We start from the raw sequence: 57,671 nt of genomic DNA on the forward strand, positions 1-57,671 counted from the left end.
AATTTAACGTATTTTGTCTTCAGTCTGAACAGAAGGCATCTTCTGTTTTTTAAATGCAATCATTTTTGGCTTGTTTTGGCGCCTGTTAACAACTAGATAAGATACTTAATTCTCTCCTATCAATTACGGCCTTACTTCACCCTTAAAAATACCCATGAATAAGCTATCATGATAGGCACCATTTGCATAGAACTGTTGTCGCATCATCCCTTCTTTGACAAACCCAACGCCTTCGTAAATATGAATCCCCACTTGATTATCAACATCTACATAGAGATACACCTTGTGCATATTTAACATATTAAAGGCATAGTCAAGTCCTTTACGGATGGCTTTTTTGGCAAGTCCTTGCCCTTGATAAGCTTTTCTAACGATAATCTGAATTTCAGTTGTCCGATGAATATAGTCAATCTCAACTAGTTCAATCACTCCAGCAAATTCACCATCTAAATCAATCACAAATCGGCGTTCTGTATTATCGTGGATGTGTTTGTCATAGAGGCTTGTTAATTCATCTATCGATTCATACGGTTCTTCAAACCAGAGTGCCATCGTCATTTTATGGTTGTCTAACTGATGGATAAAGGGTAAATCATTTCGTTCTAAGGGTCTTATTTTCATTTTATTGTTGTACCTTTTTTATTACATTTTCGTATTTTACATATATTAATTTATGTAAAATATGCAGATTACCATTTAGATCAAGTGGTTTATGACCACCAAAGCTTAATTAGCGATTGTGTACCGGCATCTTCATAGCCTTTGTCGGCTAATTGTTCATATAAACTTAAAGCGCCTTGTGTTGCAGGTAAAGTCAAGCCCATTTTCTCAGACTCTTCTAAAGCAATTTTCAAGTCTTTGATGAAATGCTTGACGAAAAAGCCAGGTGAATAATCTGCTTTCAGGATACGCGGGCCATAGTTTGTCAATGACCAAGTATTAGCACCACCAGCAGATAATGTCTCAATTACATCATCTAGCGGCAATCCTGCTGCCTTGGCATAAACTAGCAATTCTGATAGCGCCGTCATCGTCCCTGCAATGCCGATTTGATTGGCCATTTTGACATGCTGACCACTACCTGCTGCACCAAAGTACTGTGATTTCTTGCCAATCTTGCTAAAGATATCAACAAGACGATCATAGGCAAGTCTATCCCCGCCAGTCATAATCGTCAAAGTCCGATTTTTAGCACCAATATCGCCACCACTAACTGGTGCATCTAGGGCTAGTGCACCTAGCTCACTTGCTTTTTCAGCTATTTCTTTAGCCAAGGTCGGTGTTGATGTTGTCATATCAACGACAAGCTTACCTGCTGATAGACCTGAGAAAATACCTGTCGATTTATCAAAATAGACTGCTTTTACATCTGTCGGGTAACCCACCATGGTGATGATCAGCTCACTTGCCTCAGCAACTGCTTTCGGGGTTGCTGCAAGATTTGCACCATTCGCGACTAAATCATCTGCTTTTGATGCTGTTCTGTTATAAACATAAAGGTCATAGCCATCAGCAAGCAGATTTTCTGCAATCGCATGCCCCATGACACCTAGCCCAATAAACCCTATTATTTTTATTTCAGTCATGTTAAATCCTCCACTAAAAGTTAGTTACATATAAATTAATTTTAACATAAAATGTGGTAAAATAAGGACATGACATTGAAATCTAATTTAGCGATTTTGGCTGGGAAATCAAGCCAATTTATCCTACAAACTTTTTTTAAACGTGGCTCTACCTTTCCAGGTAAGCTAGCACTAAAAATTGATCCTAATATTCTTGATACGATTGCACGTGACTATGAAATCGTTGTAATCACGGGAACAAATGGTAAAACCCTAACAACTGCTTTGACCGTTGGCATTCTTGAAAATGCCTTCGGTCATATCGTGACCAATACAACAGGTGCTAATATGATAACTGGCATCGTGTCTACCTTTCTTTCTGCCAAGCGACAAAAGTCAGGAAGACAGGTAGCTGTTCTTGAAATAGACGAGGCTAGTCTGCCAGCGGTTACAAATTATATTACGCCAGACCTATTTGTTTTTACCAATATTTTCCGTGATCAGATGGATCGTTACGGAGAAATTTATACAACTTATGACTTTATCATCAAGGGTGCTGCTAAAGCACCAAAGGCAACTGTTTTGTTAAATGGTGATAGCCCTCTCTTTAATGCAAAAACATTAGTTAATCCGGTCAAATATTATGGCTTTGATCATGAGACGCATGAACCACTTCGGGCTCACTATAATACAGAAGGCATCGTTTGTCCAAAGTGCCATCAGATTTTAAAATACAAGATGAATACTTATGCGAATTTGGGAGACTATATCTGCGAAAACTGTGGTTTCAAACGACCACAATTAGATTATCGCTTATCTGAGTTAACAAGTATTACCAATACGTCGGCTAGCTTTGTCATAGATGATGCCAATTATAAAGTGAATGTCGGTGGCTTATATAATATCTATAATGCCTTAGCTGCTGTTTCTGTAGCTGAATTTTTTGATGTCGCACCAGCTGTCATCGAAAAAGGATTTGAGAACTCCCACGCTGTTTTTGGTCGCCAAGAAACGTTTAAAGTTGGAGATAAAACCTGTACCCTTGTCCTGATTAAAAATCCAGTTGGTGCTAATCAAGTCTTAGATATGATGAAATTAGCACCGTATCCCTTTACCCTTGTGACCTTACTAAATGCAAATTATGCTGATGGGATCGATACAAGCTGGATCTGGGATGCCAATTTTGAATTAATAAATGAGCTTAAGGTCAGTCATATCATCACAGGTGGCATTAGACATAGTGAGATGGCACGTCGGATTCGTGTTTCTGGTTTCGATGAAAACAAAATCATTGAAAGTGAAAAACTTTCTGATGTTCTGGATTTGATTGAACAAGACACTACTGATCACGTTTATATCCTGGCAACCTATACTGCCATGCTTGAGATGCGTGAGTTATTGGCTAATCGCCATTATGTGAATGGAGAAATGAAATGACCTATACATCTATCCAATCTACCGGAGAATTTCCTTATAATTTACGTGTCGCCCACCTTTATGGTGACCTCATGAACACCTATGGTGATAATGGGAATATCTTGATGCTCAAGTATGTCGGAGAAAAACTTGGTGTCAAGATGACATTTGACATCGTATCTCTCGGAGATGACTTCCATGCTTCCGACTATGACATGGCATTTTTTGGTGGTGGACAAGACTTTGAACAACTTATTGTCAGTGAAGATTTACCAACTAAGGCAGAAGAATTAAGGAAATTCATTGAAGCTGATGGTGTTATGTTGGCAATTTGTGGTGGATTCCAGTTTCTTGGACAGTACCACACCAATGCAAGTGGCCAAAAACTAAAAGGTATTTCTGCTATGGGCCATTACACCTTAAGTCAAGAGAACAATCGCTTCATTGGAGATATTGAAATTCATAATGATGAATTTAATGAAACTTACTATGGGTTTGAAAATCATCAAGGCCGCACTTTCTTGGCTGAAGGTCAAAAACCGCTTGGTCGTGTCATTACAGGGCAGGGAAATAACAGTGAAGATGGCACTGAAGGTATGCATTATAAGAATGTCTATGGCTCTTACTTCCACGGACCACTGCTTTCACGAAATGTCAGGCTTGCCTATCGGATTGTTTGTGATGCCCTAAGCCAAAAATATCCAGAAGTAAGTATTCCTGGTTTTGAAACGATTTTAGCAGATGAGCAAAAAGGTCAAAAAGTCTTGGATAGTAAAAGAAAAGTTGACTCCTAAGCTGGTTTATACCAAAAAAAGCAATCCCTCTGATAATAAATTGGAGAGATTGCTTTTTTATTTTTGAACTTATGGCCATCAGTTATGCTAGTGTCGCCCTACTTCCCATTAGCAATCAATTCTTGTAAAAGCTGATTAAAGACAGCTTGATCATCATCAAGAACTGCAAAGAAAGCTGTATCTACACCTTCAACAATGCTCAAGGCCTGACTGAGTATCTGATTACCTTCATCAGTAATCGATAGCACTTTGGCCCGTGTATCTTGTTTTGATGTACAACGATAAACTAAGGCAAGCTTTTCCAGATTTCTAACAATCGTAGAACAGGTCATGACATCTATGTCAGCGTTGTTGGCGATATCTATTTGCTTAACCTCCTCTTGCTGCTGCGCCAAATAACCGAGCGATGCTAGCACAACAAACTGGGGATGTGTCAGACCTAGATCACCTAATTTATTTTTTATCTTTCGATGCCAAATATTATAGGCTTTTATAAAAGAAAGTCCAATCGATTTTCCAGCATTGTCAGCATACTTTGAATCAAATGCCATCAGTTGCTTGTTGCTACTTTAGCTAAGGCAAAAATCGATTCTGGCACATCTGAAAATACTTGTGTTAAAAAGCCAAGTTGCTCTTGACTATCACTAGCTTCTAAACTAATGAATTCAACACTATGTTTGATGATCGTCCCCTGTTCTGTAGCCGTCAGTTCATGATTAAAAAATAATGAGCCTAAACCAGGAATTTTTGTCTCATCACAAAAACTACGATTGTTTGTCACCTCAACTAAGTCAAAAGACATGGGTGGCATGCCAGTTAAGGTCATTTCACCAGAAATCCCTTTTTCAAATGGCCCATCTAAGTGAATCGCGATTAGGTCATCTTCCCAACCAAACCAGTTATTCACGTCTGCGTAGTGCTGCCACACTGCTTCTGGTGTGGCTGTTGTCAATGCCTCAAAACTAAATTTCATAATATCTCCTTTTTTACATTCACTTAAGTACACTTATTATAATAGCACTTACTAAATAATCTGTCAAGAAAAAACAATCTTTTTACAAGACTGTTTTTTTCTTGCTATTCAACTGTTACTGATTTTGCTAAATTACGTGGTTTGTCCACATCTAGTCCGCGATGTAAACTTGCATAATAAGCAATTAACTGTGTTGGGATAACCATCGAAATACTTGATAGGTAAGGATGCACATTATTTGTGATGATGTCATCATCGGCATTAGCGATATCCTGTTCAACAATCGTCACCACATTTGCCCCACGTGCAACAACTTCTGATACGTTACCACGTGTATGCGCAGCTACTTTTGCATTATTAGCGATCAAGGCGATAACGGGTGTTCCCTCTTCAATCAAGGCAATCGTCCCATGTTTTAATTCTCCTGCTGCAAATCCTTCACACTGGATATATGACACTTCTTTTAGCTTAAGACTTGCTTCCATCGATACATAGTAATCTTGTCCACGTCCGATATAAAAGGCGTTACGCGTCGTCTCAAGCAATCCTGCTACTTTGCTTTCAATCAACTCTTTTTCAGACAAGGTTGCTTCGATAGACTGTGCCACAAGAGATAATTCATGTACAACATCAAAGTCAATCGCTTTTTTGTTATCAATTTTAAGACCAACTGCTTTACCTAGGAAAGCTAAGGCAGCAATCTGTGCAGTATATGCTTTAGTCGATGCAACCGCAATTTCAGGACCAGCATGTAAAAGCATGGTGAAGCTTGCCTCACGTGACAAGGTTGAACCTGGTACGTTTGTAACGGTTAGACAAGGAATGCCTAATTCGTTAGCCTTGACCAAAACTTGACGGCTATCAGCTGTTTCACCAGACTGAGATAAGAAGATAAAGAATGGGTTTTTAGAAAGACGTGGCATGTTATAGCCCCATTCAGATGAAATACCAAGTTCTACTGGTTTTTCAGTCAACTCTTCTAATAAATATTTGCTGGCATAGCCTGCATTATAAGAGGTACCAGCTGCGATGATATAGATACGATCCGATGCAACTAATGCATTAATAATCGCGTCATCAACTGTGACATGACCTTTAGCATCAGTATAGGCTTGACTCAGTTTACGCATAACAGCTGGTTGCTCATCGATTTCTTTGAGCATGTAAAATGGATATGTCCCTTTACCGATATCAGAAATATCTAACTCTGCTGTGTAAGACTCACGTGTCAAAATATTACCGTCAATGTCTTGAATTTCAACATGATCTTTTGTCAAGACAACAAGTTCATTATCGTGAATCTCCATGAATTCACTTGTTTCACGGATCATCGCCATGGCATCTGAACACACCATATTGTAGCCATCACCAAGCCCAATCAGAAGCGGTGATTTATTTTTTGCAACATAGATCACATCTGGTTCTGATACATGCATCAAGGCAAAAGCATAAGATCCTTCTATGATAGAGAGTGCTTGTTTGAAGGCATCAGCTGTGCTCAAGTTGTTTTCTTTAGCCAGTTTTGCAATGAGATGAACGGCAATTTCTGTGTCAGTCTCTCCGATGAACTGGTCATCTCCTAAATAATCGCGTTTGATCTCTAGGTAATTTTCAATCACGCCGTTGTGCACTAAAGCAAACTGGTGATCTGCAGATTGGTGAGGGTGGGCGTTACTCTCTGATGGTTTACCATGTGTTGCCCAACGTGTATGGCCAATCCCAGAAGTACCCGCTACATCCATGCCAATTTTTTCGCGTAAATCAGCAATTCTACCAACTGATTTGATCAATGTTGCATGCTGATTATTATCTGTTACAAAAATACCAGCACTATCATAGCCACGATATTCTAATTTCTCTAACCCTTGCATCAAAATATCACGGGTATTCTTACTGCCGACAACGCCTACTATTCCACACATACTATATCCTCTTTTTAAAATTGGTATAGGTCAATAAAACAATCCATCAACCCGATATATGTATGATATACAAAAGAAATGATAATGTCAAGTGTTAATTGTTAATTATTGGTATACATTTTTTTGAGGAGATTTACACATCAACTGGATAGAAGTTACCGATAATTTTACCGACAATTCTAGGAGATTCATCAAAGGGAGCGAACTTATCTTGGTATTTATCATTAATAGAAACGAGTCTTAAGCCGCCCGCTTCCTTATAAACTTTTTTGATATAGGTTTGCCCGTCCCAGTCTATCGCATAAATCGCACCATCATAATCAAAAGTCGTATCTTTGATAAGAGCAACTGACCCATCTTCATACACAGGTTCCATCGAATCGCCATATACCCAACTGGCAAAATCATAGCACATCTCTGCATCAAAGTACACTGTGTCATAGCTACCATCATCCATGTAGGAAAAACCAGTTCCGGCTGATAATTTTTCACGTACTTTATAAGGAAAGAGTTGCCTTACTTTTTCTTTACTCGCTTCTTTTTGTCCTGTTAATTGGTCTTGTGTATAAGCCATCACATGCTCCTTTCTATCGTCAGTGAGCTGGTTAAATGTCTGCAATAATTCTGAAGCTTTATCTTTTAAAAGCTCATCTAGCGTGACGTGAAGCACTTGGGATAATTTGTCTAAATTTGCTTGCTTTGGTTTAGACGTCCCTTGTTCCCAAGCAAAATAAGACGTATTGGCTACGCCAAGTCGTTTGGCGAGCTCACGCTGCGATAAGTTTTGCATTTCTCTTATGCGTTTGATATTTTCAGAAAGTGTCATATGTCATCCTTTTACGTTCGTTAGTCTTTTTACCTAACACCAGTATATATTTTTTGATAGATGATGTCAAATCGACCTATTTTTTGTTATAATATAGAGATGACAACGATATTATTATTAATAGTCGCCTATTTATTAGGCTCCATTCCGTCTGGTCTCTGGATAGGGAAATTCTTTTTCCATAAGAACCTCCAGAACTATGGATCTGGTAACATCGGCACAACAAATACTTTTCGTATTTTGGGTAAAAAGGCAGGGTCTGTCGTTTTTATACTTGATCTGCTAAAAGGGACACTTGCGACACTACTTCCCCTGATGTTCGGCATAGAGACAGTCTCACCCGCTTTATTTGGTCTGTTTGCTGTTTTGGGGCATACCTTTTCTATCTTTAATCATTTTAAAGGTGGAAAAGCTGTTGCTACTGCTGCTGGATTTTTACTGGGTTACAGCCCCTGGTTTGTCGTCCTGTTAGGTGTTATTTTTATCATCGCCTTTTACTTGACGAGTATGGTCTCATTTGCCAGTGTCTTAGGTGCTGCTTGTGCAGGTATTTTGGTTTTAATTCTCCCGTCACTTCATCTGATTCTCACCTCTTATGACTGGATGTTTACGGCTATCATGTTCTTTCTTGCCTGTTTTATCATCTTTAGGCACCGTGAAAACATCACAAGAATACGCAATAAATCTGAAAATGTCTTCAACTTCGGTTTGAACCTTACCCATCAAAAACACAATATATAGTGGTCTGTAAAATTAAAAGTCACAATATCTAGTTAAAAGTGTTGACTAGATATTTTTTTATTGATAGAATAATAAGGTATATCAAACAAAGAGGAGTGCCGAATATGGTAACAGTATTTTCAAAGCATAATTGCATGCAATGTAACATGGTTAAAAAATGGCTGGTAGACAAAGCTGTGCAATTTAATGAGATTAATATTGATGATCAACCACAATATATCGAACAAGTCAAAGAGATGGGTTTCATGGCTGCACCGATTATTGTCAAGGATAGCCTGTCATTTTCTGGCTTCCGTCCTGCTGAATTAGCCAAACTAATATGAACATTGCTTTTTATAGTGTCACCAGACAAGTCTCACGATTTGTCAAAAAACTGAACCTATCAGAAAATAGGGTAAATCTTATTTCCGATACACTCACATTATCAGAACCATTTATTTTAATTATCCCAACCTATGAAAAAGATATCTTACAAGAGGTTTGGGATTTTATGTCTGATAATGCAAGTTTTTGTCAAGGTATTATTGCGAGTGGTAACAGAAATTTTGCTGAGTTTTATATTTATTCTGCTAAGGATATGTCAGCTGAATTTCATGTGCCTATTTTATATGATTTCGAGTTTAACGGAACGACGGAAGATGTCGCTGCTGTTAACGCTATCTTAGAAAGTTATTGAATTTATGTCTCTTAAAACTTTGAAGGACGTGACTTATTTCCGTCTCAACAATGAAATTAATATTCCGGTTGATGGACAAATTCCATTGCACAAGGATCATGAAGCACTTCTTGCTTTCTTTGAGGAAAATGTTAAACCTAACCTCAAAGCATTTGCATCAGTCGCTGAAAAAATCGACTACCTAATCGCAAACGATTATATTGAAACCGCTTTTATTAAAAAATACAGTATTGACTTTATTACGTCTCTATCTGATTGGCTTTATGCTCAAGAATTCCAATTCAAATCATTTATGGCAGCCTATAAGTTTTACCAGCAGTATGCTTTAAAAACAAATGATGGTGAGTTTTATCTCGAGAACATCGAAGATCGTATTTTGATGAATGCCCTCTACTTCGCTGATGGCGATACGGAGCTGGCTGAATCACTAGCTGATGAATTGGTCAACCAACGCTACCAGCCTGCAACACCAAGCTTTTTAAATGCTGGTCGTTCGCGTCGTGGTGAATTAGTATCTTGTTTCTTGATCCAAGCAACAGATGATATGAACAGTATCGGACGCTCTGTCAACTCAGCCCTCCAACTATCACGTATCGGTGGTGGTGTTGGGATTAACCTGTCTAACTTACGTGAAGCTGGTGCCCCTATCAAGGGCATCGAGAATGCCGCAAGTGGGGTTGTTCCTGTTATGAAACTTTATGAGGACAGCTTCTCCTACTCTAACCAACTTGGCCAACGTCAAGGTGCTGGTGTGACCTATCTTAGCGTCTTTCATCCTGATATCATGGCTTTCTTATCTACTAAAAAAGAGAATGCAGATGAAAAAGTTCGTGTTAAAACGCTATCACTCGGTATTACAGTGCCTGATAAATACTATGAACTTGTTCGCACGAATTCAGACATGTTCTTATTTAGCCCCTATGATGTCGAACGCCTTTACGGTAAACCGTTTAGCTATGTCGATATGACAGCTGAATACGACAACTTACTTGCCAATGATCAAGTTAAGAAATACCGTATTCGTGCCCGTGACTTAGAGCAAGAAATCGCTAAACTGCAACAAGAATCTGGTTATCCTTATATCATCAACATCGATGTCGCAAACCGTGCTAACCCGATTAATGGGAAGATTGTCATGAGTAACCTGTGTTCTGAAATCCTACAAGTCCAAAGTCCTTCTGTGATTAATGATGATCAAAGTTACCAAACAATGGGTACAGATATTTCATGTAATCTTGGCTCGACAAACGTGGTTAACCTCATGCAGACAGCTGATTTTGAAAAATCGATCGATAGCATGGTGAAGGCACTCACATTCGTTACAGATAACTCTGATATCGATGCTGTACCAACCATCAGAAATGGTAACAAAAAAGCCCATACGATTGGCCTTGGCGCGATGGGACTACATTCTTATTTAGCCAAACATCATATCGCTTATGGCTCACCAGAATCTATCGAGTTTACAGATATTTATTTCATGCTATTGAATTTCTATACGCTTAAATCATCGATGAACATTGCCCGTAAAATGAAGCAAACATTTGAAGGCTTTGCGCAATCAAAATATGCAGATGGTAGCTACTTCGAGCAATATATCGAAGATAAAAACTTGTCTGATAAAGTCGCTAGCTTATTTGACGGCATTCATGTCCCAACTGCTGCTGACTGGCAAGCACTCCGTAAAGACATCATGACAACAGGTCTTTATCATCAAAACCGTCTTGCTGTTGCACCAAATGGGTCTATCTCATACATTAACGACGTATCAGCAAGTATCCACCCGATTACACAACGTATTGAAGAACGTCAAGAAAAGAAAACAGGTAAAATCTACTATCCTGCACGTGATTTAGCAACTGACACGATCCCTTACTATGTGAGTGCTTATGATCTTGATATGCGTCGTGTCATCGATGTCTATGCTGCTGCAACTAAGCACGTCGACCAAGGCTTATCGATGACCTTGTTCTTACGTAGTGAAATACCACTAGGTCTCTATGAGTGGAAAACAGATACTAAGCAAACAACACGTGATCTGAATATCTTACGTAACTATGCCCACCATAAAGGTGTGAAATCGATCTATTATGTACGTACCTTTACCGATAATGGGGATGAAGTTGGCGCTAACCAATGTGAGTCTTGTGTGATTTAATTCATCTGGACGACTTATGCTAACACCTAACCAACCTGAGTTATTTGCTCAGACATTTAGAAAGTTTAAACTATGACAAATCCAAACTACACCAAAGCCATCAACTGGAATAATATCGAGGATGTAATCGATAAATCAACTTGGGAAAAGTTGACTGAACAGTTTTGGTTGGATACACGGATCCCGCTATCAAATGACTTAGATGACTGGCGCAGTTTATCTGATGTAGAACGTAACTTAGTCAGTCATGTATTTGGTGGCCTGACGCTACTTGATACCGTCCAATCAGATACAGGTATGGACTCACTTCGTGCTGATGCACGCACGCAACATGAGGAAGCTGTCCTAAACAATATCCAGTTTATGGAATCTGTCCATGCCAAATCATATTCGTCTATCTTCTCGACATTGAATACAAAGACTGAAATTGATGAGATATTTGCCTGGATTGATGACAATGAAAACCTCCAGTATAAAGCGCAAACCGTTAATAAGATTTATCAAAATGGGACACCATTAGAGAAAAAAATCGCCTCAGTATTTTTAGAAACTTTTCTCTTTTATAGTGGCTTCTTCACGCCCCTCTACTATCTTGGCAATAACAAGCTTGCCAACGTCGCTGAAATCATTAAGTTGATCATCCGTGACGAGTCTGTCCATGGCACTTATATCGGCTATAAGTTCCAACTTGGCTTTGATGAGCTAGGAGATGGGGAACAAGAAGTACTTAAGTCTTGGGCTTATGACCTCTTGTACGATCTCTATGCTAACGAGGAAATCTATACAGATGATCTTTACGGTCAACTTGGCTGGGCAGAGGATGTGAAGACATTCTTGCGCTATAACGCCAACAAGGCTTTGATGAACTTAGGATTTGACCCATTGTTCCCTGATACTGCATCAGACGTCAATCCAATCGTGATGAACGGTCTATCAACAGGTACGACCAATCATGACTTCTTCTCTCAAGTAGGTAATGGTTACCTCCTTGGACAAGTTGAGGCCATGAGTGATGATGATTATAACTTTGATTAATATAAAAAATACTTATCACGTCGATGTGATAGGTTTTTTTATATGACTATAGCATAGGCCGCTTCTTCTTTCCTCAAATGGCCTTGTTTCATCTCCTAAAAAAACGTGACAATTTTAGCACTAGACAATTCACAATAAATACGTTATAATAATTATTGATAACACTTTTCGGTGTCTATCACAATCAAATAAAACAGTTTAGGTAACTTTATAAACCTATGGAGAGTGGGAGGCACATGGTAACATGATATTCACACTTTTTTTGTACCCAAAAATCCCTATTTTCAAGAAAGGACTTTTTTTATGGCGTTAACTCTTAAATATCTATGGAGGTACAAGCACTTTCTCTTGCTAAACCTCATCGGTGCCTTCGGCTTCATTGTGATTGAACTTGGCATTCCAACTTTACTTGCCCAAGGTATCAGTAATAACTTTGATGGTCGGAATCCAGCATATATGACCACGCTTGCAGTAAAAATGCTGATTTGTGCGGTTGTAGGCCTTATCTTACTCTTAATCATGGCTTATGCAATTGATCGTGTCACATCACTGATTGTCAGAGATATTCGAAATGATCTCTTTACTCATATTCAAAGGTTTTCAGCAGATGATTATGAAAGGTTTGGCGTGTCAAGACTGATTACTAACACAGGTAATGATGCCTATATGATTATGCAATTTTTGACGCTGATCCTTAGAACCGGTTTTATCGCGCCCTTGATGTTAACCAGTGCCTTTGTTTTGATTTTTAGACAAAATGTTCCGCTTGCGCTGATTAGTATCGGCATGACGCCTATCATCTTTATCGCTGTTTACTTTATCAATAAACGTGTCCATCGTTTATCAGCTAAGCAACAAAAAGGACTAGATAATATTAATCAAAATATGCGAGAAAATTTGACAGGATTACGTGTCATCCGTGCCTTTAATAAGGAATCATTTCAAACGAATCGTTTCGCTGAACTCAACACGACTTACAGACATATTTCTGATGAGATGTATCAAAAACTCGCATTCATTAGCCCGATTTTTTCTATTGTTTTTTGTACTATCCTTGTCTTAGTGATCAATCTGGGTTCCTTATATATCAGTAGAGGTCAACTTTCAGTTGGGTCACTATCTGGTTTCATCGAGTATATTTTCCATGCTTTATTTTCTTTTTTGATGCTTGGCAATGTACTGATCTTATACCCACGTTTTGAAGTGTCGACAAGTCGTATTCAAGAGATATTTAATACCAAACCGACGATTTTAGAAAATCCTGATGGTGTTCAGTCAAATGAACATATCGGTCGCTTAGTCTTTGATCATGTGTCTTTTTCTTATGGTGATGGGTCTGAAGAACGTGTCCTCGATGATATCAGCTTTACTGCTGAACCTGGTCAAGTTATTGCCTTTATCGGTAGTACAGGTAGCGGAAAATCAACACTTGCACGCTTGATTCCGCGACTTTTTGATGTCAGCCAAGGTAAAATTCTGATTGATGGCGTCGATGTCCGAGACTATCAATTACAGGCCTTACGTCAAAAAATAAGTTATGTGCCACAAAAAGCAACTTTATTCGCTGGCACGATTAGAGAAAATCTCTTATTTGGCGACCAATCTGCAACTGATGAGGACTTGGCATCTGCTGTCGAAATTGCACAGGCTAAAGCCTTTATCGATAGTCTGCCTGAACAGTACGATACAGTATTAGCTGAAGGTGGCAGCAATCTGTCTGGTGGTCAAAAACAACGCCTTTGTATTGCACGTGCGCTCGTTAAAAAAGCGCCGATTTACCTCTTTGATGATAGTTTTTCAGCACTTGACTATAAGACTGATGCGAACTTACGTCGTCGTTTAAATCAAGAATTAGCAACGACGACTATGATCATCGTCGCACAACGTATTAGTACCATTCGAAATGCCGACAAAATTATTGTCCTAAATGAGGGACAAATCGTTGGTACAGGTACGCATAGAGAGTTGTTAAGCACAAATACGATCTATCAAGAAATCGCAAAATCACAATTAACAGAGGAGGAGTTAGCAATATGAAAGACATCAAACGCCTTTTACCATATATGACTAAGTATAAATTAAAGCTTAATTTATCGATTTTCCTAACGATACTCTATACCTTCGCTCGCTCTGCACAGCCATTTCTTATCGGGCTTATCATCTCTGAATTAGTAGCTAATGTCCTGGGCAATACACCTATCAATCTCCACTATATTATGATCATTACCATTATTATAGCGGTTTGTGGGATTACAGATGCCATTAGTGATTATTGTGCCAATTATTTTCTGATCGATGTCATCCAGAAGGGGATGTATGATATCCGTTCAGATATCCAGAAAAAACTGAATAAATTACCCGTTTCTTTCTTCGATACGCATAAACAAGGTGATATTCTAGGCCGGATTACGACTGATGTCGACGTCGTAAGCGTTGCGCTACAACAAGGTATCATCAAAATTTTTGCTGCTTTTCTGACCCTATTTTTTAGTATAGTCTTCATGTTTATCCGCTCAACATTCTTTGGTTTGTTAGCCTTGATTATTTTCCCATTGGTCTATATCATTTATCGAAAATTATTCCAACGAGCACAGCCAAAATTCATGAAACTTCAAAATGAATTAGGCCGTTTGAATAGCTTTACAACAGAAACCTTCTCTTCGCATGATGTGGTCCAATTGTTCAATCAAGAAGAACATATGCAAGAAAAATTTAATGAGATCACTGAATCTATTCAGCAAACTGGCTTTAAATCAAACTTTAACTCAAGCGTGATTAATCCGCTACTAAGCAGTATCCTAAATCTTGCCTATATCTTAATCTTTTTAGTGATGGGCATTACTGTCTTACGTAACCCCCTAGTTATCGGCGGTTTCGTCCTCTCAGCTGCTCTTGATATCGGGGCTTTACAATCGTTCATCCAATATATCTGGCAATTTTCATCCCCTATACGTGATATCACACAACTATCAAATGTCATTCAAGCTGCAATCGCGTCACTTTCACGTGTCCTTGAATTATTAGATGCAAAAGAAGAAAAACAGCAAGTTGACAATCCTGATATTAACCTATCAGATATGACAGGACAAGTTACTTTTAATCACGTTAAATTTGGCTACTCTCCAGATAAAATTTTAATGCAAGATGTGAATATCGATATCGCACCTGGTAGCATGGTTGCTGTCGTAGGGCCTACTGGTGCTGGTAAAACAACCTTGATCAATCTACTAATGCGATTTTATGATATCAATGCTGGCTCGATCTGTATTGATACTATTGATATTAAAACGATGAGTAAACCACAAGAACGCTCACTATTTGGTATGGTTTTACAAGACCCTTGGCTATACGCAGCATCAGTTGCTGATAATATCGCCTTTGGTACCGATAATGCTGAACGTGCACAGATTATAGCAGCTGCCAAAATTGCCAACGTCGATCACTATATTCGCACACTTCCTGAAGGATATGAAACGTTCATCAATAAAGAGTCAAGTAATGTGTCACAGGGTCAAAAACAATTGATTACCATTGCTCGGGCACTTGTCGGTGATCCCAAAATCTTAATCCTTGATGAAGCGACAAGTTCCGTCGATACACGTTTAGAGTTGATGATCCAAAGTGCCATGGAAAAAGCGATGGAAAATCGCACAAGTTTCATCATTGCGCATAGACTATCAACGATTCGAAATGCTGATTTGATCCTCGTTATGAATCAAGGCTCAATCGTTGAACACGGCACACATGATGACTTACTTTTACAAGATGGCATGTATAGCAGCATCTATCAAAGTCAATTTGATAGTTAATCAGATACGCTTCTGCTGACTATGCGATGGAAAACCGTAAAATATATTAAGTAACGATAAAAAAGTTATCTTCGGATAACTTTTTTATCTTGTGTTTATTAGGATTTTTGTAGCAAAAAAACGATGACGTAATTGCTTCCCCACCGTAGATTATTAGTTTATAGACTATCTAGCAGTTGTTTTTGCTTGTCTAAGGTAGTGGTTAATTTTTCACCGAATGCCCCTTTAACTGAATGAGAGAGGGCATCAGATGACCCGCTCAAAGATGATTTAACTTCCCCTACTTCAGCTTTTTTGTCTTTTTTAACCTTGTCAGCATTCTTTAAGCTAGTATTGTTTCTATAAAACCCATGTGCCAGAATTCGTACTTTTTTGAATCTGTTTTTGTAAGTCTATTAGTGCTTGTTCTAAAATATCCATTAAATAAGTCCCCTCCTAATTCATTTGACTTAATTTTTTACGGTAATCTAGTTCGTTATCTTCTAATTTTTGAAGACATTTATGCTTTTCTTTTCGGATGATTTCGTTATAAGATTCTTGTGCTTTATAGAGTTCTTGACGAAGAAGGGATACCGTTTGACCATCTAATTCCTGATTTCTAAGGCTAATATCTAGTTCATAAATTAATTGTTCAATCTCTCGATCGCCTTTTCTTTGGAAGTTTTTGATTTGGTCTTCTTCATTTTCTAGGTTGGCACGCTTTGTTTTATAAGCTAATATTAGGTGTTCTTCTGGATGCATCGCTAGATTCCTTTCAGTTGATGAGCAAGATCTCTGTCTCTTTGCACAATCTCAGATATCTTAGCAGTGATTTCATTTGTCAACCTATCAAAATCTGAAGCTACTGTCATGATTTTGTTAAGTTTATCTTGATAGGTATCACAAGGATTGGTAATGATTGTTTGTTCTGTAAAACCTGTCATTTGCAAGGTGTCCCGAACTTCCCACTCAGTTAACAAAGGGCCCATACTTCTTGATTCATACAAGGTATTCTGCCAGAGTTCCTGTGCTTCAATGATCGCTTTTTGATAGATACTGATCAATTTGTCAGTGGCAATTTTATAATCTGATGATATTTTCTGTACAACAATACGTGCTGCTTCACTATCTAAATAAATTTTTTCGTTAGTAGATAGGCCACCACCACTTCTTTTCAGATTCACAGATATACTATCCAATTCCTCTAACATGTTTGCTAGCATCAGCTTATTTTTAGCTTTCTCAAAAGCAGCAAGAGTTTCTGGTCTTACCTGCAACACACCTTTTTTTAAAACGTATCCACCCCACATATGTTGCGCAACCAGATCTTTAGCCTTTTTAGATGCGACATTGATTAACGTTCCGATGTGTTTAGGGTTAGGCATATAAGTCACCTTTTTCCAGAGTTGCTCTGTATTACCATAACCTATTGTGACAAAATCTTTATCGTCAACAAAATTGAAAATCTTATCCTTTAATTTTTTTGCCGTCTTTCTTTGCCTATCATTTAACATGAGATAGGCATTAGGGCCTTCATAAAGAAAAGCCCCTTTTATTCGGCTAATTTTATCTTCTGAATCCAATGCACTTAACGCATATTGGCCATTAGTTGAGCCTTGAGAATGCCCATAAACTTCAAATTTTGCATTTGAATATTTGTCCATGTATTTATTTAAGGTTTTAGCAGACGAGATCATTTGTATTGTTGGTGTTTTTGGAAGCGGGTTAACGCTTGAGAGTTGATTATCAATGTCTAGATTGTTATCTAACCAGTCTGTCAAACTATCCATAGGTTCTTTTATAGTGGCAGATGACCCCCTATAAAGAACGGTAACATTTTTAATGTCTTTAATTTTTTGTGTTTTGGGATTGCCATCAGTGATGATATAGGCCTGTTCTCCAGTTGCTTTATTGTTAACGACGTCTGAAACATAGCCTATGGTTTGGTTGTCAATTCTTATCTTTTGATTCAGTTTAAGATTTTCATATTCTTTTTCTGCAATTTTCATTTTATTCTCATCATCCATATAATTACCCGCCCTTTCTTTCTGTGAGTCCGACTAAATTTTCAGATAATACAACTCCTCCACTACTTAAAATTCCTGAACGCTTATTTAAAGAACAACTAACTACTAAATTACTATCCCTATTTATAATAACATCAAACATAATAGACCCCATAGGATTATATTTAATGCTTTTATAATTAATCTCATAAGATTTTATCACACCTTCAGGTGTGAAAGCTTCTTCATCTAAGCTTTTTACCTCATGTTCAACTATTTTATGTGCCTCATCACTCTTGACAACTGCTACCATCTCATCATTAAGCGCTTGTCTATTCATATACAACTTTCCTCCAATTCCTATAATCAACAAAATGATTATTACAAAAATTACGATTACCTTTTTATTTTCCAATTTTTCCATAGCTGCAACCACTTCCCTCTAACTTACCCAGTATTAGTATCCTGATTTAAATATGTTCTATACTATCGTAATTAATTTTATATGATTTAATTATACCTTCTAAAGTTAAGCCTTTCGGATCTACATTTCTCAGTCCGGTTTTAAATACTTTTTTAGCCTCTTCACTTATAACAACTTCTGTCATTTCATTATCGAATGCCTATTCCTAATTTGTTGTTGAATCTATTCATTATTATACTCAATGTACGCTATTTATTTCATACATGCATTTAGTATAACATAATTTATGTTATTTATAATACAGAAATACATACGTATTATATGTTGAAAATATCCTGCCCTAGTGAGTGAATCTGTTGATATCGTCGACTATGACATCACGTCTACAAGCATCTCTGATTAGACAATGACTGAGGAGATACTAACTTATTTTTAAACTATGACTATACTTGTATATAAAGGGTATCTTAGTAGATTTTTACAGTAAAGATTAGGACACAAGAGAGTAAAGCTAATTACGCCACTCAGAAAACATATGAAACAAAGTAAAAACACCTGCCTCACTTTGCTAAGAAAAGTGAGGCAGGTGTTTTCTCATTTCTTGCTAATCAAGTAGTTGAGCTTTGATGACTTTAAGATGTGCTATGGATTACAAAATCAAGGAAAATTAATCAACTAGTAATTCGGATCAATTTGCGCCATTATGATGAACACATATCTCTAACAAGGTCATCTTTAATCGTGATATTCTCTGATTTAAGTTTGTCGATGGTTGTTTTAAACTGAGGCAAATGTGCTTCATGCGCAATAAATAATTCATTCATGACTTGCTTAGCAGTCTCTCCTGACTGAATTAGCGGGTTAATGGTAAATGCTTGTAAGGCCGTCGCATAATCTCCAGTAACTGCAGCTTCAATGGTTAATAGCTCCATCGCTTTCATGACTTGTAACCAGCCTTTTTCAGCAGTAGGTAGTTCGCCAAATGCCACATTTCTTGCACCCTGAGCGCCTACGTAAGCTGTCACTTCTACAACGCATTCTGCGGGTAAATCAGGAATCGCACCGTCATTTCTGGTTGAGACGACGATTTCAGTATTTTTATTGGCATAAATAGAGGCAATAGTTTCACATGCAGCATCTGAATAGTAAGCACCTCCACGTTCTTCTAGTTGTTTAGGCTTGTAATTTAAATTTGGATCCTTATAGAGTTCAAACAAGTCATGTTCGATTTTTTTAACTTGTTGGGCTCTGGTGCCTTCATTTTCATATTCTGTTATCCCGTGTCTTAACATCTCCTCAGCACGGTAATAATAACGATGATAGCCACAAGGAATCATCTTCATTTGGATTAACTGTTCTTTGTAAAATGCAACATCAAAAATATTTTTTGGTAAGCCGCTATTTTCCTCATAGAGTTTGTCGATCAAGTCTAAGGTGATATCTTTGCCGTTTTTATCAGCGACTTTATGCCAATGAAAGTGGTTAACGCCAGCAAATTTATAGATTAAGTCTTCCTTAGGGATACCTAAGGTCTTAGATTCTCCCATTTTTGCCATGACAGGGACATTACAAAGGCCAATTACTTTATCCCATTTACCATATCTGATGATTGCTTCTGTCACCATACCACTTGGATTTGCAAAGTTAATTAGCCAGGCATCTGGACAAAGCACTTTCATATCTTCAACGACATCTAAAATGATAGGAATCGTTCTAAAGGCTTTAAACATGCCGCCAGCACCGTTTGTTTCCTGACCTAACAGGCCATAGGAGAAAGGGATGCGCTCGTCTTTAACACGGGCATCCAGTTGACCTACCCGAAACTGAGTAGTGACAAAATCAGCATCCTTCAAAGCAAGTTGTCTATCCAGTGTCGTGTGGATTTTAACATCGTAAGGACTTGCATCCCACATTCTCTGTGCCATTTTGCCAACAATGTCTTGTTTTGCTTTACCTTCTGACACATCTACAAGCCAAATTTCTTTTATCGGCAATTCATGATATCGTTTGATAAAGCCTTCCATCAACTCAGGCGTGTAACTACTACCGCCACCTATTGTTGCAATTTTTACTTTTTTAGTCATCTGTTGCCTCCTATTTTCTATTTTTTACAAATTCAGTATAGCATAAAGAAAATTAAAATAACTATTTTATACATAATTTAAAATAAAGTTTACAATAAAAGGCTTAAAATAGGGGATTAACTCGAATTTTTTAGAAAAAAATCAACTTGATGTTACTTTTTTTTTTTCAAAATGTAGTATAATAACGTAAAAAGGACGTAGCATATGTTAATCAAAGAACAACTCCAAACAGGGAACTTCTCTTCAGCTGAACAGGTCACTGTCGATTTTTTGCTGAATTATCCAGAAAAAATAGCTGATCTCACCATTCAAGCATTAGCAAAGCAAACCTTTACCCAACCGTCGACGATTGTTAGACTGGCCAAGAAACTGAATTTTCGTGGTTGGAAGGACTTAAAAAAAGCTTACTTAGAAGAATGGGCATATTTGAGAAGACATTTCACAAAAACAGATGCCAATCTGCCTTTTAATAAGACGGATTCGATCATGACCATTACCAAAAAAATGGCAAGCCTTGAACAATCCGCTATATCTGATATCTACTCACTACTTGAGCATCAAAATTTGGCTGCTATCAAAAAAATGCTAGTCGAGTCGACTACCATTCGCATTTTTTCTCAAAATGCAAACCTACTTATCTCGAAAGATTTTGCATTAAAAATGAATAGGATCGGCAAACAAGTGCTACATTCTGATATCAAAGGTGAAGAGAGATATGAAGCCTATACGCTAACCCCTAAAGATTGTGCCATTTTTATTTCTTATACCGGTGAAAATAAAAGTTTACTTGCAGTAAACAATATCCTAAAAAAAAATAATGTGCCGACACTTGCCATCACGAGTATCGGTGACAACACATTATCTAGAGCATGTACTTGCTTTCTACCCATTACGACTAGGGAAAAACTGTATTCTAAAATTGGCAACTTCACTAGTAATATCTCCATCATCTACCTTTTGGATGTGCTTTATGCCATCGTATTTTCCGCTAACTACGATAGTAATTTAAGCCGACTTAGGGAAAAAGGGCGTGCAGTTGACAAACGGATGATTAATACAGACATCATGAAAGAATACTGAGACGCTTAATACTGCACAAAAAAATTTTAACGCAATCTCTAACGCAATGATGTGACTTGTTATAGAGTGCCTTATAAAGGGCAAAAGAAAGTCTGTCTATAGTCTAGTGGACTGCAGAAGAAATGAACTTCTTATTTGCGATATTGACACAAGTTCGTGATGCGGGATGTAAAACATTAACTTTTGATACCTAAGATTTACGTGAGTACGTTAAATTTGATAAAACTCCAGCCACAGCGTTGGCATCATACAATGAAAAACGTTGTCTCAAAGATTGCTCAACTTGTTTATTTGCATGAGGACGAAAATATATTTCGAGCATTACCGCTATCTAAAGAGTTTGCAACCTTAAAATCAGTCTACTCTAAATCTGTTTTCCGGTTTTTAAAGCAATATCGTAAGACCGGCTTTTGGAAAATTGATTTATATGATTTTAGAAAGGTATTAAATATACCTGAAAGCTATCAATCAAGCGAGTTAGACAAGCGAGTTTTAAAACCAGTTAGGACATGCTTTTAACAAACACGCTTGACGAAAAAATATCAAATTGAGTTAGTGATTTGATATTTTTTAAGCACTTACACACCAAATTTTCGCAAAAAAAAACGGTGCGTATAAGTGCGCCATTAGCTTTTTTTGATTGAGAAAGCATTTTGTAATAAAAAACCTAAATGTGCCAAAAAATCGCTAAAGAGTGGCATAAAATGGCCCTAAAAACGATTTTTAGGCCCTTTTTTGCAATTTTAAATGTATTTTAGTATATTTACCTAGAAACAAAATTCAAAAGCCGTAAATGAAAATCTGAGGGCTTTTGGTTAATTTTATTTTTAATAAGGGCGCACCTTAACCACCAAATAATTTTAGTGGTTAAGGTGCTGTAAAACTAAACTTTATATTTAGATTTAGATTTGACCTTGTATATCGGTGTTTAAAAGTGTAAAATAAAATATAGAATCAATTTAATAAAGGAGAGAAAATGATAATTTGGAAACGATGGGGAATTTTTGTTATAATTGCATTTGCAGTAGGTATTGTACCTAGCACTCTATACATGGATGCAGTAGGTGTTGCTAAAGCGAGTGAGCTGACTTTCGTACAAAACATTGTATGGGGCTTAATATTTACCACTTCTACTGCTGGAATAAATTGGTTACTATGGTTTTTATTCCTTAGAGATGAAGGAGTGAAAATTTTTCATGATGAAAAGGGAAACCAATTCACTTTTAATAATATTAGCTCATTTTTCTTTATACCTAATTTTTACTGGACATATATTTTAGTTGCTCTAGGAGTTATTTTCACGGTCATGAATATTTTAAATAAATAGCCTAATCTTTTTAAAAAATGTGCTTTAAACAAATATCGTGTGCTTTATTTAGCGTTTGATGTAAAGATTGGAAAACTAAAACAGGAATACCTATTTCAGTCTACCTTTCAGCAACTTTTTGGGGAATTTTCTCAAAGAGAAAAGGGGGGTCATTTCAGCCCCCCTAAAATACACTTAGGTAATTTCGTCAGAAATTTACCTTTTTTATTTGTCTTTTTCTCAAAAATTAGGTCAATTATCTTGTTCAAAATATCCAAAAGATACTCTTTTATTAATCTTTTTAGTTCTTATAGGGGTCTGGTGTTCACATCACAACCGTTTGAGTTTTTTGGCTATTATTTCTTTTTTTTGCGATACTTATCCATTTAAAAATCACTAATCTATGCTTGCCAAATACTGGTATCAGGTCCTAATGGGACGATCTGACGTGGATTTTCAGCCTGGTTGTTTAGCCAAAAACCTTTTTTGATTGCTTCAAAGTTCGTCGTCTCACGAAAGGCTGGTATCTTGTAAAGCGATTTGGCATAGGGCCAAAGATTTGGGAATTCGCTTAGTTGGTTGCGATCAGCATGATACATACTGTAATAGGCCACATCAAATCGGACTAGCGAAACGTAAAGTCTGATATCAGCTTCTGTCAGTTGCTCACCAACTAAGAAGTCGTGATCAGCAAAATGCGCATCTAACTGGTCTAACCGATTAAATAAGATGTCATACTGTTTGGCATAGTCATCTTGTGACTTAGTAGCACCCATCTGATAAATGGCACCGATGACTTCCTCTAAAATGATGGCATTGATTTCATCTATCTCAACCCGCAGATGTGCTGGATAAAGCTCAGGTGCATCAGGCTTAGTGAGCCCAGTAAAGTTCATCTCCAACTGTCTCATCAGGTCATGAGATTCATTATTGACGATTTTTTCTGTTGTTAAGTCGATGATGACTGGAATAGTTGCCCGCCCTGCATAATCAGGATCAGTTTTCAAGTAACTGTCCATCATATAGGTTGTGCCGAGAATCGGATCCTGATCCCCTTCATCTAGTGAAAACTGCCAGCCTTTTTCTGTGATGACAGGATTAAGTTTACCTTCACTGATCACAGTCTCTAAGCCAAGTAACTGCCTAACGATGGCAACACGATGGCTCCATGGGCATAGTTCACTCCAGATAAAGCGATAACGATCAGCCTGTGCTGGAAATGCGTCACTACCTAAAACACCTTTAAATGGGCCTGTATGTGTCATATTTTCTCCAATCTACTGATAAAATCAGTCTAGTCTAAGTCTATAAAAGAGAAACCCCTAAAACTTAATTTTAGACGTGTTTTAATTTTATTTATTAAAAATCTTTGGTCCTTTTCTCATATGTTTACGATCATTTTTCGTAGGTGTTTGCTGTGGTGAACGACCACCACCTTGTTTTGCCTTAATAATCTCTAACATTTTTTCTTTAGCTGTTTGATTCACTTGATTCACTTATTTTGCCTCTTTTCTCGATTTTGATACTTTTGTTAAGCGCTACCTGTCATGGCTAGAACAAATAGCCTTATTTAAAGGCCTTCTACCATCACACCTTATCTATTATAACAGAATTAAATGACTAGGGACAAGGAATCTGGCTATTTAGGTGAATTACTTTGCCTTTTGCTGATAATTTAGCTGATAACTGATGCTTGATTTCCTCAATTTTGCATCATGAAACCTAATAAACCTTTCCTTCCACATGAATCTTGATACCAGGAATGGGTGGATTCACCATATTACCCCCATATTGTCCGTAAACGACCATCGCTGTTTTTAAGTCCTGAAAGATTTTTACTTCATCTTTTATCAATTTTTTAGGCAGATGAATACCTGCTTGGTAAGATGCACCTGGATAAGGGATTAATAGGCTAAACTCCCAACCCTCCAAGTCTTCCTCTCCCCAGACCTGTTTCATCTTTAAGAGGAATAAGTAGCCATGCCAAAAATAAAATAATTCTATGTCATATGGCGTATCGTGATTGATAAATTTTGTTTTGATAAATATCGTTTTTTCTTGATTAACTGTTAGGCAAGGCCAAATCATCCTTAACCCGATCACATCTTGAGAATATGGATATGTCTTCTTAAAAAATGAAATCCATTTACTTGCTTCTTCTCTGGCTAAATTGACATTTTTAAAGATCATGCATGTCTCCTCTGGTTATTTTTATTTGGTTAAATTGAGTTGTTCACAGTACAATACACTCTAATTATACTATCTTTTTATTTAAATAACAATTTCTATCTTTATAACTATAAAACTAGTCCTGATAAAAAAGAGTCGTAAAAAACACATGATCTGTAAGGAATCCTTAACAAATCATGTGCTTTTTTATCTTAGCCTACGAGCATTGACCTATACGGTGTCGATGAATTACCTATTTGTCTGCTTATCCCTTATAGGTTTTAATGAAATCCTCAAAAGCAAGCTGTGACGTCTTTTTTAACCGCTTTAATTTATCAGTTGCTTGTTGCTTTCTTTCTGCTTCTGCCTGAGGATAAGGCGCTTGTGTTAGACCTTTAAACAGGGCGTGTAAGACTGAACGGTAGACTTCCTCAGATGCCCAGCCCCAGTTTAAGGCAAAGGGATAGGAAAAGGCATTGCCCTGATTAATTCTGGCAAATAAAGTCGCCTCGATTTCACTTGTCCCATACCCACAGATAATGCCTGGCACATAATTGCAAGCAAGTTGCATGCCTAGACCTGAACTACAGCCCGTTAAAATAAAGTCTACCTCTTCACGATAAAGTGCCGTACCACAAGAGATTGCGACATCTATATAGTCTAAGTTATCACCTTGCCGATCTAATAAGATCACCGTATGCCCATATTGACTTGATACGTCTTGAATTAGCGCATAGAGCATGTCCTCTTTAGCTGCTAAAGAACTTGCGAGAGCGAACCCTATCCTCATTTGCTGCCACCTTTCCCTTGCTCATCAGCCAATTCGTGTTTATCTAAAAATGATTCCAGAAATCGTTTTGCTAGACTATTGGCTTTGATTACTTGTCTGGCTTCTGCTAGTGGGAACCATTTTGCGGCATCAACTTCATCAGTCAAGGTAACAGATTCTTGTGACGCGACACAAATATAATTTAGCATGAGTGTATTGGAGGGCGCATAGTATTCAGAGTGATTGGCTTGAATCTGTGAGACTGAGAGACCGACTTCTTCAGCAATTTCTCGACTGACCGCTGCTTCTGCATTTTCACCCTTATTAATATAACCCGCAACTAAAATATAGGCTTGTTGCTGATACTGTTGGATCAGGAGCACCTTATCTAACTGTTTATTGAGCACAATCATGCTAACTGCCGTATTAAAAATCGGAAACCGAAAGCTTGCACAATCAGGACAATAGGGTATGTCCCCTTCATTTTCCAAATATCGGGTGTCAAGTTTACTACCACACACCATACAATAAATCATCACTAAGCCTCATCTAATCCATCAATTTTAAGGTTTAACGCGATACCTGCTAAATCCTATATGATGTATTATACCACTTTTACTGACATGAATAAGTCAATCATTCAGTCTTGATTACACGGATTATTCAACACCCTTAAGTGCCTGAACCCTATCTAAATGCTTGATCCTACTACTGATAAAGACAGTTGTACTCATAGAGCACAGTACAACAATGACTGTTGAGAGCAAGATATTATGCCAGGTCACATAGGATGTATACTCTAGCTTGATAGTACTAAACGTGTTTACATAGGCAGTTAAGAACCAAAAGCCAAGTGGGAGGCCTAACAACCAGCCAATCGCTGTCGTCCCAATATTTTCAAGCATTGTAATCCGACGTAATTCATTTTTCTTAAAGCCAAGCACACTAAGCGTTGCATAATCTCTCGTTCGTTCAACAAAATTTAGCGAGCCTAAATTGTAAAGCACAACAACAACTAAAAGAATGGCAAAGCCTACAATCATTAGAAAGATCGACATCAAACTAGCAACAAAATCATTTGCATTTTTTTCTTGATCTCGCATCTTAATCCGCGAAATGACCTGTTTATCATTTTTAAGGTTGTCAGCATAATCCCTATCTCTGATTAATAACGTACTAGGCGAAAACTTACCTTTTTCTTTTTCAAACAAGGCTTGTTTGATATAAGCGCCTTGATTGGTCTCACTTGTGATAATACCTTTAATTTTAAAGCGATAGGATTTACCATCCAAGTAAGGTGTCACCTCCAACTCTTGACCAACAGTTAACTTAGCACGTTTGGCAAATCCTTTTGTCACATAAATACCATCAGACTTGACTGGATCACCAGACTCGGTTTTCATATTGACGTAATCTCCATCACTGATCACAATTAAGAGACGATTATAGCCATCATCTGGCGTGAATTTTGCTTGCTTAATCTCAACCCATTGGCCTTTGGGATAGTTAGCTTTGACAGCGTCATAATTTGCAATATGAAGTCTGGTATCATAGCTAAAATCTTCATGGTAGGCCTTGTCTACTAAATGATTGATTGATTGTGGCATACCAATACCTGCGATAAGTAGCATCATCCCAAATGCGACACCGATGATCCCCATAAACATCCTGACTTTATTAGACAGCGCATCTCTAATCGCCCAGCGGTGTTCAAAACGTAGTGCTTGCCAAAGTAACCTAAAGCGTTCTAAGATAACTTGACGGCCAACTTTTTGCTTATTCCCTCTCAGGAACTCGGCAGGTAAACCTTGTATAGCATCACGACTTGCTAGGTATGATGCTAAAATACAAATTGATAAGACGAGTAAGATGACAACTACTGAACTCATCGAGTAAGCAATCGTCCACGATGGTACGGCAAACATGTCTTTTTGTGTCCCTAAGACGAACCAAGACATGACTGGCGATATGGCAAGGCCTAGAATTGCACCCGCACTACCAACTAGTAAACCAAAACTCGTATAATGCCAGCCAATTTTCCAGCTAGAAATACCTAGTGCTTTCAAAATCGCGATCTCTTTTTCTTGTGTCTCGATCAACCTGCGAATCGTAGTATACATGGCTAAAATTGCGAGCAGGATAAAGATGAAAGAAAATAGATAAGATAGGTTTCTAATCTGTCCTACTCGGTCAAGGGCATCAGAGACGTCCACTAAGGTATGACGATCGTTATAAGCCACCAACCGTTTACCTAGTATTGTGACTAGTTTGTCACGTATTTTTAATGGTTGTCCTTTAATCTCTAACACATTTGTGTCACCCTGATAGCCCAGTTCATGTCTTAAAGTAGCAGATGAGATATATCCATAGCCATAATCAGCATCGTTAGGTGAAATAAATTCTTCAGTACCTGTAAAGTAAATCCGATCAGCAGATTGAACAAGGCCAAGCACTTTTAGTGAGACTGATCTCCCTTGACTGGTGATAGTCATCCGATCACCAACCTTAAGCTTATTTGCCTTGGCATAGTTAAGATTTAACCATAGTCCGGATTTATCATCTTGTAGTTTCTCACCTTTTACAAGATGTGGCTGTGTTAATTTTGACTGAAAAGTTTCTAAAAATAACTGTTTTTCACGACCGTTTTTCGTATCAGCTTTAACTTGAATTCGCGTCGTTTCACCAGTTTGTTTAACGCCATTTATGGTCTTAATCTCGTCTATATCTTGTTTAGAAAAACCAGTACTCATCACCCATGAGTCAGCAAGACTTGAGTCTTTAATGTAGGTATCTAAACTAACTTCAAGACCATGCCAAGCACCTTGTAGGCCGACAAAAATGAGAATGCTTAAAAAAGCCATCAAAAATACTGAGAAAAATTGGGTCCAATTCTTTCGAAAATCTCTTCTCAGTTTTAGGTTTAAGAATGCCACTATATGCTTACCTCCGATAAAGCAGCTGGACTACTATTTTTTTCAATAGTCGCTACCTCTCCATCATGAAGGCGAATGACTTTATGTGCCAATTTAGCAAATGCTGCATTGTGTGTAACCATGACTACCGCAGTATCACTACTTTCAGATGCCGTACGTAACATCTCTATAATCTTTAGCCCCGTTACAGAATCCAATGCACCCGTTGGCTCATCACATAAAAGTAATTTTGGCTTCTTAGCTAATGCTCTAGCAATCGACACACGTTGCATTTCCCCGCCAGATAATTGTGCTGGAAAGTTATTTTTCCGATGGGACAAGCCAACACTTTCTAAAAAGGGGGCCGCGAGCGCTTGATTACCTGTCAACTGAGCCGCAATCCCAACATTTTCTAGTGCTGTCAAACTGGGGATAAGATTATAAAATTGAAAAACAAACCCAACGATATCTCGTCTATAATCTGACAGTTTTGCATCACTTAAGGCATTAATTTCTGCACCATCAAATAGAAATGTACCACTCGTTGCTTTGTCTATACCGCCTAAAATATTTAAGGCCGTACTTTTACCAGAGCCAGATGGCCCTAAAATAACTGTGAATTCCCCCTGTTCAATCTCAAAACTCACATTTTTTAGCGCTGTTACCTCTTGGTCACCAATCTGATATAACTTACTAATATTTTTAAAACTGATCATCATAACCTCCTAATAGTTTGATATAATTTTTATTTTTTCTTTTAGTGTTGGTTCTTGATATTGTTCAATTATTTTTTGGGAGACAGCCTCTCTACTTTTATTAATTTTTAATTCTGCCAACCTAAGCGCTTCCGGAAGGGGCATAACTAGCGGTAAGTCATATGCCTTAATAATCGTCTCTAATCTATCCAACTGGCTACCACTAGCACGGACAGGTGGCAATCCAATAGTTGTAAAGGCATCATGCAATGCACTGTCAGATAGCCTTCTATACTTTTCAGAAACTGGTCTATGCCCATCAGCAGACATCTCAAATTCAATCGGTAGATGAACTGCATCAGTGTACCATTGTCTTGCATGTAAATTAGCAACTTGCCCATAGGCATTTAAGTAGGTTCTAAAGAATGGTTTAGCAGGAATGCCTAAAATAGCCTTTGATACTCTATGAAAAAATTTAGAACCTGGGTTGATTCCTACCTTCATGCGAACCGTACCGTAAATCCATTCATTAAGTACAGACCCATCTGAGATAAAGCTACCATAATCCTTGTAAAGAACGGTTTCTTCTCGGATACGTTCTTCCAATCTTTTCAGACCAAGTGCCAATAATTCAGTGGCATTCATATCCTCAAATCGACGACCAGGATATAAGCCAGTCAATATTTCTCTAGCAGATTGTGCATTTATCAATGGTATGCCAGTCGCAATCGATAATGCAGTTGTCGTTGTTGTTTTTCCGGTTGAATAGGTACCTGATATAACCAAACGGATTTCTTTTGCAGCCATTATGATATGCCTCCTAGATGTGTCGGGATTTTATGCGCGATATTACCACTAAAAATAACATCCTCATCTATCGTCCCACCTTGCATTTCTAAAATACGCCATTCATCCTCTCCTCTTTTTAAACTGGTACTTTTTACAATCTCACCAATCACCAAGGTAGGTTCAATGTAAGGCAGAGGCCTTTTATTTCTGCTTTTATAGTTCTCATCCACAATGTATCACTGTCACAACGTGTTATCTTATCAAAATTATAAGCCATCACTTGAGCAAATTGAGACACAATAATCAACCATTCGAAAATAGAAATACTTGCACTATAGCGACTTGAAATACCACTATAGATAGGTTTTGAAATACACTGTCTTACGACATCACAATTAGCATACTTTTCCGATAGTAAATCAATATTGGTTAAATCATGTGTCATACTCTTCAGATGGGTTGCGACATAGCTGATGTCAGACTCCGTTTCAGGGGCAACTAAGTCTAAGTCATATCGCCTTAGAGATAGATTAATTTTCATATTCAAGATATGAATCGTAGCCGCATAAGTTTCTTTATCCTGATACATTTTTTTTAACTTGACTGGGATACGATTTAAATCTTCAATTGGTGTCGCCCCAGCCTTTATTTCAAAACTCTCAACAAGCAAGGAATCTAGAGATAGCCATGGTGCCATTTTCTCCAGATACTTCTCAACCATCAGCACTGCTAACACAATACCATCTAAGCTACTCAAATGAGGTGTCACAACAACATCTTTCTTCTTTGACCAGCATGAATCCTGGTGCAAGGCAACGTAGCCAATAAAGTCACCTGCTTCTTCATGTAAATCAAAAATTTCTGAATAAGTTGTTTGTTTATGCCCTAATCCAAAATAGCGTTCATTATAGTTTCCTAAAATCTTATCAACTAGCATGCTTGAAACCTCCATCGTAAAATACATCATTAAAATTAAATAGACTCATATTCCAATCTTATATTTTTATATAAAAAAAGACATCCGTATTTACCGAATGTCATTTTGCGGAAAGGCGCATTTATTTAAACAAGCTTTAATTTCAATCCCTCTCGAACTGCTCCGATACGAGAATTAACGCCTAATTTTCGACAGATATTTGAGACATGCGTCTCAACTGTTCTGCGACTGATGAACAGCGCGTTGGCAATCTTTTCATTTGTGTATTCTGCGATTAGTAATGACAACACTTTACGTTCAACATCAGATAATAAGGCATGTTCTGTATGTGCTACAAGAAACTCTGGCAGAATATGATTGCCGGCTGCAACACTAATAATACAGCTAATCAGTTCATCATAACTCACTTCTTTTCTTAAAAAAGCTTTAACCCCTAATTCCAGTGCCCGTTTATGTAATAGCTCTTCATAAAATCCAGAAATCAGGATAATTTTTAAGTCTGTATGCCCCATTTCTCGTATTTGCTTGATTAGCTCAAAGCCATGCATTTCTTTAAGCATTAAATCCATGATAAGGACATCTATTTGCTTATTTTTTAAGCACATGATTAAACCTGCAACATTATCATAGCTACCGACAACTGTGAATTGATCTACTGATTGTAATTTTTCTTCTAGACCATGCAGCACCAACTGATGATCGTCTATCAAAGCTAATTTTATCGTCATTTACTCGTCTCCTTCATCTCTGGGATCGTAAACCGTATACATGTCCCATTAGCAGTCTCAATAGCTAGCGTACCGTTTAACAATTTCAACTTTTCTTTTATCTTATCTAGTCCAAAATGGTTATCTGTCCTGATCGTCTTTTCTTTGACAATAAAGCAACCATCATCTGTTATAGAGAAACAATAAGCATGGTTAGCTTCTGAAATTGACAAGGTGATTTCCCTTGCTTGACCATGTAGTATACTATTGGTCATTAATTCTTTAACAGATCTAAGGATAAAATTACTCACTTTTTCTGACAACTGTAAGTCTATCACTTCTATTTTTAGGGTAATTAAGACCGGATATTTTTTTTGTAGCTGGCTAGCCATATTAGCTAGGGCATTTTTCAAGCCTAATTCTTGAATCATTAAAGGATAGACATCCGTACAAAGTTCACGCAAGAGATAAATCGTCTCTTCTAGTATGGCAATAGCTTCAGGGTCTGTTTCCGAGACAGCTTCTTTTTCCTTTAATTTTCTAATGAAATAGACGATATCTTGAATTAAGGTGTCATGAATATGGAGAGAAATTTTTTCTCGCTCCTCTTCTGCAACTAGAAATGCTGATAAGTCATCACTTGTGCGCTTATCACGTCGAATAAGAGAGATCATCTCGATGATGATGGACAGTAAGGCATAAGTAAGTAAAAACCCATATATGCCCACAATATAAAGGGGTACATAGTGACTTAATAAAATCAATAGGATGATAACTAAGGTAGTACTTGCTGTTATGATCAGATAAAAAACTTGATAAGGCAATCTATATCTAAAGATAAAACTCTTTGCAAGCGTCAATCGATGAAAAAGTGCCATGACAGGTATAATCAAAAAAGGGATTACGACAGAAAAAGGTGCTGCCCAACCTAACTGTAACAGATAACAAAAGAGAAATGGCAGTGTACTCAATAGGCTGAGTAAGACTAAATTAGCGTCACTACTCTTGTTATCTTTTTTTAGGACATGGCCTAGACTGATGACCAATAAGGATACAAACAACATATAAAATATGCCACTATTTAAATACTGAATAACTTGTATTGGCATATCAAACATCAGATTACCCAATAAAAGGATGCTATTGATAAGTAAGACAGCAAGGCAAAACAAAGCAGTTTTATTGCGGTTTAATTGTTCTTTTATGATATATGTCCGATAAGAAAAGACACAGATGAACAACGGAAAAAACGACATCATCAGGATGAGAATACAACGTGCGACTGTATTACCAGTACTTGACGGAACGATGGTGAGTAAGGTTACTATCACACTAACGACAAAATAATAGAAATAACTGCTTCTACGACTGATAATCTGTCTTTGACTGTACCATCCTAAAAAGATCAACATGACGATGACAAGCATTAAGAATTCAAAGTATCGCTGTAAGTTAAGCTGATTCTCAATGAAGGTATAAGAGATTGTTTGACCACCTCTCTCAACCGTCACCTCCCTGGCTTGCTCAATAATCAGCCATTTTTTAACGCTTGTTTGATTTTCTGGTAGCTTACCATCTATCCTTACGATGCTATCACCTGCTAGTAGACCTGATTGAGTTGCAGCACCATCATGTTGTAGGTTATTGATCTGCCATTGATCAGAATTTTTGGTAACACTTATGCCAATATAGGCAGGAGATGACATGGTAAAAAAATAATAAAAAGCAAGACAGGTGACAAGTACAAAAACTAGCCAAGTCTGATATGCATAGTTTATTTTTTCTTGCTTACGGTTCATTTACTGACGCTACCTCCCTATCTTTATTTTGATACTGTAGGGATAGATCCAAACTAACACCTACGCCTACGACCAATTTATGCCCAAATAAGCGATTAGGCTGTTCATATCTAATCCTAGCTATCTTAAGCCTTTAGTTACTACTATAGCATACATTGCGTTATTTCCAAATCAAAAAAACAGCTTGAGTAAGTTATGATAACTACTCAAACTGCTTTAAAAAAGCGTAGACTAACTGCTTTCCTTATTTTGTCATAGTGCCAATGGCAATAAACGATAGCACTTAACTATCACGGTAGACCCATCACGCGCCTCCGATTCCCTATTTATAAGGCTTCTTCAGTTTGCAAATCAAGTATTGCCTTAAGCGTCGGTGCCTTGGCATCTTTTTCAGATACCTGATCTAAATTGCTTGGATCGAGGGTGATAGGCCAATCAATACCAAGTGCAGTATCGAGGGGTGTTAAAGCAACACCCGACATACCAGGCTGCCACTCATTATCAAAAAAGTAAAGATATTCAGTATCGTCATCAAGGGCTTGGAAACCATTACAGACACCTTGTGGCACAAAGACTTGAACACCAGGTGTCAAGTTGACTGTGACCACTGCACCAATCGTTGGACTATCGGGTCTAGTATCCACGTAAACACCAAAGGCTGACCCATGGGCCACAGTGACTAATTTGGCCATGGCCTCACCATGAAGACCACGTACCGCACCACGCTTAGTCCGTGTTAGATTTACTTGACGCCATGCTGTTACAGTATCAGGTAAGAAAGCAGTATAACTCGTCTCCCGGTAAAGTTCTCGCACGGTGCCACGATCATCCGTCACCATCTTGGATTGAATCACTTGTAAGCCAGCTATTTTTCCAGCTTCTGCTAATAAAGGGTCAATATGTAAGGTCATGTTTGCTCCATCTCTTCTTATTTAATACTTATTATGACAGGTTTCTTGGTAAATTTCAATGATTAGGTGAATAGTAGAAAAAATAAAATGAATTGTCTAAAAGTTGAAAACAACAAAAAAAGAGACCCCAAATCCAAATCTGAAATCTCTCATTTATAAAAACTCTAAGCCTTTTCTTACTTCTTACTTATCAGCACAAACTTGCAGGAAAGTGGCTCCCGAGGCAAAAACAGAAAGTGGCATAGTGCACCACGTTCTATCTTCGCCTATCGTTCGCACATTTCCTAAACGCTAGTTCTTAGCTTTTCGTCAATAACCCAACCAACTCTACATGATGCGTCTGCGGGAACAAGTCAACAGGTTGTACTTTGTCTAATGTATAACCGAGGGCTTCAAAGCGGACGACATCTCGTGCAAATGTTGCGGCATTACATGAGATATAGACGATGCTACGTGCGCCTACAGCTGCTGCTGCATCGATAAAGGTCTCGTCTAGGCCTTTACGCGGTGGATCGACTAAGATGACGTTAGGTGTGATCCCTTGTGCTAGCCAGTCGCTCATGGCCTTCTCAGCCTTGGCAGTCACATAGGTCACGTTTGTGATGTCATTTAGCGCTGCGTTCTTCTTAGCATTTGTAACAGCTGCCTCGACAACCTCAACGCCATAGACGTGTTTGACCTTATCCGCAAAGGAAAGACCGATCGTACCGATTCCTGAATAGGCATCGATCACGACGTCATCCGCTTTTAAGTCAGCAAAAGAGATCGCTGTTTGATATAAGACTTCTGCTGCTGCTGTATTGACCTGATAAAATGACGGTGCTGAAATTTGATAGTCACGGCCTAACATCTGATCTGTAATGTAGTCTTGTCCGTAAAGGATTTTCCAGTCAGTGCCAAAAATCGCATTACCAGTCGATGTATTGACATTTTGCATGACTGATTTGATGGCTGGGAAAGCCGTTGTCAACTCAGTTAAGAGATTCTCTACCTTGAAAAAGGCTGCTTTTCTCGTCACAAAGATGACCATGAGTTCACCAGTAGCATGTGCCCGACGGACAACGATATTGCGGATAAACCCAGTATTTTCTCTTTCGTTATAGGCTTTTAAGCTATACTTTCTGATTAAATCACGCACCGCAAGGACGATCGTATCAATCTCAGGATTTTGGATATAAAAGCTTTCCACCGGCACTAAACTATGTGTATGTTTACGGAAGAATCCTGTTTCAACAACACCATTAATGGCACGGACAGGAATACTGGCTTTGTTTCGATAGGCAAGTGTCTCCGGACTAGGTACTGTTTCAAGTACTGGAAAATCAACTTTACCAGCTGTTTTACGTAATAATTCACTGATTTGTTTACGCTTAAATTTCAACTGCTCAGAGTAGGCCAGATGACCAAAATCAGCGATACCAGTTCTGAGATAATCCAGGTCAATATCGCTGACACGATGCTCAGATTGGCTTAAATAAGTCTCAACCTTACCAAAACCAAATTTCTTACTTGTCTTAAGGACGCGCATCTCGATTTTCTCACCTGGCAGTGCGTTCTCTACAAAAAAGGGATAGCCGTCAACTTTTACAACACCTGCACCCTCATGCGTTAAATCTATTACTTCTGCTTCAAAAATATCATTTTTATTAAAATTCGTCATAGCCTTATTATAGCATATCTTATTAGCGCACTGTTTGCTTATTCTGCGGTTAAAGTTAAACTAAATAAGTTTTCAATCCTATTTAATTATTATTTTTTCATAAATAGTCAAATGGTTGTCTTTATTTTTAGGTGGTCCAAACTTCCATGACAATTTGATTAAATCAAAATCAGTATAAACCTCAGACATGATAGAGGCTGTCGCTTCATCTGATAACTGGTACTTGTAGCCATCAGCCAAGAAATCTCCCGGATCATGTTTATGAACTGGTAATTTTTCCATTTCATGGCTTACCTCTGGCAGGAATTCGAGAGTTAAATCAATTAATTTATCTAGTTGCAAATAATGAATTACCTTAGTATAACGTTGCCAGTAGGCATCATTCAGTAATTTCAAAGCTTCATAAAAATAGATATTGGTACCACCTAAAAAATATAACTGCCAATCACCTTGTAATAAACCATGATCACTAGCAATAGGTAGACTTTTAGTTGCCCGATATGATAGAAATGGATAGTCAAATATCTCATGGGTAAGCGGCTGATTTATCCATAAAGTAGCATCGACCCATATACCACCATACGTCGCTAAAAGATTAATTCTTATTTGATCAGAAAAGTGAGCATGACTCATCTTACCGGATTCAAACAAAGCGATAATTTCCGGTCTAAGTAACACATAGTCTTTAAAATTAGATTGATCAACATTAATAAACTTTGTCTCTTTAGGAAACTGTTGCTTCATTTGTTTGATACATTTTTTAACTACACCTGGTGCTTCATCCATTCCTTGCCACCATGAATACCAAACTGTTTGATTCTTAACATAGCGCTTTTGATAGTTGGCTGAAATATCAAAAAGTTCGGTGGATAATACTTTCCTTAACTGTAACTTCACGTTGTGATAACATTTTTTTTCAAAGAAAAGGCTACATTTAAATAACCATTTCTTGATTCCTTTAAATGGCATTAAGATGGCTAACCATCTCAAGTGACAAGATATAATTCTTGGTAGGGTAAGTCTAGGTGACCAATAAAATATATCGGGTATGTTTAACTTATAAATTCTAACGATTGTCTTTAGCATATCACGCATTAGTTGTCCTTATATTTCTTTTACTGTAGATTAGTTGCTACTAAAAAAACAAAACTTGAACTTGACACATACCTTGTGACTTAATCTTTAGTTAATGCTAAAAAGTGCCTACTCATAGTTTTTGTTTAATTAGAACTGATTTAATTTTAGGGATCCTAATCTATCAATTTGTGATGTTTTTGTCATTACTATATGCGTATCTTCGTCAACTATAGGTATGATTTAATTACAGGTCATAAAGTGAAATAAACTATCTTTTTCACTTTAGTGTTTTCCTTAAGTATACCTAAGGAATTACAGCTTGTCAATGATTTGATTACATTTTATGAAAAATAAACATTTGATAAAATTGTCATTCAAAATATTTTCGAAACTGAACTATTTTGCCTATGAGACTAACTGTAATAATTGACCTTATTTGGACAATAGAAAAAGCAAGCACCGAAGTACTTGCTTATAGCCTTTAGCTATTTCCTAAACGATTTGACAAAGAGCCTTTAGCTATTTCCTAAACGATTTGACAAAGAGCCTTTTTAAAATTAAATTTTGCCTTGTTCCAGATAACAGAATAAAAAACGTTATTTCCGATACATCTTAATCGATAAAAATAAGTCATTATAAATACCTAAGTATTCTGGTCCTAAATTTTTATAGACTTCCAAATTTTTCATCGCTTGATCACTCGGATAAAATGCCTTATCATCCAGAATCTCTTTTGGTAGTAATTTTTTAGCTGCTGCATTTGGTGTTGCATAGCCGACATACTCAGCATTTTGAGCGGCATGCTTAGGATTTAGCATAAAATTGATAAAAGCATAGGCAGCCGTGAAGTTTTTAGCTGTTTTTGGAATGACGATATTATCAAACCACAGATTTGAGCCTTCACTGGGCACCACATAGTGCAAGTCCTTGTTTTGGCTGACCATCTCAGAGGCTTCTCCAGAAAAAGTAACCGCAGCTGCTGCCTCATTATTAATCATGTACTGCTTGATTTCATCAGCAACGACTGCCTTAATGTTTGGTGTCAAGTCCTTGAGGCGATCATAAGCCTGATTCAGCTGACCCATATCCTTACTATTTAGACTACTGCCCTGTTCATTTAGGCCCATGCCAATTATTTCACGCGCCCCGTCGATTAGCATCAGATTATCCTTGTAGTCTGATGACCACAGGTCTTTCCAATGCGCTGGTGGCGTTTTGACCAGCTTATCGTTATAAACAATCCCTAGTGTTCCCCAGAAATATGGGACCGAATACTTGTTGTCCCGGTCAAATGGCTGATCTAAGAATTTAGGGTCAATATTTTTCAGCCCTTTTATTTTACTGTAGTCCAGTGGATATAGAAGTTTCTCGGATTTCATCTTATCGATCATATACTCGCTGGGAATGGCGATATCATAGGTTGTCCCACCCTGTTTGACTTTGGTATACATGGCTTCGTTTGAGTCAAATGTCACATAGTTGACCTTGTAGCCTGTCTCTTTTTCAAACTGACGCAATAGTGCGTCGTCTATGTAATCTCCCCAGTTATAGATGGTCAATTGATTATTGATACCCGAGCTACCTTTATCTGCTGAAAGTTTCACGGACAAGCCGCCTAACAGGGCAATGATGGCGATGATACCACTGATAAAGTAGACTAATCTCTTCATTTATTTCTTGTCATTACCGAAGTCAACAGAAGGTGTATTTTTAGCAGACTCACTGGCTTTGAAGAACTCTTTTTTAGTGGCACCACGCATGCCTGCGACGATAGATGTTGGGAATAAGGTTACTTTATTATTATAAGTTTTAACGACATCATTATAACGTGTCCGTGCAACAGCAATCCGGTTTTCTGTACCAGCCAATTCATCAGCTAACTGTGTAAATTGTTTGTCTGCTTTGATATCAGGATAGCTAACTTGGAGACGTAATAAGCCATTAAGCGCTGAAGATACTTGATCATTAGCAGCTGCTTTGTCAGTGACTGTTTCTGCTTTTGTCATAGCACTTTGGGCAGTTGAAATTGCTGTGAAAATCTTTTCTTCATGTGCCGCATAGCCTTTGACAGTTGATACTAAGTTTGGTATTAAATCATTACGACGTTGGAGTTGTGTATCGATATCCGCAAATGCTGAATCAACACTGTTTTGTTCTTTAACAATCCCGTTGCCGATTGAGAAAAAGGCAATGATGATCACAACCAATACACCGATGATACCGACAACAATACTATTCTTCTTGATAAATTCCATTATTTTCTCTTTTCTATTTATAAAGTCGCTTTAAAACTACTTGCTTTAAAGCAATGCAAGATGACTATCGACCGGCACCACCACCTGATGATGACCCGCCGCCAAAACCGCCGCCACCTGATGAGCCACCACCGAAGCCGCCTGAGCCGCCGCCGTAACCACCACCTGAACCGCCGCCACGATTATTGAAGAACAACATCAAGATCCAGAGTAAGATATCCCCATGGCCAGTGACGATGAGGCCCAGGACCACAGCGATAATGAGACCAAATAAGATCAGGCCACCGATTGGGTTGCTGCTGGCGCGTTTTTGGCGTTCTGGTGCATCATTGGTTTCATTATGAGCTGGTGTATCTACCGCCGGTGTGGTGCCTGTCAAGACACCCGTAAGGGCGGCAGTCGTTTTCAAGACAGCCGTATCATAATCCCCTTTACTACGATAGGGAACAAAATTATCATCTAGGATACGACCTACTTTACCATCGTTGAGGTCACCTTCAAGGCCTTGTCCAACTTCAACCCAGACCTTTTTTTCATCTTTAGCAATCAGCATCAGTAGGCCATTATCACTTGCCTTGTCACCAATGCCTGTTTTACTAAATACAGTGTTAGCATAGGTTTCGATCGATTGGCCGCCCAGAGAGTCGACCGTCAACACAATAAATTGTGTCGTTTTACGATCATCTAACTCACCTAGGGACTGGTTTAAGCTGCTTTTAGTCGACTCACTTAGCATCTTAGCCTTGTCATAGACATGGGTATTGGCTTGCCAAGTCAGTTTTGGAATCGGATCTTTACCTAGACCTTTACCTGATTGACTAAAAAAAGCAAGTAGGCCACCGAAAGCGAGGATCATAACCGTAATCAGGATTATTTTTCTAGTAAAATTATTTTTCATCTGAACTCCTCATAATCATATAATACCCGATTACAAGCAAAATTGAAAGCATAAACACGAGAGCTGATAGTGCATTGATCTCTAACGAGATGCCATGACGTGCTCTTGAGTAGATTTCGACTGATAAAGTAGAAAAGCCATTACCTGTTACGAAAAAAGTAACCGCAAAATCATCCAAGGAGTAGGTAAAAGCCATAAAAAAACCAGCGATGACACCTGGTGTCAAAAAGGGTAAAATCACTTCGCTCAGCGTTTGGCGCTGGCTAGCCCCTAAGTCATAAGCCGCATTTACCATGTCCTGATCCATTTCTTGAAGTCTAGGTAAAACCATCAACACAACGATAGGAATAGAAAAAGCAATATGCGCTAGCAAGACCGATGCAAACCCCAGTTTAAAGCCCACTGATGTCATCAAGATCAGGAAACTAGCCCCGATCATAACATCTGGTGAAACTAATAACACGCTATTTAAAGCTAATAAGGTATTTTGACGTCTTGCCTTGGTCTGGTGGATATAAATCGTGCCAAAAGTCCCGATAATTGTCGCTAATAAGGCTGACAAAAAGGCAAGGAAGAAGGTTTGCACGACGATCAAAATCAACCGACTGTCAGCAAATAAGGCCTTAAAATAGGTTAAGGTGAAGCCAGTAAAGGCGTTCATGTTACCATTCTTGTTAAAGGCATAGAAAATCAAATAAAAGATTGGCAGATAGAGTAAGGCAAAGACAAAAATCAGATAGACCTTTTCAAATTTAAACTGTCGTTTCATGATTTATCCCCCCTCTTGCGAGTCAAGAACATGACGATAAACATCGTCACAATCAACACCATGCCGATTGTTGCACCCATTCCCCAATTTTGTGTGACTAGGAAATGTTCTTCTATGGCAGTACCAAGCGTAATCACACGATTACCCCCGATGAGTCGCGTCAACATGAATAAGCTTAGACTAGGAATAAAGACAGCCTGTACACCCGATCTAACCCCATTCATAGACAGTGGAAAAATAATCTGGGTGAAATTTTGAAACCGTGTTGCGCCCAAATCATAGCCTGCTTTAACCAGATTCTGATCGATATCATCTATGGCATTAAAAATGGGTAAAATCATAAAAGGTATCTCAATATATGAGGCAACAAAGATGAAGGCAAAATCTGTAAATAGTAATTGTTGGCTACCGATACCAAAGAAGGATAAAAATTGATTAACCGCACCTGATTTACCAAAAATACCGATGAAGGCATAGGCTTTTAGTAAGAGATTAATCCAAGTCGGCAAGATAATCAGCATCAACCAGAGTTGCTTATGTTTGAGTTTTGTTAAAAAGTAAGCTGCTGGATAACTAACGACCAGTGTCACAAATGAGATGATCGTCGCATAAATCACTGAATTAAGTGACATCTTCAAATACGTCCAGCTAGTAAAATAGGTTGCATAATTTGCTAGCGTCAGTTGATTATGAATATCAAAAAATGATTTATAAACCAACAAAGCGATTGGCGCTAAAACAAATAAAAAGAGCCAGAGACAGTAAGGTAAAGCGGATAAATAAACTTTCTTAGTCATGTTTGATATGGGTTGTTACTAGTCTTTTGTACCATCGACTACCATCTCCTCTTCTATTGCATTGATGAGGCCAGCCTCAATCGTTTCTTCTTCTACATATTCTTCAATCCGCGCATCAAAATCTTCTTCCGTCTCATTCAGACGCATGATATGAATATCTTCTGGATCAAAGTCAAGTCCAATGACTTCGCCAACAATGGCTTGACGTGTCGAGTGGATCATCCACTCTTGCCCTAAGTCGTCCGTAGCGATGATTTCATAATGCACCCCACGAAATAGCTGGGTTTTAACGCGAACAAGTAGCTTACCTTCATCTGGTAACGTTAGGCGCAAATCTTCAGGACGTATGACAACATCAACGGCTTCATTTTGTCGCATACCACCATCGACGGCTTCAAACTTTTTGCCATTAAACTCGACAAGATAGTCACTCAGCATGATGCCTTTAACGATATTTGACTCCCCGATAAAGGTCGCGACAAAGCGGTTAATCGGTTCATCATAGATATCGACTGGTGTACCAGATTGGATGATTTCACCTTCATTAATAATGAAAATCCAGTCACTCATCGCAAGGGCCTCTTCTTGATCATGCGTAACAAATATAAAAGTAATCCCTAGTTTTTGCTGTAGGGCACGCAGTTCATATTGCATTTCAGTTCGCAGTTTTAAGTCAAGGGCACTTAAAGGTTCGTCTAGTAGGACAACCTTAGGTTGGTTGATGATGGCTCTTGCAATGGCCACCCGCTGTTTTTGACCACCGGATAATTTTTGAATCCGTCGATGTTCAAATCCTGTTAGCCGAACTAGTTTTAGTGCTTCCATGACACGCTTTTCGATTTCATGCTTATCGATCTTGCGTATTTTGAGTGGAAAGGCGATATTATCAAAGACGTTTTTATGTGGTAAAAGTGCATAGTTTTGAAAGACTGTATGGACATCGCGTTTATTAATCGGCACATCATTTATTCGCTCACCATCAAGGTAGATATCCCCACTAGTCGCATCAGTCAACCCAGCGATGATATTTAGAATCGTTGATTTCCCAGACCCTGAAGCACCGAGTAGGGTATAAAACTTGCCGCTTTCAAGTTCAAAGTTGATATCTTTTAGGATTAACTCCCCATTATCATCAAAGGACTTTGACACATTTTCAAATTTAATGATCGGTTTATGCGTCACGCGTCTCTTCTCCTAATATTCTAACTTCTGGCTCTAATCTCACACCAGAGGCTTGTTCAACTTGCTTAATCACATCAGCAATCAAGGCTTCGTAATCTTTTGCTGTGCCATATCCTAAATTAATCATAAAGCCAGCATGTTTTTTAGACACTTGTACGCCACCGATTTGATGTCCCTGCAAGTTGGCATCCTGGATTAATTGGCCAGCAAAATAGCCGACAGGTCGCTTAAAGACTGATCCACAACTTGGGTAGTCCAATGGCTGTTTTAACTCACGTAGATGGGTCAAGCGATCCATCTCAGCTTTTATCAGCTGATGATCGCCAGCTGATAGGGAGAACTTGGCAGAGATCGCGATGTAATGCTCGCTCTGTAAAAGAGATTTACGATAACCAAACTGCAAGTCTTCTGCACTGATGACCGAAAATTCTCCTGTATGATCCATGACCTGGACACTAGACAAGATATTAGCCACTTCACCACCGTAAGCACCAGCATTCATAAAGACTGCACCGCCGATAGATCCTGGAATCCCACAGGCAAATTCAAAGCCAGTCAAAGAATTAGCTAAGGCTAATTGGGTTGTCTTGATTAAGTTAGCACCAGCTTGTGCTTCGATGACATAGCCATTTGCTCGGACAGCATCCATTTTCTCAAGTAAGATGACAAGCCCACGTATCCCACCATCTCGAACGATGAGATTACTGGCATTACCAAGCACGATAAAAGGAGTCAGTGTCGCATTTGCAAGCCTTACGATTGCTTGTAACTGTGTTTTGTCAGTTGGAAAGGCTAGAAAATCAGCAGACCCACCCACTTTTGTATAGGTATAGTTGGCAAGTTTCTCATCATATTTTATCTCAATATCAGGTAATTTTTCATTTATCTCTAGTTTAGTTAACATTTGAACTCATTTCACAATATTTTTTAATCAATAACATAAAAAGCTGGATATTACACACCTTTTTAAGCTGATTGTATCATCTGTAATCACTTCTATTTTATCATATTTCTGGTTTTTTTGATCACTATAATCTGACCGATGATAAAGACGATGATGGCCAACCAGATGGCAAGGAATCCATATAAATTTTCGAATTTAAAGGGTTCATGAAAGAGAAAGATAGCAATCGCTAACTGAATCGTCGGATTGAGATACTGCACAAAACCAACGACATTCAGTGGTGCCCTTTTCAAGGCTTCTGAAAACAGCAATAAAGGAATTGCCGTAATGATCCCTGATATTAATAGCAGGCCTAGTTGACTTGTACTATAGTCTAGCAAGTTATGTTTGGCAAAAAAGAAGAGGTAGATCAGAATAAAAGGCGTGATCACAAGCGTTTCGACGAGCATGGCAACATCACTTGATAGCATAACATTTTTCTTGATAAAACCATATGTCCCAAAGGATAAAGGTAAGATGATGGATATAATTGGCAGGTGGCCTCCTTGCACTGCAAGGATGACCACGCCACTCACTGCTAAGAATAAGGAGATTTTTGTATAGTTATCAAGCGTTTCTTTTAATAATACAACAGCTAGTAGTACAGAAAACAAAGGATTAATATAATACCCAAGACTAGCTGCGGTAGCTTGATGGTGCGCGATAGCATAGATATAAACAATCCAGTTGATTGAGATGAGAAAACTTGCTGCTACCATACTAACAAGTTCTTTTTTATTGACAACAAGTTGCATCACTTCTGTCTTTAATTTACCAACTTTACCAAAGACAAAAAAATAGACCACCATCGTCAGCATGGTCGATAGAATCCTATAAGAAAAAACATCATAAGAATCAACATCTCCTAATAATTTCCAAAATAAAGATAGAAATCCCCAAGAAACATAGGATCCCACTGCTAATAATAATCCTTTTTTCATATTTTTCCTTTACTTAAAGTTTAAAAAACTAAGGTGAACAAATCGTTCCCTTAGTTTTTAACTTGTATACCTCTTGTATCGACTTTTAACACAACTAGTCGACCAGCTAATTTTTCTGATAAGAGACTTGCTTTTATTTTTTTAATCACGTCTGGTGTTGCTAAAACCATGACAGTAGGTCCTGCCCCTGATAGATAGGTTGTATAAGCACCGAGCTCTTCGGCCAGTTGACGGATTTTTTTAAACTCCGGGACTAGTGGACTACGATAAGGTTCATGAAACCTATCTGCTGCCATCAGTTGACCAGCCAACTTTAAATCTCCTGTTAAGAGCGCGGCGATGGCAACATTTGATATAGCACTTGCTGCTACTGCTTCCTTATAAGCAAACTCACTTGGTAAGACACGGCGAGAATCTCTTGTTTTTAGCTCATATTTAGGGATGAAGGCAAGTAAGCCGGTGGGAGGCATTTTAGCCGCCACATAGCTCGTCTTACCAGCAAAGCTTTGGGCAATAACAAGACCACCAAAAATAGCCGGCGCCACATTATCTGGATGACCTTCTATTTTTGTCGCGATGGCTAACTTCGTGTCAGCTGTTAAATCCAGATGTCCAAGTTGGTTGGCCAACTCTATCCCAGCCACAATGACTGAACTTGATGACCCAAGTCCTCTTGCTAAGGGAATATTGCTGGTCATCTTTAGCCGATGAGGGAGTAGATCTGGACAAACTTTCAAGGCCGTCTTGATTAAGAGATTTCGCTCATCGCTAGGCAATTTCTTCCCTAGACGATGCTCTATCTCCCAGTTACTTGATGGCTCAAGCACCTCTATATTTAGGTAAAGCGATACTGCAAGACCAACCGAATCAAACCCTGGCCCAAGATTGGCTGATGTCGCTGGCACTGAAATTATCAAAGTCATATATCTTACCCTTTAGATTACTTTAATCGTATTACGTAGTGTAAATCCATCAAGTGATGAGATTTTAGCTACCAAATTATCAAATTGATTCAAGTCCATTTGATGTGAAATGATGGCAATCGTTGCAACATGATCACTAATTTTATCTTGGAAAACTTGTTCAAATGAGACATTTTCTGCATGGAAAAGTTCTGCAAGTCGTAAAAGTTGACCAGATTTATCCTCAGTTTCAATGGCAAAATAATACTTATCTAACAAGTCTTCTTTTTTAGCATAGATTGTTTCACGCGAAAAAGTATTAAATGGTGGCGCTGAATAGCCTTCTGCAACACTCATAGCAAGTTGAATAATATCAGCAACGACAGAGGCAGCTGTTGGCTTTTGACCAGCACCAGGTCCATAGAACATAGCCTCACCAATACCGATAGATTCAACAAAGACAGCGTTCATGACACCATTAACTGTTGCTAATTGGTGCGTTTTAGGCAGGAAGGTTGGCACGACTTCTGCATAGATACCAGACTCACGCTCAACGATTTCACCAACTAATTTAATCACAAAGCCCAATTTCTGTGCTAACTTAACATCAGCTGGTGTGATATTGCGAATCCCTTCATGGCGGACATCATCAAACTTAATGGTCATACCAAAAGCAAATTGACTCAGAATCACCATCTTATAAGCAGCATCAATCCCGTCAACATCGTTGGTCGGATCCGATTCAGCATAGCCTAGACGGCTTGCTTCTGCTAATGCCTGATCATAAGTCCAACCTTCATCTACCATCTTCGTCATCATGAAATTACTTGTGCCATTGACAACACCAAGCACTTTTGTAATTTTATCAGACGTATAAGCACTTGCTAGTGTTCTCAAGATAGGAATACCACCTGCTACTGCTGCTTCGTAGTAGAGTGCCACTTGATTAGCTGCGGCTATGTCTAATAACTCTGAGCCATGCATGGCAAGCAAATCTTTATTTGCTGTCACAACATGTTTTTTAGCCTCAAGCGCTTGAGAGATAAAGGTTTTAGCTGGCTCAATACGTCCCATGAGTTCAACGACAATATGAACAGATGGATCCGTCAAGATAGCGGTGATATCCGTCACAAAGTTGTAGTCATGGCCCTGTGCCAATAAGGCTTGTTTTTCAGCTTCATCTCTAACTAAAACTTTTGAAATACTGATATCCGTACAGGCAGCTGAGCTGATTTTTTGACCATTTTCTTTTAATAAAAATGGAATACCACTGGCTACTGTCCCAAATCCAAGTAATGCGATGTTGACTGTCATAAATCTTAAACTCCTTTATCCGATTAAATTAAGTAGTATCTAATTTTGATTAAACCAGCTATCAACTGGCATTAGCTAAATTATAGCAGAATTTTCAGACTATTTCCATCTTAATTGACAACTTGTCGTGTCAATTAGTCTATAAATTCCTCGATGACACGCCACGCCTCATCCAAACCTGTTTTATCAAAACTTGAAAAAATGATGAAGTCATCTGTACTATCAAACTGTAAAGCCTTTTTAATGATACTTTCATGTTTGTTCCACTTGCCACGTTTAATCTTATCAGCCTTAGTCGCAACTAAAATAACTGGAATTTCATAATACTTAAGGAATTCATACATTTGAATGTCCTCAGTAGATGGCTCATGACGCATATCAACTAAGCTCACAACCGCACGAAGATTCGGACGAGTCGTCAAGTATTCTTCAATCAGACCTCCCCATTTCTCACGTTCCTTTTTAGAAACACGTGCATAACCATAGCCTGGTACATCGACAAAGTGTAAGGTATCATCAATATTGAAAAAGTTAAGCAACTGGGTTTTACCAGGTCTACCTGATGTACGTGCAAAATTTTTGCGGTTAAGTAAGGTATTGATAAAGCTTGATTTACCGACATTTGAACGACCAGCAAGAGCAATCTCTGGCCATTCTGTATCAGGATACTGCTTGCTTGATGCAGCTGAAATTGTCAAACTGACATTATGGATATTAAATTTCATGAGTCTCATTTCTATAAAAGGAAAGAGCGCAGTTATGCGTTCTTTTCTTATCATTAAGCACCGATTAGTAACGGTTCATTTGTTCCTAAAACAGCTGCTTCAGTGATTACGACTTTTTGAATCCCAGTCATACTAGGGATTTCAAACATAACGTCCATCATCACTTCTTCTATAATCGAGCGAAGTCCACGCGCACCTGTCTTACGTGTAATAGCTTTTTGTGCAATGGCTTTGAGTGCACCTTCTTCGAAGGCTAGCTCAACATCATCAAAGCTTAATAGGCGTTGGTATTGCTTAACCAGGGCATTTTTAGGCTGTGTTAAAATATGAATCAAATCATCTTCTGTTAAAGATTCAAGAGCTGCAACAATCGGTAATCTTCCGATAAACTCAGGAATTAAGCCAAATTTTTGGATATCTTCAGCAACAATCTCTTGCATATAAGATGCATCCTCTGATAAGGCTTTATTATTAAAGCCAAAGCCGATCACTTTTTCACCTAAGCGTTGCTTGACGATCTCTTCGATCCCATCAAAGGCGCCACCAACGATAAACAAGATATTTTTAGTATCTAGCTGAATCATTTCTTGATTCGGGTGTTTACGACCACCTTGTGGTGGGACACTCGCTACCGTACCTTCGATGATTTTTAGCAAGGCTTGTTGGACACCTTCACCAGACACATCACGGGTAATCGATACATTTTCCGATTTTTTTGCGATTTTATCGATTTCATCCACATAGATAATCCCACGTTGGGCCCGGTCAACATTATAGTCTGCTGCCTGTAGTAATTTGAGTAGGATATTTTCAACATCTTCCCCAACATAACCGGCTTCAGTCAGACTCGTTGCATCTGCGATCGCAAATGGGACATTTAGAGACCGTGCCAAGGTTTGGGCTAGGAAGGTTTTTCCTGATCCTGTTGGCCCAATCATCAAAATATTTGATTTTTGGAGTTCAATGTCATCGTCTGCCTTACTGGCTACAAAATTAATCCGTTTATAGTGATTATAAACAGCAACAGATAAGGCACGTTTAGCGGTATCTTGTCCAATGACATAGTCATTTAAAATCGCAAGTAATTCTTTTGGCGTTTTACTATCTAACATTTCTGAAGATAGATCATCTTTAAATTCTTCACGCAGAATATCCATCGATAATTCAACACATTCATTACAGATAAAGACATCGCTGCCGGCAATAATTTTCTTAACTTCGTCTTGTGATTTACCACAAAATGAACAAAATATCTGATCTTTATTTATCATTTGATTTTGTTAGTTCCTTTTCTAAATGCTTACCCTTAAAAGAGTGTTTGATAGACTGCGTGAATTGAATTCACCAGATTCGTGAACGCACACAATAAAAATAAAATCGCAAGACCAAACTTTTTCTTGCGGAAACATTGTACTGCACAGACAACACAAATCCAGGCTAAGACAGCCGTAAAAACGCCAAATATTGATTTTTCCATTATTTATTCTTCTCGTAGGTTTTAACTGTAAAACCGTATTTATTTTCTTGATCTTTCGGATGGGTAGTAGATGACAGTTCAGAAAAATGGTCAAACTGAATCACGTCAGGAAAGTAAGTATCTCCTTCAAAAACGCCTGAAACTATCGTCCTGTATAAGCGCTCTAACGACTGGCTAAATACCTCAAACATCTCTGCACCACCAATAATATATAAATCTTTTGCTGAGTCTGGACTTTGTTGCGCGTACCAGGCTAATACTGCTTGAGGGTCATGAAATATGAGGACTGATTTATCAGCCACCGTATAGCTTTTATCACGGGTCATTACGATCGTTGTCCGACCTGGCAATGTCCGTTGGGTCATCCCATCAAAGGTCTTGCGCCCCATTAAGATAGCCTGACCCATCGTTGTTGCTTTAAAGTGACGCAGCTCTGCGGGTAGAGACCACGGCAACGTCCCATTTACACCAATCAAACCTTGTGCGTCCTCTGCCCAAATTCCTGCAATCATCACTCACCTCATCTTTTTTAAACTACCTCTGTCAATTATACCGTAAAAGGCTATTTTTTGCTATTACCCAGTCACGAATTCCTTAAATTAGCAGAACATGATAAACTATAGGTATGAATTATATGACACATACAATTGAACCATGGATGCCTATCGGGGCAACCAAACCAAAAGATGATATTGCAAGCATAGCAAAACAAGTCGGCTGGCAAGAGCTGTTGATAGACCGGGCAAGTCAATCACCTGATACAAGTAATTTGGCACTTAATTTAAGCTCGGATGACCTCATTGTGCATCAGTATCCAAGTTATTTACCCTTAGCATTCGAAGAAAATTTTCAAAAAGCTGTGCAGCAGGCTGGCGCGACGTTCATCTTGCTCATTCATGATTTTGAACCCCTCAGGATTGCCAACCGCCCAACTTCCGATCGTGAATATGCACTACTTCACCAGTCAGACGGCCTAGTCGTTCATACAAAAGAAATGGCAGATGCATTAGCTAGCCCAGTCCCTACTTTTATCCTAGGCCTTTTTGATTACTTAACGACAGCTATGATACCAGAGCGCCTGTTCACCCCTCAATTGCTTTATGCGGGTACGTTGACAAAGGCAAGCTGGCTTAAAAGCTGCTGCCAACCAATATCTGTTTTCGGTAAACGACCGCGAAAGTGGCAGCATGATAACTTGCCACCTCATATCACCATTCATGACCTCTTACCACAAGATTTAGCCCCTGGCCTATTACCAGATGGTATTGGCCTTGTATGGGATAGCGACAGTGATCATGATACACGCTATCAGAGCTATCAAATCGTCAACAGCCCGCACAAACTCAGCCTTTATTTGGCTGCAGAGTTGCCAGTTATCTTGCCAACATTTTCTCCTTTTTCCAGTTTCATATCATATAATCAGCTGGGTGCCTGCATCACTGAGTTGTCAGAACTCCCCCTTACCTTTCCCTATGATAAAATAAAAGCAAAACAAATCGGGCATGACCTTCGGTCTGGAAAACATACCAAAGATGTCCTCAAAAAACTGATTGCTTTTTATCAGTAATCAGCAACCTATCAGCCTGTATGATGTTGATCGACAGACGGCACCTTCTTTTGGCACATATGAGGTCGAATATGTTATCCTATCTACATACTTACTTTTTCAAAGGAGACTCCATGTTTATTCTAAACCTAACCTACATCAAACCACTTGATGAGATAGAAACTTTCTTAAGTCAACATCGCGCATTTTTAGATTACTATTATCAAAAAGAGATATTTCTACTCTCTGGTCCTAAGGAACCTAGAAATGGTGGGATTATCATATGTCATGCTGCCAGTCAAGATGACGTAAAACAAATTATTTCAGAAGATCCTTTTTTTATTCATCAAGTTGCTGAATATGAGATTGTTGAATTTATACCGGTTAAAACAGCTAAAGACCTGGTTCAATATAAGCAATAAAGGATAGCTGACACGCAAAGGTCCAGATGAAAATCGTATGCCAAATAAAACACTTATACGTTTTTTTTGCATCAATAAATCAGTTTCCCTATGATATAACTTTCTAGCCCATAAAAAAAACGCCTGACTCAGCCAGACGTTTTTTAAATTTAATTATTTAACTGTACGGATACGCATTGTATTTGTACGGCCTGAACCTACTGGTACACCAGCAACGATGATGATATTGTCGCCAGATTCAACAAGACCTGATTCGATAGCAGCTTTTTCAGCAACTTCAAACATGTCATCAGTTGATGCAGGTTTTTCGTTCAAGATTGGGATAACGCCCCAGTTAATCATAAGTGATTTTTGAACTTTTTCATCCCAAGTAATTGCTAAGATATCAGCATCAGGACGGTATTTAGAGATCAAACGGGCAGTTGAACCTGACTCAGTCAAGGCAACGATTAGTTTGATTTCCATAGAGTTAGTTGCATCTTTAACAGCAGATGCCATAACTTCAGTCACGTTAGAACGGTCAAATTTATCAGTTGACAAACGGCCATATTCTTTCAAAAGTGCTTGTGCATTTTTGTCAACAGTTGCCATTGTACGTACTGATTCAACTGGGTATTTACCATTTGCTGATTCGCCAGAAAGCATTGTTGCATCTGTACCATCGATAACAGCGTTAAATACGTCAGAGATTTCTGAACGTGTTGCACGAGGTTTGTCAGTCATTGTTTCAAGCATGTTAGTTGCTGTGATAACAGCTTTACCAGCAGCATTTACTTTTTGAATGATTTGTTTTTGGTAAACTGGTACCATTTCAAATGGTACTTCGATACCCATATCACCACGGGCAATCATGATACCTTCAGAGGCAGCAATGATTTCGTCGATATTATCAATACCTTGTTGGTTTTCAATTTTAGGGAAAAGTTGAACGTGTGTGTTACCAGTTTCTTCTAAGATAGCACGAACTTCGTTAACATCTTTAGCAGAACGAACAAATGAGATCGCGATGAAGTTCAAACCTTGTTCCAAACCAAAACGGATGTCTGCGTTATCACGGTCAGCAAGTGCTGGGAAAGGAATTTTAGTGTTAGGGATGTTAACACCTTTTTGTTTAGCAATAACGCCATCATTTTGCACTTCAACTTCGAATTGACGCGTTGCAGCATCTTTACCAGCAACAGTTAACCCAAGTTTACCATCATCGATAAGGATTGTTTGACCAATTTCAACGTTATCAAAAATGTCAAGACCACCAGCAACGTTCAAAGCGATAACATCTTTAGTAGATTTTAGGCCTTGTTGTGTTGCAACACGGAGTAAGTCACCTGTATTGTATTCGAATTCTTTAGCTTCGCCTTCGAATAATTCAGTACGGATTTCTGGTCCTTTAGTGTCAAGTAAGAAACCAACTTTTTGGTTAGCAATTTCTTCTGCACGACGGACAACGTTCATACGATCGCCTTGCTCTTCATGGTCACCATGTGAGAAGTTGAAACGGAAAACATTTGCGCCTTCTTTGATTAATTGCGCAATTTTTTGCGCTGAAGCTTCTACATCGAGTTTTTCACCCCAGTAACCATCGTCACCAAATTTTTTGCCACCACGGATTTCAACAGCTGGTCCAAGTGTTGCAACAATTTTTACACGTTTGTTCATTTTAGTAGAACTCCTTCTAAATTAGATGGCTTTCGCCAATATATAGGACATCTCATATGAGGTATCCTTAGACTGCATATGCAGTTTTTAACTGATGTTTAGTGAAACTGTAAACCGATTAAGATGAAATTTCTTTATTGAGTTTGAACAAATCAAGATTGGCTACATGCGGGTTATTGACAATGATTTTACCATTATCAAGGCTGAAAAGCGCCCCTTCTTCTGCAGATCCTAAAATTGGACTCTCAACTAATTTTTCATTATGAATACCGACTGCTAAACCGCCACGACCTGCTTTAAGCAGTTCAACGGCACGTGCGCCCATCCATGATGCGAGAACACGATCTCGCGCAGTAGGTGTACCACCACGTTGGATGTGACCAAGCGTACTCACACGAAGATCACTATCGTCTCCAGCAGCTTTAAGTTTTTCAGCTAATTCTGAGCCAGACATGACACCCTCAGCAAGGACGATGATGTTATGGTTCTTCCCGTTTTTATAACCATGTTTAATCGATGCAACTAATTCGTTGATATCAAAGTCATGTTCAGGGATAAGAATCTCATCAGCACCTGCGCCGATACCAGCCCAAAGTGCGATATCACCAGCGTGACGACCCATTACTTCAACAATAAATGTTCTTTTATGTGAAGATGATGTATCACGAATTTTATCAATCGCATCAAGTGCAGTGGTAACTGCTGTATCAAAACCAATCGTGTAATCAGTACCCACGATATCATTATCAATCGTACCTGGTACACCAACTGCTGGGAAGCCATGCTCAGTCAGACGCATCGCGCCGTGATATGACCCATCACCACCAACGACAACAACACCTTCAATCCCATGTTTTTTCAGCTGTTCAATGCCTGCAAGCTGGCCTTCTACTTCTGCAAATTCTGGAAATCTTGCAGAGTACAAGAACGTGCCACCACGTGAAATTTTATCACCAACATCTCTACCTGTCAATGGGAAAATATCTCCGGCAACCATTCCTGCATAGCCATAATTAATCCCAAAGACTTCCATACCTTCATAAATGGCTTTTCGTACAACAGCACGAACAGCAGCATTCATACCAGGAGCGTCTCCGCCACTAGTTAAAACGGCAATACGTTTCATTTAAGTATCAATCCTCCAATGTTTTTTATCTTAATCATTATACCACGTTTAAATATATTTTGTCAGACAAAAAGTAAAGAAAACGTTTTCTACTATTAAATAGAAGCCCATAGAAAAAGCGCTTTTACGCGCTTCCTTCCAATGTTGCATCTAATCAACACGATTAAACTATTCAATTTTTCACATGCTATTCTATTGCTTTGAGCTTCTGACATACAAAGTCGATATTATAGACGTACATATGACAAGGAAAAGGCCTAGCCCTAGGTAATTATCATTTTCATCACCCGTTTTAGGTAATAAAGCAGATGCTTTAGTTGTTTCAGTATTGAGTGTATTGGGTGTATCGTTTGGTATTGGAACTACTGGCTCAACTTTAATTTTTGTATAGACATACGTTACAGTTTGTATTTGATCCGTTAGTTTACCAGTCATATTGATTGGCAGTTTCGTCTCATCTAACGTGTAACCAGCAATCATAAGTTTATATTTATCAGTTGACGCGTCAAATGAACTGCCTACATTACCACTGATACTTTGGCTAGGCACATTTGGAATAGCTTGTCCCTGTTCATCAACATAATTAACAATGACACTTTGAGCAGTGGTAAGGTGATTCACGGGAATCTGATAGCTACCGCCATACGTGATGAATGCATTAGTAGTACTCGCAAATAAAGCAGGTACCATAGATTGTATGTTTATCTTTTCTGTGTCTTTGGGTATGCTAGTAAAGATTATCCCCTGGTGTGTCATGTGATAATCAATTCCCTCTGAAAGAGAGGTCCATTCACCATTCTTGTCAATATAAGTAATAGATAAAGGTATGCTGGCATTTGATAGATCAGAAATAATCGGATTTCCCGATGTATCCTTTAAAAGTGTATCTGTATAGGCTATCTCTGACTCATTTGTGTCTTGAATCTCGATTGGGTTTAGCACTATGCTATCATTCGTTAAGATAGATAAATCATAGTTAACATTAACTTTAGATAGTTCCAATTCAGAATAATCAGTCATACCAATTGAATAGATACTCAGCATGTCAACATCCCAATTATCCATATCCTGACCTATCCCGACAAGTTCGTCTTTAGGACGATAAGACGTATAATTACCAATGTGAATATTATTAAATTTTCCTTTTGGCTTAATATATGGCAGAACATTTGACCGTGTAAATAATGTTGCATTATTGACCATCGTAATCTCTGGGATATCTGTCGCAATTATGTTAGCTATATCTAATGATTTCAAATTTACTGCCAACTCTAACCCCTTGAGATTTACTTGTGTATCTTCAGGGAGACTCTCCAAATCAATCCTTGTCACACTGGTCATATCTTCTTTGGTGACTTGGGATAAAGGTTTTTCAAGTAGGGTAGCAATAACGTTCTGCAGATTTTTATCTGGCATCCAAGCGTCTATCGTATCGGATGATAGTGGTTTGATAGGTTGATGACTTAGTGATGACGCTATTACTGTCTGTGGCGTTTTACTAGCATTTAAAGCTGTAGTACCAGTAGTGTTATTCGCTAATTGACTATCTGCTAGAACAGGTATCTGGGACATACTTGACAGCAATAAACAAGACAGCAGACAAAATCTAATTTTTCTTTTCATACACTTCCTTTTAAAAATAGTAGGCGACTTGGTTTCCTATTGGTTGGTTACATGTTAGGGTATCCTAATTAAACTGAATAGACTTTTTGGCCATTCAAATAAGTTGCGGATAGCTCTAAATTAGGGTCTAGTACGATAAAGTCTGCATCAAATCCTGGCTTAATCCGACCACACTTATCATCAATGCCAACAGATTTAGCTGGAATAAGCGACGCCATCATCACTGCTTCTTCTTGTGATGCAATCCCCCAATCAACAACATTTTTGATACCATCTTTTAGTTTCAAAATTGAGCCTGCGAGATTACCACCGTCTTTTAGTCTGGCTGTCCCATTTTCAACAATGACTGGATATTCGCCAAGCATATAATCACCATCAGGCTCTCCACCCGCACGCATGCAATCCGTAATCAAGGCGACATGGTCATGCCCTTTTTGTTTGATCAAGATATTACAGGCTTTTGGTACAACATGGTGCCCATCACAAATTAACTCAGCATAAGTATGCGGGATTTCATAAACAGCACCAACCATGCCGAGTTCTCTGTGCGTCAACCCACGCATGCCATTATAGGCATGGACCCAGATACTAGCACCTGCTTCAGCACCACGGACTGCTTGCTCATAAGTCGCATCTGAATGACCGAGCGCAACTTTTGTACCTGTTTCGACTACTTTTGCGATAAACTCAGCACTACCATCTCGCTCTGGTGCAACAGCAATTTTTAAGAGCATGCCCTTTGCAGCCTCTTGCCAGCCCTGGAATTCTTCAAAGCTGGGATTACGCATGTAGGCAGCATTTTGTGCACCTTTATATTTTTCAGTAAAGTAGGGACCTTCAAAGAAAATGCCTTGAATCTTAGCACCTGATGCCTCTGTATAGTGATCTCCAATCGTTTGACAGATGTCTCTGAGCTGTTCGTAGCTTGCCGTCAAAGCTGTCGGTAGAAAAGAGGTGACACCAGTTGATAATAAGGCATCACTCATGGTATGGACAATCCCATCCTTATGATTATCCATCACATCAACACCCGCATAGCCATGAACATGTGTATCCACTAATCCTGGAGCTATGAACTTACCACTATAATCTAACACAGTACTACCTTGTGCTACCTGTTCGACATGATTCCCAAATTTGCCATCGGCCGTTAGTTCTAAATAACCACCCATCTTACTTTCGTATGGATAGAAGAATTTATCAGCCTTTATATAAGTTGTTGTCATCAAGTACACCTCTTGCTTTCCTAATTTTATACCTCATTTTACACCTTTCTCTTGCCTTTGTCAAAAATGGTATAGTCCAATTAAAAAAGCAAGTATGGGCTACTCACTTTTTTCTTTATTTGACAAGGCTAACAATTTTGCCTTTATTTCTGCTTCTAGTTGACTTAACTCAACTTCACCTTGTCGACGTTTAATAGCACCTTCACGCTGGATGGTCATCGTTTCTTGGATCGTTTCTATCAAGTTAGCTTGTGTTGTTTTCAAGGTTTCAATATCAACAACACCACGCTCGTTCTCTCTTGCCGCCTCGATAGACGACTGTTTTAGCATCTCAGAATTTTTGGTTAATAGATCATTTGTCGTATTAGACACAATCCGTTGACTGGTTAGGGCATCCTTTTGCTTCAAAAGCGTCAAAGCAATCGCAACCTGATTTTTCCATAAAGGAATAGCCGTATTAATTGATGTTTGGATTTTTTCAGCTAATTCTTGATTTGTATTTTGAATCATGCGGATTTGTGGTGCCTGCTGGATTGTAATTTGACGTGCTAATTTGAGGTCATATTGTCGCTTATCTAAGCGATTTTTGTAGTTTTCCAAATCAGAAATTTTCTGAACAGCAATGGCATTATCTGCCATGCTCTCAGCGT

General features: G+C 38.4%; 58 protein-coding genes (1 of these 58 running past the window's edge). 13 read left to right on the plus strand and 45 right to left on the minus strand.

What is annotated here, in order from left to right:
* Positions 1-123: 123 nt before the first annotated feature.
* Positions 124-621, minus strand: coding sequence for a GNAT family N-acetyltransferase (locus RU86_RS06175; protein ID WP_096814548.1), 498 nt, complete (start codon positions 619-621; stop codon positions 124-126).
* Between the two features lie 89 nt (positions 622-710).
* Positions 711-1,586, minus strand: a complete 876-nt coding sequence (locus tag RU86_RS06180) for an NAD(P)-dependent oxidoreductase (protein WP_096814549.1) — start codon at positions 1,584-1,586, stop codon at positions 711-713.
* Between the two features lie 69 nt (positions 1,587-1,655).
* Between RU86_RS06180 and murT the strand changes: the two genes are divergently transcribed.
* Together murT and gatD are read left to right on the plus strand one after the other, a co-directional pair.
* Positions 1,656-3,002, plus strand: coding sequence for a lipid II isoglutaminyl synthase subunit MurT (gene murT, locus RU86_RS06185; RefSeq protein ID WP_096814550.1), 1,347 nt, complete (start codon positions 1,656-1,658; stop codon positions 3,000-3,002).
* Entirely contained in the window at positions 2,999-3,775 is a 777-nt protein-coding gene (gene gatD, locus RU86_RS06190; protein ID WP_096814551.1) for a lipid II isoglutaminyl synthase subunit GatD, read from the plus strand. Before murT ends, gatD begins: the two co-directional genes overlap by 4 nt.
* A gap of 98 nt (positions 3,776-3,873) precedes the next feature.
* Here gatD and RU86_RS06195 read toward each other — a convergent pair whose 3' ends face one another.
* The 4 genes from RU86_RS06195 to RU86_RS06210 form a co-directional block, all read right to left on the minus strand.
* Positions 3,874-4,326: a MarR family winged helix-turn-helix transcriptional regulator gene (locus RU86_RS06195; RefSeq protein WP_096814552.1), complete on the minus strand. Its 453-nt coding sequence runs from the start codon at positions 4,324-4,326 to the stop codon at positions 3,874-3,876.
* A complete protein-coding gene (locus tag RU86_RS06200; RefSeq protein ID WP_096814553.1) occupies positions 4,326-4,748 on the minus strand; it encodes an SRPBCC family protein in 423 nt (140 codons plus the stop codon). Before RU86_RS06200 ends, RU86_RS06195 begins: the two co-directional genes overlap by 1 nt.
* Before the next feature lie 104 nt (positions 4,749-4,852).
* Complete coding sequence (glmS, locus tag RU86_RS06205) at positions 4,853-6,670, minus strand: glutamine--fructose-6-phosphate transaminase (isomerizing) (RefSeq protein WP_096814554.1); 1,818 nt, start codon at positions 6,668-6,670, stop codon at positions 4,853-4,855.
* 133 nt (positions 6,671-6,803) lie between these two features.
* Positions 6,804-7,496, minus strand: coding sequence for an XRE family transcriptional regulator (locus RU86_RS06210; RefSeq protein ID WP_096814555.1), 693 nt, complete (start codon positions 7,494-7,496; stop codon positions 6,804-6,806).
* 99 nt (positions 7,497-7,595) lie between these two features.
* Here RU86_RS06210 and plsY point away from each other — a divergent pair, with 99 nt between their 5' ends.
* From plsY to RU86_RS06245, 7 genes are all read left to right on the plus strand, one after another.
* Positions 7,596-8,237 carry a glycerol-3-phosphate 1-O-acyltransferase PlsY gene (plsY, locus tag RU86_RS06215; RefSeq protein WP_096814556.1) on the plus strand — a complete coding sequence of 214 codons (642 nt, stop codon included), beginning with the start codon at positions 7,596-7,598 and terminating at the stop codon, positions 8,235-8,237.
* Positions 8,238-8,341: 104 nt separating this feature from the next.
* A complete protein-coding gene (gene nrdH, locus RU86_RS06220; RefSeq protein WP_096814557.1) occupies positions 8,342-8,560 on the plus strand; it encodes a glutaredoxin-like protein NrdH in 219 nt (72 codons plus the stop codon).
* Positions 8,557-8,913, plus strand: a complete 357-nt coding sequence (gene nrdI, locus RU86_RS06225) for a class Ib ribonucleoside-diphosphate reductase assembly flavoprotein NrdI (RefSeq protein WP_096814558.1) — start codon at positions 8,557-8,559, stop codon at positions 8,911-8,913. The genes nrdH and nrdI overlap by 4 nt, the downstream gene beginning before the upstream one ends.
* Positions 8,914-8,917: 4 nt before the next feature.
* On the plus strand, positions 8,918-11,071 hold the full coding sequence (nrdE, locus tag RU86_RS06230; protein ID WP_096814559.1) for a class 1b ribonucleoside-diphosphate reductase subunit alpha: 2,154 nt from the start codon (positions 8,918-8,920) through the stop codon (positions 11,069-11,071).
* Between the two features lie 72 nt (positions 11,072-11,143).
* Positions 11,144-12,106: a class 1b ribonucleoside-diphosphate reductase subunit beta gene (gene nrdF / locus RU86_RS06235; protein ID WP_096814560.1), complete on the plus strand. Its 963-nt coding sequence runs from the start codon at positions 11,144-11,146 to the stop codon at positions 12,104-12,106.
* A gap of 303 nt (positions 12,107-12,409) precedes the next feature.
* On the plus strand, positions 12,410-14,143 hold the full coding sequence (locus tag RU86_RS06240) for an ABC transporter ATP-binding protein (RefSeq protein WP_096814561.1): 1,734 nt from the start codon (positions 12,410-12,412) through the stop codon (positions 14,141-14,143).
* Positions 14,140-15,915 (plus strand): ABC transporter ATP-binding protein, encoded by a 1,776-nt coding sequence (locus RU86_RS06245; RefSeq protein ID WP_096814562.1) that lies wholly within the window; start codon positions 14,140-14,142, stop codon positions 15,913-15,915. The genes RU86_RS06240 and RU86_RS06245 overlap by 4 nt, the downstream gene beginning before the upstream one ends.
* 435 nt (positions 15,916-16,350) lie before the next feature.
* Here the strand turns inward: RU86_RS06245 and RU86_RS06250 are convergent, their stop codons facing one another.
* The 5 genes from RU86_RS06250 to RU86_RS06270 all read right to left on the minus strand — a co-directional run bounded on the left by RU86_RS06250 (position 16,351) and on the right by RU86_RS06270 (position 20,408).
* Positions 16,351-16,656, minus strand: coding sequence for a hypothetical protein (locus RU86_RS06250; RefSeq protein WP_096814563.1), 306 nt, complete (start codon positions 16,654-16,656; stop codon positions 16,351-16,353).
* A gap of 2 nt (positions 16,657-16,658) precedes the next feature.
* Positions 16,659-17,903: a hypothetical protein gene (locus RU86_RS06255; RefSeq protein WP_245810487.1), complete on the minus strand. Its 1,245-nt coding sequence runs from the start codon at positions 17,901-17,903 to the stop codon at positions 16,659-16,661.
* Between the two features lie 22 nt (positions 17,904-17,925).
* The gene (locus RU86_RS06260) at positions 17,926-18,324 is read right to left on the minus strand and encodes a DUF1310 family protein (protein WP_096814565.1); all 399 of its coding nucleotides are present in this window, start codon (positions 18,322-18,324) and stop codon (positions 17,926-17,928) included.
* Positions 18,325-18,370: 46 nt separating this feature from the next.
* Entirely contained in the window at positions 18,371-18,508 is a 138-nt protein-coding gene (locus RU86_RS06265) for a DUF1310 family protein (RefSeq protein ID WP_096814566.1), read from the minus strand.
* 517 nt (positions 18,509-19,025) lie between these two features.
* On the minus strand, positions 19,026-20,408 hold the full coding sequence (locus RU86_RS06270; protein ID WP_096814567.1) for a 6-phospho-beta-glucosidase: 1,383 nt from the start codon (positions 20,406-20,408) through the stop codon (positions 19,026-19,028).
* Positions 20,409-20,612: 204 nt separating this feature from the next.
* Between RU86_RS06270 and RU86_RS06275 the strand changes: the two genes are divergently transcribed.
* Both RU86_RS06275 and RU86_RS06285 read left to right on the plus strand, forming a co-directional pair.
* Positions 20,613-21,488, plus strand: coding sequence for a MurR/RpiR family transcriptional regulator (locus RU86_RS06275; protein ID WP_096814568.1), 876 nt, complete (start codon positions 20,613-20,615; stop codon positions 21,486-21,488).
* Positions 21,489-22,464: 976 nt separating this feature from the next.
* On the plus strand, positions 22,465-22,815 hold the full coding sequence (locus RU86_RS06285) for a hypothetical protein (protein WP_096814570.1): 351 nt from the start codon (positions 22,465-22,467) through the stop codon (positions 22,813-22,815).
* Positions 22,816-23,195: 380 nt separating this feature from the next.
* On the opposite strand, the gene RU86_RS06290 is transcribed toward RU86_RS06285, so the two are convergent.
* The 29 genes from RU86_RS06290 to RU86_RS06420 all read right to left on the minus strand — a co-directional run bounded on the left by RU86_RS06290 (position 23,196) and on the right by RU86_RS06420 (position 49,934).
* Positions 23,196-24,059: a glutathione S-transferase C-terminal domain-containing protein gene (locus tag RU86_RS06290; RefSeq protein WP_096814571.1), complete on the minus strand. Its 864-nt coding sequence runs from the start codon at positions 24,057-24,059 to the stop codon at positions 23,196-23,198.
* Between the two features lie 87 nt (positions 24,060-24,146).
* Entirely contained in the window at positions 24,147-24,290 is a 144-nt protein-coding gene (locus RU86_RS12055; protein WP_179296226.1) for a hypothetical protein, read from the minus strand.
* A gap of 226 nt (positions 24,291-24,516) precedes the next feature.
* Entirely contained in the window at positions 24,517-24,984 is a 468-nt protein-coding gene (locus RU86_RS06295; protein ID WP_096814572.1) for a hypothetical protein, read from the minus strand.
* A gap of 244 nt (positions 24,985-25,228) precedes the next feature.
* Positions 25,229-25,753, minus strand: coding sequence for an RpiB/LacA/LacB family sugar-phosphate isomerase (locus tag RU86_RS06300; protein ID WP_096814573.1), 525 nt, complete (start codon positions 25,751-25,753; stop codon positions 25,229-25,231).
* Entirely contained in the window at positions 25,750-26,268 is a 519-nt protein-coding gene (locus RU86_RS06305) for an NUDIX domain-containing protein (protein ID WP_096814574.1), read from the minus strand. The genes RU86_RS06300 and RU86_RS06305 overlap by 4 nt, the downstream gene beginning before the upstream one ends.
* A gap of 123 nt (positions 26,269-26,391) precedes the next feature.
* Entirely contained in the window at positions 26,392-28,665 is a 2,274-nt protein-coding gene (locus tag RU86_RS06310) for an ABC transporter permease (protein ID WP_096814575.1), read from the minus strand.
* Positions 28,665-29,360, minus strand: a complete 696-nt coding sequence (locus tag RU86_RS06315; RefSeq protein ID WP_096814576.1) for an ABC transporter ATP-binding protein — start codon at positions 29,358-29,360, stop codon at positions 28,665-28,667. The genes RU86_RS06310 and RU86_RS06315 overlap by 1 nt, the downstream gene beginning before the upstream one ends.
* Positions 29,361-29,369: 9 nt before the next feature.
* A complete protein-coding gene (locus RU86_RS06320) occupies positions 29,370-30,146 on the minus strand; it encodes an AAA family ATPase (RefSeq protein ID WP_096814577.1) in 777 nt (258 codons plus the stop codon).
* On the minus strand, positions 30,146-30,298 hold the full coding sequence (locus RU86_RS12060; RefSeq protein ID WP_179296227.1) for a hypothetical protein: 153 nt from the start codon (positions 30,296-30,298) through the stop codon (positions 30,146-30,148). The genes RU86_RS06320 and RU86_RS12060 overlap by 1 nt, the downstream gene beginning before the upstream one ends.
* Complete coding sequence (locus RU86_RS06325) at positions 30,295-31,065, minus strand: AvrD family protein (protein WP_179296228.1); 771 nt, start codon at positions 31,063-31,065, stop codon at positions 30,295-30,297. The genes RU86_RS12060 and RU86_RS06325 overlap by 4 nt, the downstream gene beginning before the upstream one ends.
* 125 nt (positions 31,066-31,190) lie before the next feature.
* The gene (locus RU86_RS06330) at positions 31,191-31,793 is read right to left on the minus strand and encodes a response regulator transcription factor (RefSeq protein ID WP_096814579.1); all 603 of its coding nucleotides are present in this window, start codon (positions 31,791-31,793) and stop codon (positions 31,191-31,193) included.
* Positions 31,790-33,571, minus strand: a complete 1,782-nt coding sequence (locus RU86_RS06335; RefSeq protein ID WP_096814580.1) for an ATP-binding protein — start codon at positions 33,569-33,571, stop codon at positions 31,790-31,792. The genes RU86_RS06330 and RU86_RS06335 overlap by 4 nt, the downstream gene beginning before the upstream one ends.
* Before the next feature lie 326 nt (positions 33,572-33,897).
* Entirely contained in the window at positions 33,898-34,482 is a 585-nt protein-coding gene (locus RU86_RS06340; protein WP_096814581.1) for a dTDP-4-dehydrorhamnose 3,5-epimerase family protein, read from the minus strand.
* Between the two features lie 298 nt (positions 34,483-34,780).
* Positions 34,781-36,142 (minus strand): 23S rRNA (uracil(1939)-C(5))-methyltransferase RlmD, encoded by a 1,362-nt coding sequence (gene rlmD, locus RU86_RS06345; protein ID WP_096814582.1) that lies wholly within the window; start codon positions 36,140-36,142, stop codon positions 34,781-34,783.
* Positions 36,143-36,220: 78 nt separating this feature from the next.
* Positions 36,221-37,111: a capsular polysaccharide synthesis protein gene (locus RU86_RS06350; RefSeq protein ID WP_179296229.1), complete on the minus strand. Its 891-nt coding sequence runs from the start codon at positions 37,109-37,111 to the stop codon at positions 36,221-36,223.
* 704 nt (positions 37,112-37,815) lie between these two features.
* Positions 37,816-38,889 (minus strand): ABC transporter substrate-binding protein, encoded by a 1,074-nt coding sequence (locus RU86_RS06355; protein WP_096814584.1) that lies wholly within the window; start codon positions 38,887-38,889, stop codon positions 37,816-37,818.
* Positions 38,890-39,474: a LemA family protein gene (locus tag RU86_RS06360; protein ID WP_179296230.1), complete on the minus strand. Its 585-nt coding sequence runs from the start codon at positions 39,472-39,474 to the stop codon at positions 38,890-38,892.
* A 64-nt stretch (positions 39,475-39,538) separates the two neighbouring features.
* Positions 39,539-40,372, minus strand: a complete 834-nt coding sequence (locus RU86_RS06365) for a TPM domain-containing protein (RefSeq protein WP_096814585.1) — start codon at positions 40,370-40,372, stop codon at positions 39,539-39,541.
* Positions 40,362-41,141, minus strand: coding sequence for an ABC transporter permease (locus tag RU86_RS06370; RefSeq protein ID WP_096814586.1), 780 nt, complete (start codon positions 41,139-41,141; stop codon positions 40,362-40,364). The genes RU86_RS06365 and RU86_RS06370 overlap by 11 nt, the downstream gene beginning before the upstream one ends.
* Positions 41,138-41,938 carry an ABC transporter permease gene (locus tag RU86_RS06375; RefSeq protein WP_096814587.1) on the minus strand — a complete coding sequence of 267 codons (801 nt, stop codon included), beginning with the start codon at positions 41,936-41,938 and terminating at the stop codon, positions 41,138-41,140. Before RU86_RS06375 ends, RU86_RS06370 begins: the two co-directional genes overlap by 4 nt.
* A gap of 18 nt (positions 41,939-41,956) precedes the next feature.
* Entirely contained in the window at positions 41,957-43,120 is a 1,164-nt protein-coding gene (locus tag RU86_RS06380; RefSeq protein WP_096814588.1) for an ABC transporter ATP-binding protein, read from the minus strand.
* Positions 43,110-44,024, minus strand: a complete 915-nt coding sequence (murB, locus tag RU86_RS06385) for a UDP-N-acetylmuramate dehydrogenase (protein ID WP_096814589.1) — start codon at positions 44,022-44,024, stop codon at positions 43,110-43,112. The genes RU86_RS06380 and murB overlap by 11 nt, the downstream gene beginning before the upstream one ends.
* A 92-nt stretch (positions 44,025-44,116) precedes the next feature.
* Positions 44,117-45,004, minus strand: a complete 888-nt coding sequence (rarD, locus tag RU86_RS06390; protein WP_096814590.1) for an EamA family transporter RarD — start codon at positions 45,002-45,004, stop codon at positions 44,117-44,119.
* A 50-nt stretch (positions 45,005-45,054) separates the two neighbouring features.
* Positions 45,055-45,921 (minus strand): homoserine kinase, encoded by an 867-nt coding sequence (thrB, locus tag RU86_RS06395; protein WP_096814622.1) that lies wholly within the window; start codon positions 45,919-45,921, stop codon positions 45,055-45,057.
* A gap of 18 nt (positions 45,922-45,939) precedes the next feature.
* Positions 45,940-47,220, minus strand: coding sequence for a homoserine dehydrogenase (locus RU86_RS06400; RefSeq protein WP_096814591.1), 1,281 nt, complete (start codon positions 47,218-47,220; stop codon positions 45,940-45,942).
* Positions 47,221-47,354: 134 nt separating this feature from the next.
* Complete coding sequence (gene yihA, locus RU86_RS06405) at positions 47,355-47,945, minus strand: ribosome biogenesis GTP-binding protein YihA/YsxC (protein WP_096814592.1); 591 nt, start codon at positions 47,943-47,945, stop codon at positions 47,355-47,357.
* Positions 47,946-47,998: 53 nt separating this feature from the next.
* A complete protein-coding gene (gene clpX, locus RU86_RS06410; RefSeq protein ID WP_096814593.1) occupies positions 47,999-49,216 on the minus strand; it encodes an ATP-dependent Clp protease ATP-binding subunit ClpX in 1,218 nt (405 codons plus the stop codon).
* A gap of 35 nt (positions 49,217-49,251) precedes the next feature.
* On the minus strand, positions 49,252-49,422 hold the full coding sequence (locus tag RU86_RS06415; protein ID WP_047915593.1) for a hypothetical protein: 171 nt from the start codon (positions 49,420-49,422) through the stop codon (positions 49,252-49,254).
* Positions 49,422-49,934: a dihydrofolate reductase gene (locus tag RU86_RS06420; protein WP_096814594.1), complete on the minus strand. Its 513-nt coding sequence runs from the start codon at positions 49,932-49,934 to the stop codon at positions 49,422-49,424. The genes RU86_RS06415 and RU86_RS06420 overlap by 1 nt, the downstream gene beginning before the upstream one ends.
* Before the next feature lie 122 nt (positions 49,935-50,056).
* On the opposite strand from RU86_RS06420, the gene RU86_RS06425 reads away from it, so the two are divergent.
* Together RU86_RS06425 and RU86_RS06430 are read left to right on the plus strand one after the other, a co-directional pair.
* Entirely contained in the window at positions 50,057-50,989 is a 933-nt protein-coding gene (locus RU86_RS06425) for a glycosyltransferase (RefSeq protein ID WP_096814595.1), read from the plus strand.
* Positions 50,990-51,102: 113 nt separating this feature from the next.
* Positions 51,103-51,390: a YciI family protein gene (locus RU86_RS06430; RefSeq protein ID WP_096814596.1), complete on the plus strand. Its 288-nt coding sequence runs from the start codon at positions 51,103-51,105 to the stop codon at positions 51,388-51,390.
* Positions 51,391-51,543: 153 nt separating this feature from the next.
* On the opposite strand, the gene pyk is transcribed toward RU86_RS06430, so the two are convergent.
* The 5 genes from pyk to RU86_RS06455 form a co-directional block, all read right to left on the minus strand.
* Positions 51,544-53,046 (minus strand): pyruvate kinase, encoded by a 1,503-nt coding sequence (gene pyk, locus RU86_RS06435; RefSeq protein WP_047915596.1) that lies wholly within the window; start codon positions 53,044-53,046, stop codon positions 51,544-51,546.
* 118 nt (positions 53,047-53,164) lie between these two features.
* Positions 53,165-54,172: a 6-phosphofructokinase gene (pfkA, locus tag RU86_RS06440; RefSeq protein ID WP_047915597.1), complete on the minus strand. Its 1,008-nt coding sequence runs from the start codon at positions 54,170-54,172 to the stop codon at positions 53,165-53,167.
* Positions 54,173-54,364: 192 nt separating this feature from the next.
* Positions 54,365-55,795, minus strand: a complete 1,431-nt coding sequence (locus RU86_RS06445) for a MucBP domain-containing protein (RefSeq protein ID WP_245810488.1) — start codon at positions 55,793-55,795, stop codon at positions 54,365-54,367.
* A gap of 68 nt (positions 55,796-55,863) precedes the next feature.
* Positions 55,864-57,021 carry an N-acetylglucosamine-6-phosphate deacetylase gene (gene nagA / locus RU86_RS06450; RefSeq protein ID WP_096814597.1) on the minus strand — a complete coding sequence of 386 codons (1,158 nt, stop codon included), beginning with the start codon at positions 57,019-57,021 and terminating at the stop codon, positions 55,864-55,866.
* 99 nt (positions 57,022-57,120) lie between these two features.
* Positions 57,121-57,671: the end of a toxic anion resistance protein gene (locus RU86_RS06455; RefSeq protein WP_096814598.1), read on the minus strand. It continues 622 nt past the right edge of the window; only the last 551 of its 1,173 coding nucleotides appear in the window; its start codon lies off the right edge, out of view; its stop codon occupies positions 57,121-57,123.

It is taken from the genome of Pseudolactococcus piscium (assembly GCF_002441695.1).
GTDB classification, from domain to species: Bacteria; Bacillota; Bacilli; order Lactobacillales; family Streptococcaceae; genus Pseudolactococcus; species Pseudolactococcus piscium.

What these genes read in the sequence shown, in the direction of transcription:
- RU86_RS06175 (WP_096814548.1), bottom strand. Translation starts at nt 621, where the DNA reads ATGAAAATAAGACCCTTAGAACGAAATGATTTACCCTTTATCCATCAG.
- RU86_RS06180 (WP_096814549.1), bottom strand. Translation starts at nt 1,586, where the DNA reads ATGACTGAAATAAAAATAATAGGGTTTATTGGGCTAGGTGTCATGGGG.
- murT (WP_096814550.1), top strand. Translation starts at nt 1,656, where the DNA reads ATGACATTGAAATCTAATTTAGCGATTTTGGCTGGGAAATCAAGCCAA.
- gatD (WP_096814551.1), top strand. Translation starts at nt 2,999, where the DNA reads ATGACCTATACATCTATCCAATCTACCGGAGAATTTCCTTATAATTTA.
- RU86_RS06195 (WP_096814552.1), bottom strand. Translation starts at nt 4,326, where the DNA reads ATGGCATTTGATTCAAAGTATGCTGACAATGCTGGAAAATCGATTGGA.
- RU86_RS06200 (WP_096814553.1), bottom strand. Translation starts at nt 4,748, where the DNA reads ATGAAATTTAGTTTTGAGGCATTGACAACAGCCACACCAGAAGCAGTG.
- glmS (WP_096814554.1), bottom strand. Translation starts at nt 6,670, where the DNA reads ATGTGTGGAATAGTAGGCGTTGTCGGCAGTAAGAATACCCGTGATATT.
- RU86_RS06210 (WP_096814555.1), bottom strand. Translation starts at nt 7,496, where the DNA reads ATGACACTTTCTGAAAATATCAAACGCATAAGAGAAATGCAAAACTTA.
- plsY (WP_096814556.1), top strand. Translation starts at nt 7,596, where the DNA reads ATGACAACGATATTATTATTAATAGTCGCCTATTTATTAGGCTCCATT.
- nrdH (WP_096814557.1), top strand. Translation starts at nt 8,342, where the DNA reads ATGGTAACAGTATTTTCAAAGCATAATTGCATGCAATGTAACATGGTT.
- nrdI (WP_096814558.1), top strand. Translation starts at nt 8,557, where the DNA reads ATGAACATTGCTTTTTATAGTGTCACCAGACAAGTCTCACGATTTGTC.
- nrdE (WP_096814559.1), top strand. Translation starts at nt 8,918, where the DNA reads ATGTCTCTTAAAACTTTGAAGGACGTGACTTATTTCCGTCTCAACAAT.
- nrdF (WP_096814560.1), top strand. Translation starts at nt 11,144, where the DNA reads ATGACAAATCCAAACTACACCAAAGCCATCAACTGGAATAATATCGAG.
- RU86_RS06240 (WP_096814561.1), top strand. Translation starts at nt 12,410, where the DNA reads ATGGCGTTAACTCTTAAATATCTATGGAGGTACAAGCACTTTCTCTTG.
- RU86_RS06245 (WP_096814562.1), top strand. Translation starts at nt 14,140, where the DNA reads ATGAAAGACATCAAACGCCTTTTACCATATATGACTAAGTATAAATTA.
- RU86_RS06250 (WP_096814563.1), bottom strand. Translation starts at nt 16,656, where the DNA reads ATGCATCCAGAAGAACACCTAATATTAGCTTATAAAACAAAGCGTGCC.
- RU86_RS06255 (WP_245810487.1), bottom strand. Translation starts at nt 17,903, where the DNA reads ATGAAAATTGCAGAAAAAGAATATGAAAATCTTAAACTGAATCAAAAG.
- RU86_RS06260 (WP_096814565.1), bottom strand. Translation starts at nt 18,324, where the DNA reads ATGGAAAAATTGGAAAATAAAAAGGTAATCGTAATTTTTGTAATAATC.
- RU86_RS06265 (WP_096814566.1), bottom strand. Translation starts at nt 18,508, where the DNA reads ATGACAGAAGTTGTTATAAGTGAAGAGGCTAAAAAAGTATTTAAAACC.
- RU86_RS06270 (WP_096814567.1), bottom strand. Translation starts at nt 20,408, where the DNA reads ATGACTAAAAAAGTAAAAATTGCAACAATAGGTGGCGGTAGTAGTTAC.
- RU86_RS06275 (WP_096814568.1), top strand. Translation starts at nt 20,613, where the DNA reads ATGTTAATCAAAGAACAACTCCAAACAGGGAACTTCTCTTCAGCTGAA.
- RU86_RS06285 (WP_096814570.1), top strand. Translation starts at nt 22,465, where the DNA reads ATGATAATTTGGAAACGATGGGGAATTTTTGTTATAATTGCATTTGCA.
- RU86_RS06290 (WP_096814571.1), bottom strand. Translation starts at nt 24,059, where the DNA reads ATGACACATACAGGCCCATTTAAAGGTGTTTTAGGTAGTGACGCATTT.
- RU86_RS06295 (WP_096814572.1), bottom strand. Translation starts at nt 24,984, where the DNA reads ATGATCTTTAAAAATGTCAATTTAGCCAGAGAAGAAGCAAGTAAATGG.
- RU86_RS06300 (WP_096814573.1), bottom strand. Translation starts at nt 25,753, where the DNA reads ATGAGGATAGGGTTCGCTCTCGCAAGTTCTTTAGCAGCTAAAGAGGAC.
- RU86_RS06305 (WP_096814574.1), bottom strand. Translation starts at nt 26,268, where the DNA reads ATGATTTATTGTATGGTGTGTGGTAGTAAACTTGACACCCGATATTTG.
- RU86_RS06315 (WP_096814576.1), bottom strand. Translation starts at nt 29,360, where the DNA reads ATGATCAGTTTTAAAAATATTAGTAAGTTATATCAGATTGGTGACCAA.
- RU86_RS06320 (WP_096814577.1), bottom strand. Translation starts at nt 30,146, where the DNA reads ATGGCTGCAAAAGAAATCCGTTTGGTTATATCAGGTACCTATTCAACC.
- RU86_RS06325 (WP_179296228.1), bottom strand. Translation starts at nt 31,065, where the DNA reads ATGCTAGTTGATAAGATTTTAGGAAACTATAATGAACGCTATTTTGGA.
- RU86_RS06330 (WP_096814579.1), bottom strand. Translation starts at nt 31,793, where the DNA reads ATGACGATAAAATTAGCTTTGATAGACGATCATCAGTTGGTGCTGCAT.
- RU86_RS06335 (WP_096814580.1), bottom strand. Translation starts at nt 33,571, where the DNA reads ATGAACCGTAAGCAAGAAAAAATAAACTATGCATATCAGACTTGGCTA.
- RU86_RS06340 (WP_096814581.1), bottom strand. Translation starts at nt 34,482, where the DNA reads ATGACCTTACATATTGACCCTTTATTAGCAGAAGCTGGAAAAATAGCT.
- rlmD (WP_096814582.1), bottom strand. Translation starts at nt 36,142, where the DNA reads ATGACGAATTTTAATAAAAATGATATTTTTGAAGCAGAAGTAATAGAT.
- RU86_RS06350 (WP_179296229.1), bottom strand. Translation starts at nt 37,111, where the DNA reads ATGCCATTTAAAGGAATCAAGAAATGGTTATTTAAATGTAGCCTTTTC.
- RU86_RS06355 (WP_096814584.1), bottom strand. Translation starts at nt 38,889, where the DNA reads ATGAAGAGATTAGTCTACTTTATCAGTGGTATCATCGCCATCATTGCC.
- RU86_RS06360 (WP_179296230.1), bottom strand. Translation starts at nt 39,474, where the DNA reads ATGGAATTTATCAAGAAGAATAGTATTGTTGTCGGTATCATCGGTGTA.
- RU86_RS06365 (WP_096814585.1), bottom strand. Translation starts at nt 40,372, where the DNA reads ATGAAAAATAATTTTACTAGAAAAATAATCCTGATTACGGTTATGATC.
- RU86_RS06370 (WP_096814586.1), bottom strand. Translation starts at nt 41,141, where the DNA reads ATGAAACGACAGTTTAAATTTGAAAAGGTCTATCTGATTTTTGTCTTT.
- RU86_RS06375 (WP_096814587.1), bottom strand. Translation starts at nt 41,938, where the DNA reads ATGACTAAGAAAGTTTATTTATCCGCTTTACCTTACTGTCTCTGGCTC.
- murB (WP_096814589.1), bottom strand. Translation starts at nt 44,024, where the DNA reads ATGTTAACTAAACTAGAGATAAATGAAAAATTACCTGATATTGAGATA.
- rarD (WP_096814590.1), bottom strand. Translation starts at nt 45,004, where the DNA reads ATGAAAAAAGGATTATTATTAGCAGTGGGATCCTATGTTTCTTGGGGA.
- RU86_RS06400 (WP_096814591.1), bottom strand. Translation starts at nt 47,220, where the DNA reads ATGACAGTCAACATCGCATTACTTGGATTTGGGACAGTAGCCAGTGGT.
- yihA (WP_096814592.1), bottom strand. Translation starts at nt 47,945, where the DNA reads ATGAAATTTAATATCCATAATGTCAGTTTGACAATTTCAGCTGCATCA.
- clpX (WP_096814593.1), bottom strand. Translation starts at nt 49,216, where the DNA reads ATGATAAATAAAGATCAGATATTTTGTTCATTTTGTGGTAAATCACAA.
- RU86_RS06415 (WP_047915593.1), bottom strand. Translation starts at nt 49,422, where the DNA reads ATGGAAAAATCAATATTTGGCGTTTTTACGGCTGTCTTAGCCTGGATT.
- RU86_RS06420 (WP_096814594.1), bottom strand. Translation starts at nt 49,934, where the DNA reads ATGATTGCAGGAATTTGGGCAGAGGACGCACAAGGTTTGATTGGTGTA.
- RU86_RS06425 (WP_096814595.1), top strand. Translation starts at nt 50,057, where the DNA reads ATGACACATACAATTGAACCATGGATGCCTATCGGGGCAACCAAACCA.
- RU86_RS06430 (WP_096814596.1), top strand. Translation starts at nt 51,103, where the DNA reads ATGTTTATTCTAAACCTAACCTACATCAAACCACTTGATGAGATAGAA.
- pyk (WP_047915596.1), bottom strand. Translation starts at nt 53,046, where the DNA reads ATGAACAAACGTGTAAAAATTGTTGCAACACTTGGACCAGCTGTTGAA.
- pfkA (WP_047915597.1), bottom strand. Translation starts at nt 54,172, where the DNA reads ATGAAACGTATTGCCGTTTTAACTAGTGGCGGAGACGCTCCTGGTATG.
- RU86_RS06445 (WP_245810488.1), bottom strand. Translation starts at nt 55,795, where the DNA reads ATGAAAAGAAAAATTAGATTTTGTCTGCTGTCTTGTTTATTGCTGTCA.
- nagA (WP_096814597.1), bottom strand. Translation starts at nt 57,021, where the DNA reads ATGACAACAACTTATATAAAGGCTGATAAATTCTTCTATCCATACGAA.